Raw genomic sequence first — 46,794 nt, forward strand, 5'->3', positions numbered from 1 at the left:
AGCCGGGACCGAAGCCCTGCGGGCCGCTGGCGCGCGGACCGCGCTCAAAGCCCTGGGGACCCTGCGGGCCGTTGCCCTGGCAGCCCGGGCCGAAGCCCTGGGGGCCCATGCCGCGGTGATGCGGACCGAAGCCCTGCGGACCGCGGTCGTCACCGCCGCGCGGACCGCGCATGCCGTGGCCGCTGTGCTGCAGTTCGAAGCTCTCGAGCACGTACTTCTGCTCGGGCGAGAGGACCTTGCCGAGGTCAGCGCGGGCCTTGGCGACCTTGTCGAGGAGGTCGGCACGGACCTTCGCGACCTGGGCGCGGCGCTCAAGCTTCGTCTGGATGTCGACGGCGGGCTTGTCGAACTTCACGCTGTCGGGCATCACGTCAAGGGCGGAGCGGGCGTCGACGTAGGCCTTCCAGGCGGCCTGCTGCTCGGGCTTGAGCGTCAGGATGCGGGCCATGGCTTCCCAGCCGGCGGCGCGGAAGTCCTGAGCGGAGTAGCCGGCGGGCGGCTGCGGCTGGTCGCCGGCGGGGGCGCCGTGATGCCAGGGGGCGGCCATCGCAACGGTTCCGACGCAGAGCGCGCCGACGGTTGCGAGGGAGGCGATGATCTTGGTGCTCTTCTTCATTTGACTTACCTTTCTGAATTCCCTGCCGGACGGTCAAGGTTCTGAAGGATTCAGAACCGCTCCCCGCGTCCGGCCTTTGCCTTGTTGTTCCTCGGTTGTTCCCGATCGGGTTGATTGCAATTTAAAGCCGCCCGGCTGAGGACTTGCTTAGGGGTTCCCTCAATCTGCAAGGGAGTGTTTCAGCAGTGGGAATTCCGCTCTGCCTCAGGGACACCGGCCGGACTGCCCGAAGGCGCTCCCGGGCTTGAAAGCCCGGGAAAACGCTCGAATTTCCACGGTTTCTCCCCCTGACGGCTCCCGCCCGCCGGGGTGACAGCTTTTTTACGGATTGAAGGATTTGCCGAGATCGATCGGCAGCGCGCGGTAGCCGAACGAATCGCGGATGCGCATCTCGAAGACCGGTTCCTTCTCGCCGCGGCGGAACTCGTTCAGAACAGGATTGACGCCCTTGCCGCTCTGCACGTCGATCGAGGCCCAGTAGACGACGAGGGAGTCCTTGTCGGCGCCGTACTCCACCGACGAGGTGATCGCGCTGTAGAGCTCGTGACCGCGCTCCTTGCCGTATTCCCAGATCTGCTGAACCGTGCCCTTCTTCTCGTCGATGCGGTACATCACCGCGCGGCTGTACTTCTCGTCGACGAGCACGGGCTGGGTGAAGCCGCGGCCGTCGCCGTTGTCAAAGACCGTCACGACCGAGACGCCGGGCTCGGAGAGCTCGTCGACCTTCCAGCCGGTGTGCTGCGTCCAGGTCCAGTCGAAGTCACCCTCGCAGCGGCCGATGCGGCAGGGGATGGGGTTGCCCGAGGCGTCGACCGGGGTGAGCACCTTGTCGCGGAGCTTGCCCTGCCAGCCGTTCGGCGCGCCGAGGATCCACTTCACCTCCTTGTCGCGGCCGATCTTGATCACGGCCGACTGATGGCGGGAGCTGATGATGATCGAGTCGTCCGCGGCGTCGTAGTCGACCGAATTGACGTGCGCCCAGTTGCGCCCGACGCCCGTGCCCGCGATGTCGCCGAAGGCGGCCCGGGCCTCGAGCCGGGCGAGCTGCTCGGCCGAGATGGTCTTGCCGGTCTGCTCGAGGTCGACGTTGAGACACACCGCGCCCTGGTCGATCGACTTGATCACGATGCTGCGGTTCGGGTCGAGGATCTCGAAGAGACGCCAGTCGTCAATCACGCGGCCGCTCGCATCGACCTCGGCGATCACGTCGCGCACCGTGTGGATGTGCGAGCCGTCGGCGCGCTTCAGGTCAGCGGCGGCGACGCGCAGGAAATAGTGTCCGTCGGGGCCCGGGGCCATCGCGTGGCTGAAGTCCGCGTAGCCCTCGGGCAGCCTGCGGTTGAAGATCTCGCGGCCCATCAGGTCGTACTTCGCGTAGCGCTGGCCGTAGGCCCAGGAGAGCGCGCCGTCCTCGTTCTGATGGAAGCCCATCATGATGCCGGCCTGATAAATGCTCCTCGGGTCATAGATCTTCGAGGGCTGTAGGTACCAGCGCACCTCGCCGCGGGTGTCGACGATCGCGTTCTGCGGGTAGTAGTTCCACTCGAGGGCACCGCCCGCGGGGTTGTTCCACACGACGCGGCTGCCCTTGGGCGACTCCTGCCCGAGGTTGTTGATGAAATAGAGGCGGTCGCCGAACCCTTCGGCGGGGGCCTTCACGATCTCCGTCTCGAAGGTCTTCACCGGACGGTCGTGGGCTCCCCAGTAGGGCTCGAGGTAGACGGGCGGCGTGAAGATGCTGTAGGTCTCGCTCCCGTCGACCGTCTCGCCGGCTGCGGTCTTCTTCGTCCACGTGACCTCGACCTTGTTCAGGTAATCCGGATAGAGGCCGAAGACGGGGATGCCGCCGTGGGTGCGCAGCGTGACGGGTCCCACGTCGTAGGCGATCTCCTGGCCGCCCTCCTTCGGCACGACGCGCACGTGCGCCTTCGTGATCACCTCGCCGCCGTTTCTGATGACAGCCGTGAGCGGGGCGATGTCGTAGGGGTTGATGACGAGTTCGCCGAGCTCGCCCTGCTTCTTCAACTTCACGGCGTTGCCGCTCGGGCCGCCGACGGCAAGCGCCGCGGGCGGGGCCGAGAGAATGAGCGCCGCGGCGACGGCGCAGGCGAGACGGGAGAGATTTCGGGCGGACATGGCGGAGATCCCTTGAAATTTAGAAAAAGGGGACGCGTGCCCCTGCCGCGTCATGGGGCTCGGCCCTCTGGCGCGGAAAACGAGGCGCGGCAGGCAATTTGTCCAATTATCCGCGCCGAGTCTTCGGTGAACCTGAAGCCAATCTGAGGGGCTCCCGCAGGCTCAGAAGCCCCCGGCGGTGCTCTAAAATTGCGGCACCAGACAATTTGACCGACCCCTTGAGCGGCACCCGGCGAAAGGCCGGATGACACCGCACGGGCGCGGTTGTTCGCTTTTTTCTTTTCCACCTTTAATCACGAGGCACCGCTAGACCATGGCGCTCAATCCCCTCACCGCTCTTTCCCCGATCGACGGCCGCTACAGCCGCCAGTGCGACCCCCTGCGCGCGATCTTCTCCGAATACGCCTTCATGAACGCCCGCGTGCGCGTCGAGGTCGAGTGGCTCATCGCCCTCTCCGAGGCCGGCTTCGCGGAGCTCCCCCACCTCTCCGACCACGGCAAGGCGTTCCTGCGCGACCTCGCCGAGAACTTCTCGCTAGAGGACTGCGAGGCCGTCAAGGAGATCGAGAAGACCACGAACCACGACGTGAAGGCCGTCGAGTACTGGATCAAGGGCCAGGTCGCCCATGACGAGGAACTCAAGAGCGCCGCCGAGTTCGTCCACTTCGCCTGCACCTCCGAGGACATCAACAACACGAGCCATGCGCTCATGCTGATGCGCGGCCGCGCCGAGCTCGTGAAGTTCCTCCGCAAGCTCCACGGCATCATCGCCGGCTACGCCCACCAGTGGGCCGACATCTCGATGCTCTCGCGTACGCACGGCCAGACCGCCTCGCCCACGACCGTCGGCAAGGAGTTCGCCAACGTCGCCGTCCGCCTCGAGCGCGTCATCAACGCGATCGAGTCCGTGAAGATCTACGCCAAGATGAACGGCGCCGTGGGCAACTTCAACGCCCACCTGATCGCCTACCCGGACTTCGACTGGGAGAGCTTCTCGAAGAAGGTCGTCGAGGAACGCCTCGGCGCCGTCTTCAACACGCACACGATCCAGATCGAGCCGCACGACTACATGGCCGAGCTCTTCCACGAGATCGAGCGCGCCAACACGATCCTCATCGACTTCGACCGCGACGTGTGGGGCTACATCTCCATGCACTTCTTCCGCCAGAAGCTGAAGGAAGGCGAGGTCGGCTCCTCGACCATGCCGCACAAGGTCAACCCGATCGACTTCGAGAACTCCGAGGGCAACCTCGGCCTCGCCAACGCCGTCCTCGGCCACCTCGCCGGGAAGCTTCCGATCTCGCGCTGGCAGCGCGACCTCACGGACTCGACGGTGCTGCGCAACCTCGGCGTCGCCTTCGGCTACTGCTTCACGGGCTACAGCGCCCTCGAGCGCGGCCTCGGCAAGCTCCAGGTCAACGAGGCGATGATCGCCCGCGACCTCGACGCGGCCTGGGAGGTTCTCGCCGAGGCCGTCCAGACGGTGATGCGCCGCTACGGCGTGCCGCACCCGTACGAGCAGCTGAAGGCCCTCACCCGCGGCAAGGACGGCATCAACGAGGAGACGATGCGCACCTTCATCGCCGGCCTTGAGATCCCCGAGGACGCCAAGCAGCGCCTCCTCGAGCTCACCCCCGCCACCTACATCGGCAAGGCCCGCGAGCTCGCCCGCCGCTGCTGATCAAGTCAGTGAGGAAGGCCTGCGGGCCTTCCCCGCCGCACTCCAATGAAAATGGCGCCTCTGAATCACTCAGGGCGCCATTTCCTTCTGGACGATCCGGTTCAGGCCGTCAGACGATCACGGCGGTCGCCTTGACGAGCGCCCAGACGGGCTTGCCCGGCGCGAGCTGAAGCTCCGCGGCGGACTCGCGCAGGATGCGCGCGAGGATCTCGCCCTCGCCTTCGCGGGCCGCGAGCTTGACGATCTGGTACGCCCCCTCGGGACCGGTCTCGGCACCGAGTTCGACGACCGTGGCCGGGAGGCAGTTGCGGATCGAAACGTCGCGCGGCTTCTCGAGCGACACGCTCACGTCGCGCGAGAGCATGCGCATGCGGACCTCGTCGCCCACCTTGAGGCCGGAGGCGACCGCATCGACCACCCAGCCGCCCGTGCGGATGAGCGCGGACTTCCACTCGGTCGAGACGCTCTCGACCCTGCCCTTGAGCACCACGGAGGAGCCGTACGCGGTCTCGACCGGGACCTTCACGTTGCCGAGCACCTCGGCGAGCGGGCCGGCGGCGCGGACCTTGCCGTCCTGCATGACGATCAGCTCGTCGGCAAGACGCGCCATCTCGTCGGCGGAGTGCGTGACGTAGAGAATCGGGATCTGCAGCTCGCTGCGCAGCTTCTCGAGCCAGGGCAGGATCTCGCGCTTTCTCGCGTAGTCGAGCGCCGCGAGCGGCTCGTCCATGAGCAGGATGTCCGGCGTGAGGCAGAGCGCGCGGGCGATGGCGCAGCGCTGGCGCTCGCCGCCCGAGAGCTCGGAAACGCGGCGCTTGAGCAGATGCCTGATGCCGAGGAGCTCCACGGCCTTGGCGAGGCGTCCCTTGCCGTCCTCGACCTTCGTGCGCTCGAGGCCGAACGTGAGGTTCTTCTCGACGTTGAGGTGCGCGAAGAGGCTCGCCTCCTGGAAGACATAGCCAAGGCTGCGCTCATAGGTCGGCAGGAAAATCTTCTTCTCGTCGTCCTGCCAGACGTTGCCGCCGATCACGACGCGGCCGACCGCGCGCTCGAGGCCCGCGACGCAGCGCAGCACCGTGGTCTTGCCGCAGCCCGAGGGCCCGAAGAGCACCGTGATGCCCGAGCTCGGGACGCGCACGTCCGCCTCAAGCGTGAAGCCCGTGCTGCGGGCGAGCGTGAGACGAACCTCTCCGAAATGATGTTCCGTCATTTTTCTTTTCTCCTCGGAAAGGGTCAGCGCGCGGCGCGCTTGTTGAGCACGTTGAGGCTCATGAGCACGATGAAGCTGAAGATGAGCATGCCGCCGGCGAGCACGTGGGCCTTCTCGTACTCCATCGCCTCGACGTGGGTGTAGATCTCGGTCGAGACGACCTGGGTCTGGTCGGGAATGTTGCCGCCGATCATCAGCACGACGCCGAACTCGCCGATCGTGTGGGCGAAGGTCATCAGGATGCCGGTGACGATGCCCGCGCGGGCGAGCGGCATCACGACGTGGATGAAGGCGTCAAAGGGGCGGCAGCGCAGGGTCGCCGCGACCTCCATCGGACGCGGGCCGATGCCCTCGAAGGCCGTCACGAGCGGCTGCACCATGAAGGGCATGGAGTAGACCACGGAGCCGATCACCAGGCCGGAGAAGCTGAAGTTGAGCACGCCGAGGCCGAGCGCCTCGGTGAGCATGCCGAGCGGGCCGTGGGGACCGAGGGCGACGAGGATGTAGAAACCGAGCACCGAGGGCGGCAGCACGAGCGGCAGCGTGACGATGGCGTTCACGGCCGGGCACCAGCGGCTCTCGCCGCGGGCGAGCCACCAGGAGAGCGGCAGGCCGATCACGAGGAGCACGCAGGTCGTGACGGCCGCAAGTTCGAGCGAGAGCTGAACCGGCGCGAACGAAATGCCGTCGATGAGTTCGAGAAACTGTTCCAGCATGGCTGAGACTCGCGGGAAAGGAGGGAAACCGGTCAGCACGGAGGCCCTGGGAAAGCGCCCCCCTGAAACCGAAAAAACCGGAGAGAACTCAAGAGTTCCCTCCGGAAGCAAAGGCGTCCGTCTCAAGAACGCGTTTTGATCTTTTCATCCCTCTCCCCGGAGCATGTCGTATTCACGGATCATGCTCCGGAACGGGGAGACGGGGAAATTACTTGGCCGTGCCGTAGCCGTAGGCGTTACGAACGGCGGTGGCTTCCTTGCTGTTCTTCAGGAACTCGAGGAAGCGCTTCGCACCGGCGTTCTTCTCACCGGCCTTGAGGAGGACCGCGTCCTGCTTGATCACGCCATAGAGCTCCTGCGGGATGACATAGCCGGAGCCGGACGTGAACTTGCCGTCCTTGAAGCACTGCGAGAGGGCGATGAAGCCAGCTTCAGCGTTGTCGGACTTGACGAACTGGAGGGTCTTGCCGATGTTGCCGCCGATGACGGTCTTCGGGGCGACGGCATCCTTGAGGCCGAGGGACTCAAGCGCCTGGTAGGCGGCCTCGCCGTACGGGGCGAGCTTCGGGTCGGCGATGGCGACGTGCTTGACGGCCGGGTTGTTGATGACGGCGGCGACGTCATTCTTCACGAGGTTCGCGTCGGTCGACCAGAGGACGAGCTTGCCGATGGCATACGTGAAAGAGGTGCCCTCGACGCCGTAGCCTTCCTTGATGGCCTTGGCCGGGGTCTTGGCGTCAGCGGCGAGCAGGATGTCGAACGGAGCGCCGTTCTTGATCTGGGCGTAGAAGGCGCCCGTGGCACCGAAGGAAAGGATCACCTTGTCACCGGTGGCCTTCTCGTAAATCGGCGCGAGATCCTTGGCCGGGGCGGTGAAGTTGGCAGCGACCGCAACCTTGATTTCCTCGGCGCCGGCAGTAAAGGCGCAGCAGGCGATGACGGCGGCGGCAACGGCCGTAAGGGACTTCTTCATTCTTCCAAACTCCTTGGGATTGACGATCCGGCAACTTTCGGGCTCAGTGCCTCGTCGTAATAAAATCTGCCACTTGGGGCAGGATGTTCGTTATCCTTAAACAGAATAGCGAAGCCGATCGAAATCGGCAAGTCCCTTAAGAACTGTCCAGCCATACCTCTACGGGAGTAAACCATGAGTCAGCAGCCCGCGGATGCCAACCTTCTCGCCGGCATCCTCAGTGAACAGACCGACAAGCGCATCGACATCCTGCGCCGGATCGCTGACGTGGGCTCCATCTCCGAGGCCGCGCGCAGCGCGGGCGTGAGCTACAAGGCCGCCTGGCAGGCGATTGAGACGCTCTCGAACCTCGCCGGCAAGCCTCTCGTGGAGAAGGCCGTGGGCGGCGCGAAGGGCGGCGGCACGCGGCTCACCACCTCCGGCCAGCTCGTGCTTGACCTCGCCGACGAACTCAAGCGCGCCCGCCGCACGGTGCTCGACCGCTTTGCCCGCAAGCTCGCCGGCTCCGACGAGCCCACGAACGTCACGCAGATCGCCCGCATCTCCGCGGCGTCGCTCGCCACCTCCATGCGCAACCAGTTCCCCTGCACGATCGAGGTGATGAAGATCGGCTCGGCGCTCGTGAAGCTCATCCTGAGGCTCGACGACACACACCTGATCCGTGCGTCCATCACGAAGGAGTCCGCCCAGATCCTCGGCCTGCGCGAAGGCATGGAGGTGCTCGCGCTCGCGAAGGCCACCGCCGTCAACATCACCGCCGAGTTCCCGGTCGAGAAATCCGAGGAGCAGGAGAACTTCATCGTCGGCGAAGTGATACGCAGCGACCGCGCCAACAAGGGGGGCGAGTGCACGATCCAGCTGCCCTCGGGCATCGTGATCGTGGGCTTCGCGCGCGCGGGCCACGGACTGAAGCTCCACCAGAAGGCGGTCGCGTCGCTCCCCTCCTCCGTCATCGTCATCGCGCTGGCTCAGTGAGGGGCGTTCCGGCACTACTCAGTAAGGGGTATGTTCAGCTAGATCGAACGAATTCAGGTGGAAATCAATCCGTTTGATGCTTATCAAACCCTTAAGCCCCTGACTTACATTTAGATGCATATCATCATCATCGTGTGAAAATGGCACGCGAGTGCCACTTTTTTTCTTCAACTGACCCCGACTTCCGGTACAAGGCGCTCTGACGCCAATTCAACATTCACAGCCGGAAGCCGCCAGAAAAAGACAGGTTCCCAAAATGAAAAAAGACAGCCCCTGGTACCTCGCGCTGTGGTGCGTCGTCGGCATTGCCATCGGTATCGTGTTCGTCGGTGTGCTCACCTCTGTGGTGCACTGGGCCGGCACCGAGAAGTTCTGCGGTGAGTTCTGCCATGACATGACCGTCACCTACGAAGCCTACAAGAAGGGCGATCACTACCGCACCGACTCCGGCGTCACCGCCGGCTGCTCCGACTGCCACCTCAAGAACGAGTCCAACCACTTCGCGGGCCCGATCGACTACACCGCTCTGCTGATCGACAAGGCCATCGCCGGTTCGAAGTCGGCCTGGGGCTTCGTGCGCGGCACGATGAACACCCCGGAGAAGCAGGTCGAGAAGCGTGAGGAGATGGCCACGGCTGTCCACCAGCAGATGATCGACCGCAACTTCGCCACCTGCCGCGGCTGCCATGACGTCGAGCGCATGTACGATCCGAAGCGCCCGATCCTCGCCATGCTGCACAAGGGCATGGGCCCGAACGCCGAGAAGAAGGTTGACTGCCTCGCCTGCCATCCGACGGCCGGCCACAACTACGGCTACGTCATTCCGTTCAAGGCCGCTGCGAAGTAATCGCTCCCGCCTCTGACGAAAAGTCATCGAAAGATCCCGGACCGCCTCGAGCGGGCCGGGATTTTTCTTTGGCCGCCGCCCGAGTCCACTGAGTCTCTTTAGAATCGGACTGTTTGACAGATTCCGCTCCGCTCTCCGCGGCCCCTGAGGAAGTGCGGCCGTTCATCCCTGTGCACCCCTGCACCCGGAGGAACGTGCATGCTTGCCCTCGGCCGCGAGCCCGGACCTTTTTGAGGAAAAGCATTCATCCATGGCAAAGACCATTCACCGCGGCGACTACAGGGCGCCCACCCATCTCATCGACACGATCCGCCTCGAGTTTGACCTTGACGCCGAGACCACGAAGGTAAAGAGCGTCATGGAGGTGCGCCCGAACCCCGACTCCGCCGAGCAGGGCGCCGCGCTCTTCCTGAACGGCGAGGACATCGAGCTCGTCAGCGTCTCGCTCAACGGACGCAAGCTCACCTCGGGCGAATACCGCATCGACAAGACGGGCCTCTACATCCCGGGCATCCGCAGCGAAGCGCAGATCGAGATCGAGAACACCTTCAGCCCCAAGGCCAACACCGAGCTCTCGGGCATCTACTCCTCGGGCGAGAACCTGATGAGCCAGTGCGAGAGCCAGGGCTTCCGCCGCATCACCTTCTTCGAGGACCGTCCGGACGTTCTGTCGCGCTACACGACCGTCGTGCGCGGGGCGATCGACACCTACCCGGTGATGCTCTCGAACGGCAACCAGACGCTCGAGCGCACGCTCGAGGACGGCCGCCGCGAGCTCACCTTCGTCGATCCCTTCCCGAAGCCCTGCTACCTCTTCGCGCTCGTCGCGGGCAAGCTCGTCTGCCGCGCCTCGAAGTTCGACCTCAAGGACGGCCGCACCGTGGACCTCTCGGTCTGGGTTGACCCGCAGGACATCGACAAGACCGAGCACACGCTCGAGAGCCTGAAGCGCGCCATCCGCTGGGACGAGGAGCGCTGGGGGCTCGAGCTCGACCTCAAGGACTTCAAGATCGTCGCGACGAACGACTTCAACTTCGGCGCGATGGAGAACAAGGGCCTCAACGTCTTCAACTCCCGCTGCGCCCTCGCCAACCCCGCCGTGGCGACCGATGACGACTACCTGCGCATCGAGGGCGTCGTCGGCCACGAGTACTTCCACAACTGGACGGGCGACCGCGTCACGCTGCGCGACTGGTTCCAGCTCACCCTGAAGGAGGGCCTCACCGTCTTCCGCGACCAGGAGTTCTCGGCCGACATGCTAGGCGCCCCGTCGGCGCGCGCCGTCCAGCGCATCCGCGACGTCAATGTGCTCCGGACCGCGCAGTTCCTCGAGGACGCGGGCCCCATGGCGCATCCGATCCGCCCGGACAGCTACCAGAACATCAACAACTTCTACACGGTGACCGTCTACGAGAAGGGCGCCGAGGTGATCCGCATGCTGCAGACGCTCCTCGGCCGCGAGGTCTTCCGCAAGGGGTTCGATCTCTACATCCAGCAGAACGACGGCCACGCGGTCACCTGCGAGGCCTTCCTCTCGGCGATGGCCGAGGCGAGCGGCCGCGACCTCTCGCAGTTCGCCAACTGGTACTCGCAGTCGGGCACGCCGCGCGTCACGGTGCGCTCCGTCTGGGACGACGACAACCACCGCCTCACTCTCACCGCCACGCAGGCCACGCCCGCCACGCCGGGCCAGCCCGTCAAGAAGCCCTTCCTCATTCCCTTCCCCGTCGCTTTCCTCGACAGGAACGGCAAGGAGATGCCCGTGCAGCTCGCCGAGGAGGACGAGGCGCCGCTCGCCGGAACGCGCATGTTCGAGCTTGACCGCGAGAAGTGCGAATGGGTCTTCGGGGGGCTCGCCGAGCGCCCCGTGCTCTCGCTCAACCGCGGCTTCGCGGCCCCGGTGATCCTCGACGCCGGCCAGACGATCGATGACCGCGCCTTCCTCGCCGCCTTCGACCCGGATCCCTTCAACCGCTGGGACGCAATGAACCGCCTCCTCATCGACGCGGTCCATGAGCAGACCCGGGCGCGGCTCCTGCACCAGAGCGTCGACGTGAACCCGCTCGTGACGAACGCCGCCGGCCAGATCCTGCGCGACGAGACGCTCTCGCCCGCCTTCAAGGCCGTCGCCCTCGCGATGCCGAGCGAGAAGCTCATCGCCGAGGAGGATCCCCTCATCGATCCGCACGCCGTGCACGCCGCCTGGCTTGCCGTGCGCCTCGCCGTCGCCGAGAAGAACCTCAATGCCCTCCTCGAGGCCGCCCAGAGCAACGCGGTCGACGGCCCCTACGAGCCCACGCCCGAGAAGGCCGGCCGCAGGGCGCTGCGCAACCTCGCGCTCGGCTACGCCCATGCCGCGGGCAACCCGCGTGCGGCGATCATGATCAAGGAGCAGTTCCAGCAGGCGAACAACCTCACGGACCGCCTTGCGTCGCTGCGCATGATGTGCAATTCCCAGACGCCCGCGAAGCAGGACATGGAGCTCGAGACGCTCAAGGAATGGCACGACCAGCCGCTTCTCATCAACAAGTGGCTCGCGATCCAGGCCACCGCGCCCTCCTTCCCCGGCGAGACGCCCGTGATCGAGCGCGTCCGCCAGCTCATGCAGTGCGAGTTCTTCTCGATCCGCAATCCGAACAACGTCTACTCGCTGCTCATCCCGTTCTTCCAGCAGAACCCGTCCGAGTTCCATCAGCCCGACGGCTCGGGCTATGCGTTCTGGGCCGAGACGGTGCTTGAGCTCAACGCCATCAACGCGCAGGTCGCCTCCCGCGTCGCCCGGTCGCTCGACAACTGGCGCCGCTTCACGCCCGCGCTCGCCGAGAAAATGCACGCGGCCCTCGAGTCGGTCGCGGCGAAGAAGAGCGAGCTTTCGCCCAACGTCGCCGAGATCATCGAGAAGGCCCTGTCGAGCCCCCTCTAACCCCCGACCACCCACAAGGAACTTTTCCCGTGACTTCGCTTTCACTTCAGGAATATCTCTCGCGCGAGGAAGCCCTCGCCGGGTCCGACCCCGTTCTTTCCCGTCTCCTCGTCGGCATCTCCGAGGCCTGCAAGGAGATCAGCGCCAAGGTGCGTGAGGGCGCCCTCGCCGGTGTGCTCGGTCTCGCCGGCAGCGCCAACGTCCAGGGCGAGGACCAGAAGAAGCTCGACATCATCTCGAACGACATCTTCGTCGAGGCCGTCGCCCGCACGGGCGCCGTCTGCGGCATGGTGAGCGAGGAGGTTCCCGAGCCGATCGCCGTTCCCGACGAATATGCGATCGGGCCCTATCTCGCCTGCTTCGACCCGCTCGACGGCTCGAGCAACATCGACATCAACGTCTCGATCGGCTCGATCTTCGCGATCCAGCCCGCCGGCCGTCCGAAGCGCCAGCCCGCCGAAGGCGACTTCCTCATCCCGGGCCGCAGCCTCGTCGCAGCCGGCTACTGCATGTACGGTCCGCAGACGATCCTCGCGCTCACGCTCGGCCGCGGCGTCGTGCTCTTCACGCTCGATGACGTGACGGGCACCTTCCGTCTCACGGCCGAGAACGTCCGCGTCGACCGCGAGGCCGCCGAGTTCGCCATCAACATGAGCAACGAGCGCTTCTGGGAAGCCCCCGTGAAGCGCTACATCTCCGAGCTCCTCGCCGGCAAGGACGGCCCGCGCGGCAAGAACTACAACATGCGCTGGGTTGCGGCGATGGTCGCCGAGGTGCACCGCATCCTCATGCGCGGCGGCATCTTCATGTACCCGAAGGACGCCCGCAATCCCTCGCGCCCGGGCAAGCTCCGTCTTCTCTACGAAGCCAACCCGATGTCGATGCTCATGGAGAACGCCGGCGGCGCCGCCACGAACGGCCATCAGGCCATCCGTGACATCGTCCCGCAGGGCATCCATGAGCGCGTCGCGGTCTTCCTCGGCGCCGCCGAGGAGGTCGAGCTCGTGACCGGCTACCACAAGGAAGCCTGATCAGAGCCTCCCAGACATCACCGCGGCCCCTCAGGGGACCGCGGTGAAACCCGCTGACAGCAGAAAGCCCCGGGTCGTCAAGACTGCGGGGCTTCCTTTTGCGGTCCGGCGGAAAAACCGGCCGGACCTCACGGTGAAGGACTTCGAGGCCGATCAGAAGAGATCGCCGAAGAGCTCCTTCTTCTTCTTCTCGTCCTTGATCTCGCCTTCGCTCGCGGGCAGGACGTCGGAGACCTTCTTGTCGATGTTGAGGAGGCGCTCGGAAACGGCGTTCTGCGTGGCCGCCTGCTCCTCCTTCATCTGGTCGCGCAGCAGCGCGATCTCGCGGTCAGCGGCGTCGCCGCGCTCGCGGATGAGCTTCTCGACCTCGTCGGTCTTGGCGACGATGAGAGCCTCGAGCTGGTCAAGGCGGGCCTTGACCTCGCGGCCGAGCTCGGTGACGCGGCTCTTGTCGGCCTCGTCAGCGGCCTGGCGGGCGGCGCGGGTGTCCTTGTGGGCCTGGCGGATCTCCATGACGACGCTCGCCTGCTGGAAGATCGTGTAGAGCATCATGATCAGCACGACGACGGCGAAGGCGCCGACGACGATGACGCCGAGCGGGGCCTGGATCTCCTCGACCACAAGATTCACGGTCGTGACCTGCGAGAGGGCCGACCAGTTGATGATGAGGAACACTGCGAGAAGCACCAGGATGAGCATCAGGAAAAGGGTGCGCAGCTTCACTTTTGACTCCAGTGAGGGGTGAGGAATTCGGGCGGGCTTCAGAGCCCGGTGGGCAGAATCTTATAATACCCGTTCGAGATTCGGACAACCGATGCCGCAGGGCACCGGCGGGTCCCCTTTTTGAATTTTTCGCGTCAGAGAGAGTTGAAAATGAAGACTGATCCCCGTTTCCCGAGCCTGCACATCGTTGACCATCCCCTTGTGCAGCACAAGCTCTCTCTGATGCGTGACAAGCGCACGAGCACGCGCGACTTCCGCGAGCTCCTGAACGAGCTCTCGATGCTCATGGGCTACGAGCTCACGCGCGACTTCCCTGTCTCCCTCGAGGAGATCGAGACCCCGGTCGCCCACTGCTGGACGCCGATGCTTTCGGGCAAGAAGTGCGTGATCGTCCCGGTGCTCCGCGCCGGCCTCGGCATGTCCGAGGGTCTGCTCACGCTCATGCCGTCGGCGCGCGTCGGCCACATCGGCCTCTACCGCGACGAGAACCACCGCCCGGTCGAGTACCTCGTGAAACTGCCCGCCCAGCTCGAGGGCCGCACCTTCATCGTCGTGGACCCGATGGTCGCGACGGGCTACTCCGGCGCCCACGCCGTTGACGTCCTCAAGAAGCGCGGCGTCCCGGGCGACCAGATCCGCTTCATGTCGCTCGTCTGCGCCCCCGAGGGCGTGGAGGTCTTCACGCGTCTGCACCCCGACGTGGCGCTCTACACCGCTGCGCTCGACGAGCGTCTCAACGAACACGCCTACATCGTCCCGGGCCTCGGCGACGCCGGCGACCGCATCTTCGGCACGAAGTAATTTTTGAGCGGAATCACCGCATCCGCCCGGATCAGAAGCGCGTCCTCCCACGCCGGGAGCGGCGCGCTTTTTCTATGGCAGAACAGACGGAATTCTTTTGAACACGAAATTCGAGGGTAAACCCTAGGATTAAGTTCCAGGTAAGCCAGAAACGCAGTTTTTCATACGTGTTTATGCGTAGTTTTGAGCCCCGTGCCAATTCATACCCCGTCCCCGGGCCTCGAAAACTTTGACAATTGTCAAAAAACTGTAACGCGCTCTGAAGCATCATTCGCTCGTCAAGATTTTTTTCGTTTCCTGCGCCCTGAAGTCTCTTCGGGCTCCGGAAGCCCTCTTCTTCTTCCCTTAGGACAAGACTCAAATGTCGACCCCTGATTCCATCAAGTACAGCCACACGCCTTCCGCCACGGACAACGTCTGGGGCGTCGGCCTCAAGGATGCCAAGCGCCAGAGCAAGTGCACCGCCCGTCTCGACGTGGCGCAGTCCGTCACCGGCCTCATCCTCGGCCTCTTCCTCTTCTGCCACATGGCCTTCACGGGTTCCGTGAACATCAGCAAGGAGCTCTTCGCGAACCTCATCGCCACCTCCGGCGGCGTCGGCATCTTCGGTTCCGACCAGCCCTGGATGCACGTCGTGTTCGTCGGCTTCATCACGCTCTGCGTGATCATCCACATGTTCTGCGCGCTCCGTCGCTTCCCGACCTCCTACAAGAAGCTCCATGACATCCGCGCCCACGTCAAGCTCCTCCATCACGAGGACACGACCCTCTGGTGGGTTCAGTTCGTCACGGCCTTCTGCCTCTTCTTCCTCGTGTTCCCGCACGTGATCAGCATGCTCACGAACCCGCACGGGTTTGATCCGAACCTGATCGGCGTCCACACCTATCACAACGGCCTGCTCTACACGTTCATCTTCCTCGTGTGCACCGAGCTCCACGGCATGATCGGTCTGTATCGCCTCGCCGTTAAGTGGGACATCTTCGCGAAGAACCCCGAGACGAAGATCATGGACCAGCGAGCCGGTTCCGACCGCACTGGCTTCCGCAAGGCCATGCTCGTCGTCGCCTTCCTCATGATCGTCGGCGGCTCCATCACGATGTGGACCAACTACACGATCGGTGCCGAGCAGGTTGCCAACAACGCCGAGGCCACCCGCTTCGTGATGCCGGAAGGCGCTTCCTGGTACAGCGCCAAGTAAGAACTTCGTCGTTCTCCTTTCGCTCCACCGGTGCGGAGCCCTCTCGAAGGGCTCCCGAACGCCGGAGGGAACGAGGCGATGGAGAGAAAAGCTCCCGAATGCTTCCGCGAAGGTTCGGGAGCTTTTCTTTTAACCCAACTCCAAACGAGATTTCGCCCGGTACGCTTGTCGCGCCCGGGCGTTTTTTTCGCTTTCGAATTTTGTCCGTGGATCAGTCCCTGGAGACGGGCTTCACGGCCCGCTCGAGCCAGCGTCGGCAGCGCTCGGAGACGAGGGGCAGCAGCCGCTCGAGGCGCTCATCGTTGAAGCGGTTGAGTTGGTCGGCGAGCGCGCCGAAGGGCTCCTCGAGCGCACGCGTGTCGATCGGCATCATCGTGAGCGCACGGAACTTGAGAAACTCGCCGAACTCCGTGGTCTCCGCCTTCTCGCAGACCATCAGGTTCTCCACGCGCACGCCCCAGGCGCCGGGCCGGTAGAGCCCGGGTTCGTCGGAGACGACGTTCCCGGCGGCGAGCGGAGTCTTCGTCGCCATGGGCGAGATCCTCACCGGATCCTCGTGCACGTTGAGCACATAGCCCACGCCGTGGCCCGTGCCGTGGCCGTAGTCACGCCCCTCGGCCCAGAGATCCATGCGGGCGACCGCGTCGATCTGGCTCCCGGTGTAGCCCTTCGGGAAGCGCAGGCCGAGGAGCCTCAGCATGCCGCGGGTGACGAGCGTCACGTCATGCTTCATCTCCGCCGAGGGCGTGCCGACGGGGGTCATGCGGGTGATGTCGGTCGTGCCGCAGGTGAACTGCGCGCCCGAGTCGATGAGAAGCAGCCCGTCGCCCTCGATCACCGCGCCGCCCTCCGCGGGCGGCGTGTAGTGCGGGAGCGCCGCGTTGGGGCCGAAGGCCGCGATCGTCGTGAAGCTCTCGTCGAAGAACTCCGGATCCTTCGCGCGGGAGGCGTGAAGCATCCGGGCGGCGTCGGCCTCGGTGAGCTTCTCGCCCGCCGAGAGGCGCTCGTCGAGCTCCGCGTAGAACTCCGCGAGCGCGACCGCGTCGCGGATCATCGCCTCGTCAATCGCCTCGAGCTCGCCCGCGCTCTTCACGGCCTTCAGTGTGAAGACCGGGGAGACGGCCTCGACCCGCGAGGCCGGGGGAACGAGCTTCGCGAGCGCTGCGTTCGTGTGCTCGGGGTCGAGCAGGATCCTGCGGCCGTGCTCGATGGCGAGGCCCACCGTCTCGGCGAGCTTCTCGGGCGGGAGCACCATCACGCCGTCAGCGGCGAGGCGCTCCGTCACCGCAGCGCCCACGCGCCGCGTGTCGATGAAGAGCGCAGCGCGGTCCGGGCCCACGAGGAGCGTCGAGAGGAAGACGGGGTTGCAGGGCACGTCGGCGCCCCTCAGGCCCGTGAGCCAGGCAATGTCGTCGAGCGAATTGAGGAGCGCCGCGTCGGCCTTCTCGCGGCCGAGTTCCTCGCGGACGGCCGCGAGCTTCTCCGCGCGGCTCCTGCCCGGGCGCTTCATCTCCGCCACAGGACTCGCCGGCATCGCCGGACGGTCCGGCCAGAAGGCGGCGATGTCCGGGGATTCCGTGCGGAGCCTCAGGCCGTTCAGCATGAGCGTCGACTCGAGGAGCCGCCCGTCGGCGAGCGAGATGAACTCGGCGTTCACGCCAACGATGCCGCCGGGGGAAGCATGGGCGGCGAGCCATTCGGTCGCGGCCGCGGAGGCGCGGCCCGTGAGGCGGACGAGCTCGATGCCGTCGATCAGCTGCTTCTCCGCCTGCACCCAGTAGCGGCTGTCCGTGAGAAGCGCCGCCGCATCGGGCGTCACGAGAAGCGTGCCCGCGCTTCCGGTGAAGCCCGAGAGGGCCTCGCGGATCTTCCAGTGCGCGGGAACATATTCGGAAAGATGCGGGTCCGAGGTGGGCACAATGACCGCCGCGAGACCGAGACGCGCCATCTCGGCGCGGAAAAGCTGCAGGCGATCGCCCGCACTGAGTGTCTGAGGCATGACGTTTCCTTCGCTGTCAGGCCGTGGGGATCCGCCCGGAGGGCGGCAGAGCCGTCAGAAGAGCTTGCGGATCATCACGGTGACGGGAAAGCCCACGTGCTTCTCGCTCTCCACGTCGCCGCCGATGTCGAGGCTGACGACGCGCCAGCCGGCGTCACGCAGCTCGTCGAGCGTCGCGGACACGCCGAGATCGGCGCAGGCGAAGGGCGTCTCCTTCACGCGCGAGAGCACCGTGACGGGACGCTCCGTCGTGCAGGTCGTCTCGGAGTGATAGGGCGCGTCGAGGAGCGGATCGCGTGCGGCGGCGCCCGAGGCGCCGGAGCCCGATCCCGGCGCGGCGCAGCCCGCGAGGAGCGCGGCCGCGGCCGTGGATGCAAGTGCCGCACGAGTGAGGAAGCTGTTCATGAGTTGTTCCCGTGAATAAAGCTCTCTGATTCTACGGTCCTCATTCGCCGGCGGGCTTCTTCGGAGGCCTGAAGCCGCCCGACTTTTTCTGCCCGTTACGATTCTGGCCGTGGAAGCTGCCGCCCTTGTTCTTCTGACGGTTGAACTTCTTCCTCTGGCCGCCCTCCTTCATGCCGGGCATGCCGCCCGCCGTGGCGCCGGTGAGATAGCTCGGGCGCGGGGCGTCGCCGGGCATCGTCTGCGCGAAGGAGAGCGTCTGCGGACGGTCGGCGCCGTAGGCGTCGGTCTGCTGCCAGGGCATCGCCGGGCGCTTCTGCTGCTTGGGCTGATAGTGGATGGAGTTGCCGAAGTTGTCGTCAGGGAGGTCATCCCAGTCGCGCGGAGCCGCGGACTGCGGCTGCTGATCCGGACCGGCGGGCCTGCGGTCGCGCTTCTTCTGGAAGGGCTTGCGGTCGCGGCGCTGCTGGTTCTTCTTTCTCGCGGGCTTCTGGCCCTCCGGCTTTCCGGCGTCCTTCTGGCCCTGGGGCGCGCCCTCTCCTGAGGAGACGGGGGCCGCGTTCGTTACGGGCGGCTGGGGAGCCGCCTGGGGAACAGCGGGAGCCGCGGAAACTGCAGGAACGGACGCGGGGGCGGCGACGGGTGCCGTCTCGGGAGCCGCCGCCTGAGCGGAGACATCCTTCGCCTCGGCGGGCTTGCCGTCCTGAGCGCGCGGCTTCTTCCCGCGCTTCTGCCAGTCCTTCGACTTGCGCTTCTGATTGTTGTTCCAGTTGTCGCGGCGCTTCTTGTGCTGGCCGTTCGGGCGCTGCTCCTGACCGGGCAGGCCGGCCGCGTCCGTCACGCTCGGCACGGTGAGCGCCTCGCTCATGCCGAGCGACTCTCCGCCCGCTCCGATTCTGGGCGGTTCCTCGAGATTGCGGCGCTTCGGCTGACGGCGCTGCTGCTGCCCGCCCTGCTGCTGACGGTTCTTCTGGTACTTCGCGTTCTTCTGATTCTTCTGGTTCTTCTGGGCATTCTGCGAGGGCTTCTTCTTTTTCTGCCCGGACTTCTCGCCCGGGAGACGGCCGCCCGGATTGGCGGCGAGAATGCCCTCGAGCTCCGGCTGCGCCTGGTTTTTCTTCTTCGGGCGCTTCATCGTGCCGCGGCGGCCGACCATCTGATGCGTGAGATGCTCGCTGCCCCGCGCCTCGCGGCGCATGCGGGCCTGAGCGGCACGCAGCTCGACCGTGTTGGAGCTGAGCGGCTCGGTGATCGTCACCGAGGGAGCGTCCTCCTCGCGGGGCACGTAGCCCGAGCGGATCGTGAGCGTGCGGCGCTTCGGCGCCTCCTCGACGATCTCATCGGACTCATCCTCTTCGTCGGGCTCTTCCTCAAAGTCATTCTCGTATTCATCCGACGCCCCAACGGATTCGTCGTCCTCGGTCTCGTACGCCTCGTCCTCATCGGATTCTTCGTCGTAGTCGCCGGCGTCCTCCGAGTCCTCACCGGACTCGTACTCGTCCGCGTCTTCCTCATCCTCCGAGTCGTAATCCTCTTCCGAATCCTCCTCGGACTCGTCGTAACCGGATTCCTCGTCGAACGCCTCCTCGGAAGCGTCCTCGGACTCCTCAGCGGGCGATTCGTCCGGAACCTCTCCGGGGCCTGCGGACACCTCCGTGGCCTCCTCAGCCCGGGTCTCCGGAGCGGGTTCCTCTGCCGGGGCATCAGGCACGGCGGTCTCTGCGGAATCCTCCTCAGCGGCGACAGGTTCGGAGACCTGCGCAGCCTCCGCCGCAGGTTCGTTCACGACCGCGGCAGGCTCCTCGGGGACGACGATGAAGATGTCGTCCGTTCCCGGAACCGTTTCCTCTGCGGCCTGAACGGGCACGTCGACCGGATTCTCCGGAGCGGGAGCCGCGGCATCCGCGGCGGCGGCGCGCTTTCTCGGCCGGCCGGGGTAGGCCTTCGCAATCCTGAAGGCCGTCCGGCGGGGCCGTCCGAGCTTCGACGCCTTCTTCTCGGCGGGTTCGGGAGTCTCCGGGACAAGGCCGGCGAGGCTGATGAGCGAGAGCATCTCGGGCGACAGCCCGGAGTCGTCCTGCTCCGCCCGGGCCCTCGCCCAGGCGTCCTGCTCCTTCTCGCGCGCGCGAAGCTCGTCGATTGTCTCGAGCTCGGCGGGATCGATGTCGTGCGGCTTGTTCTCCGGGTTGTTGTAGAGCTTCCAGCGGTCGTGCCCGAGCTGGGTCTTGAGCGACAGGTATCCGTCGACCTGCTCATAAGCGAAGTAGACCGTGATGCGGCCGCCCCGGCAGCGCTCCTTCGAGGGCTCAAAGTCCGCGAGCGCGGCGAGGTCCTCAAGGATCTCCGCACTCTGCGGCGGCGTCACGACGAACACCGCGTCAAAGAAGCCCTGGGGAAACAGTCCGCGGGCCACCTCGTGGAAGACGGCGCAGCGGCAGCCGGTGTTCCTGAAGCGCGCCTTCGCGGCGACCTCCGTCAGATCACCGGTGAAGACCTGCGCGACGATGCCGCGCTTCAGCATCTCGTCGCAGAAGCGGTCGGCACGCTTGCGGTCGCAGACGATGGCGAACCTCGCCTTCGGCGGGAGCGCCGCAACGGCGCTGAAGAGCCGGCCGGTCTTCTGGAACTTGCTGCCGAGCTCGAACCGCTCGAGAACCCGGGGCGGCCGGTGCGCCGCACCGATGCGGACGAACTCAAGGCCGGGGAAATGCTCCTTCACAACCGCCTCAAGCGCCTCGGACCATTCGTCCGAGAGCATCGATACGTTCCGGCGGACCGCCTCGGGGAACTGCGAGAGGAACTTCAGGAGGTACTCGCGGGAGTCCGGGTCGACGATGAGCTCCCCGGCCTCGCAGATCCAGATCTGCTCGATAGCGGAGAGATCGAGGCCGAGCTCCACGGCCTTCTCGATGAACGCGGCGGGGCCGGCGACCAGGTCGACGCCATGGATGATCCTGCGGCGCCGGGCGTAATCCTGCCCCATTCCCGCGGCGAATGCCTTGAGCGGCGAGCGGCCGGCGAACTTCCGGAACTTCTCCTCGATTGCGCAGCCCTTCTCCACCGTGGAGGTGAGGACGAGCACGGAGGGCGCGCGGCCCGTCTCCGGTTTTCCGTCCCCGGCGGCTGCCTCGAGCCGCGCGCGGATGGCAATGAGCATCGCCAGGATCTTGCCGCTGCCGCCGTGCGCGCAGGTGAGCGTGGTCCGGCCCGTCATGGCGCTCCGGAGGATCGCCGCCTGGGCAGGCAGCAGGTCCCTGAGCTTCAGAGCCTCAAGCAGTCTGATGACTGCTGCTGAAAATGATGCGGTTGAATACACGAGTTGAAGCCTGTATGACTGTCAAATGTCCTCAGTCCCGTCCCGCGCGCCCGTGCGCTTTCAACATGCGGCACGGCGCGCCCTTCTTCCCTCGGGCGGAATTCGGACTCCGGCCGCGCTGAACGCACGCAAGCGCGCTTCACCGCGGACGGATCGGAAATCTGGATCGAAATATGCATTCCCGTGCGTTTCCCGCAGGGGAACTTCAGGGGCGGGCGCCCGGTCCCCCGCGGGGATGCGCTGCGGCCCTGACAGGGGAACGGATTCCCCCGGTGATGCTGGTATGACTCGCTGTGGACCGGTGTCGGGATCCCTCGGATCCCGGAGCGCAGCGGATGCGCCTGAAGCTTTCCATGAGGCTTTCGCCTCCAGCCTTCCCTTCTTGCGTCGCCCTGAAGTTACATCAGGCGGGGCGGGAACGATCCTCCCGGAGCTCCCTCTTTCCTTGATCGGCAACGGCGGTTTCGAGATGCGCCCGCGAAGATTTTTCCGGGCGGCTCGGACGGGGACGGCCCGGCCATCGAGTGATTGGGATTCTATCAAAGGAGGGCGGCGGTGAGCCCCGGAAATGACACTCACTGCAACACAATTCAAACGCAGCGGAGCCTCTGCCTCTGAAAAGCTATGATTCGTCCGTCGGATGAAGCCCGGGAAACGGCATCATCCCATCCTTTCCGAACTTTTTCTTCATCACCATAAGGAACTCGAGCCATGGCGCTTCAGGAACTCATCATCGAGGACATCGTTGAGGGCGAAGGCCCCGCCGTCAAAGCCGGCGACAACATCAGCGTCCACTACACGGGCAAGTTCGAGGACGGCACCGTCTTCGACTCGAGCATCGGCGGCGACCCGATCCAGTTCCCCTGCGGACGCGGCTACGTCATCCCGGGCTGGGACCAGGGCCTGATCGGCCTCAAGGTGGGCGGCAAGCGCCGTCTCTCCATCCCCTACCGCCTTGCCTACGGCGAGGCCGGCTATCCGGGCGCCATTCCGCCCAAGGCCGACCTCTACTTTGACGTCGAGCTCGTCCGCATCTACTGACCGAGCACGGGCGCCGGGGCGCCGTACGCTGCGAGAAGCTCCGCGGTCTCGCAGACCGGCAGCCCCATGATCGCCGTGTAGCTTCCCGTGATCGAACTCACGAAGAGGCCGGCGATCCCCTGGATGCCGTATCCGCCCGCCTTGTCCCAGGGCTCGTCCGTGGCGACATAGGAGGCGATCTCCTCATCCGTGAGCGCCTTCATGCGGACCTTCGAGAGGACGACCGCCGTGCGGTAGTCGTCCTTCGAGCGCCCGACCGCGACCGCGGTGCGCACGCTGTGCTCGCGGCCCGCCATGGCACGCAGGAAGGCCGTCGCCTCCGCGGCGTCGCGGGGCTTGCCGAGAATCCTCCCGTCGAGGCTCACCACCGTGTCGGCGGCCACCACCGGCGCGCCGGGCACGGGCGAATCAAGCTCGTCACGGGCGGCAATGCCGTCCATCAGCTTCGTCACGGCCGTGCGCAGCACGTACGCCTCGGGCGTCTCGTCGGGCATCTCCTCTTCGTCGCCCGCGAACCAGCCGCGGGGTTCCGTCGGGTCGGAGAGCACCTCCACCCGCCAGCCGTAGGCCGAGAGCAGCTCCCGGCGGCGCGGGCTCTTGCTTGCGAGATAGATCGTCGCTGTCATGCGGCTCTCCTCCATCTGATCAGTCAGGCGCGGTGATAGGGATGACCGGCCGAAATGGACCATGCGCGGTAGATCTGCTCGGTGAGGAGCACGCGCGCGAGGGCATGCGGCAGCGTCATCGCCGAGAGGCGCATCGTCGCGCGGGCGAGTCCCTTCACCTCGGGCGAGAGCCCGTCCGGGCCGCCGATCACGAAGACGAGCCGGTCGGCCTCGCTCATCCAGCCGGCGAGCGACTTCGCGAACTCCGTCGTCGTGAGATCCCTGCCGTGCTCGTCGAGCACGATGACGAAGTCGCCCGGGGCGATCTCCGCCTGAATCCGCTCGCCCTCGAGCGCCATGAGCTTCGCGGGCGTCATGCCGCCCGCGCGGGGCTCGGTGCGGATTTCCTTCAACTCAACGCGCCACGTGCGCGGGAAACGCGCAAGGTACCCGCGCACGGCGTCCTGCGCCCAGTCGGAGATGTGCTGACCGACGGCGAGTATCCGGATGCGCATTTATTCCGCGCCCTCGGGGGCGTGCGAGCGGTGCGGCATGAGCTTCGAGGCGCACTCGGCCTGGGCGGCCATGAAGACCTCCTTGCCGCCCCAGATCTCCTCGAGGTTGTAGTAGTCGCGGACGTTGGGCTGCAGCGCGTGAACGACGACGCTGCCGAGGTCCACGAGAACCCACTCGCCCGTGTCCTCGCCTTCCATGCCGAGGACGTCGCCGCCGGCCTGCTTGACGGCCTGCGAGACCGAGAAAGCAAGCGCGCGGGTCTGACGGCCCGACGTGCCCGAGGCGATGATCACGCGCTCGAACTGATCGGTGAGGGCCTCGGTGTTGAAGATCTTGATGTCCTTGGCCTTGACGTCCTCAAGGGCGCGGACGGCGGTTTCGACGAGTTCGTTGAGTTCCATGTCTGTCTGATGATTGAGTGATTTGTCCGCCACGGTGGAGAAGCTGACCGGCACGGCTGCCGGGCACGGCTTTTCCGGAGCGGAGCGTTGAAGAAAAAGATTGTTCCGAACGGCTTTCAGCGGGCGCCGTAGAGCCCGTGGGCGCGGATGTAGCCCGCGACCTCGATCGGGAGCCACCCGTCGAGCGCCTGCATGGCGCGCGCATAGGGGAGCGTGCGCATCGCGCGGCGGATCGCCGTGGCGCTCGCGCCGTGCGGCGCCATGTCAAAGACCGCGATGCGCCCGAAGGCCGACTCCGTGAGCTTTTCGGCAGTCGTCATCCGGTCCGCGGACCAGAGGGAAACCTCCTGGACAGCCTCAAGCGGCTCGCCCGCGCGGCGGCAGACCGCGAGATCCGCGTGATCCGCGAGCGAGCGCCAGTTTCTCCACGTGTGGAGATTGCGCCACTGGTCGCCGCCGAGGATCAGCACGAGCGGGATGGAGGGGCCGAGCCTGCGGCGCAGTGCCCGGAGCGTCTCCACCGTGTAGGTGGCGCCGAACCGCATCAGTTCGATGGGTTCCACGCGAAAACCCGGCATTTTAGCGATTGCGAGCTCAAGCATGGCGAGCCGCACGTGGGCCGGGCTCACGAGATCCTTCTGCCAGGGGTTGCCGGCGGGCAGGAAGTCCACGCGCGCGAGGCCGAGCGCATCCCGGGCCGCCCGCGCGAGCGCGAGGTGGCCGGAGTGAACCGGGTCGAAGGTGCCGCCGAGAAGTCCGATGCCGCGGGGAATCATACGGGTCCTCAGGGGTTCTTCACGAGCGAGGCGAAGGCCCGGACGGCCCTGCCCTTCTCAAAGCGCACGCCGAGCCAGTTGAGCTCGAGCTCCTGCAGGCCGCGCGCGTTCTTGAGGAACCGCTGACTGAACCAGAACTTCCAGCCGGAGCCCTCCGAGTACGAGGGCGCTCCGATCAGGTCCGTCACGTCCTTCTCGGTCATGCCGAGGCCGATTTTCCCGAGGCGGACCGGAAGATCCGTCATCGCGAGCCTCGCGCAGGAGCGCGGGACCTCGGCGCCGTCGGCGACCCACTCGACCTGCGCCTCGGTGAGCGCCTCCGAGCCCGTCGCGATGAGCCAGACAATGAGCTCGCGGCCGCCCTCGGTGCCGGTGAGGCACGTGTAGTCGCGGGCGAAGACGCCGCTTCCCTCCCGCAGAAGCGCCAGATGGCGGCGGTGAGCGGCCTCGCCGAGCGCGGCCTCGCCGAGCTCGAGGCGCTCGCGGCCGATCTGCACGAAGCCGCCCGCGGGCGCGCCGAGCGTCGCGGGGGCGTCAAGCAGGGCTGACGGGTAGCCGAAGGGCTCCGAATGGAGCCCTTCAGGAGCGGCGCACACGGCGAGCGGCGCCGCGGCGGCGAGTGCGAGGAAAAGTTTCTTCATCTGGCCTCTGGCCCGCCTCCCGGGCGGGTCTCTTTCAGGGAAGGTTCCGACAGTACTCTCAACATTAGCACCGCTCGGAGCCTCTCCGCCCGGGAAACTTTGTCAAGATGAAGCGTCAGTCGCGGATCGCACGCCAGCCGATGTCACTGCGCATCTGCATGCCGTCGAACTTCACGCCGCGGGCGAGCGCGTAGGCGGTCGTCTGCGCCTCGCGGAGCGTGTTGCCGAGGCCCACCGCGCAGAGCACGCGGCCGCCGGAGACCGTCGTGCGGCCCTCCTGGTCGAGCTTCGTGCCGGCGTGGAAGATGCGGGCGTCGGCGGAGTTCTCGGGCATCGCCTCGAAGACGGCGCCCTTCTCGGGATGCTCCGGATAGCCGCGGGCGGCGACGACGACGCCGAGCGCGCTGCGGCTGTCCCATTCGATCTTCGCCTCATCGAGGCGGCCGGCGATGGCGGCCTCGACGGTGTCGGCGAAGTTCGAGCGGATGCGCATCATGATCGGCTGCGTCTCCGGGTCGCCCATGCGGCAGTTGAACTCGAGCGTGCGCACGTCGGCCGAGCCGTCGGCGCGGCGGCTGATCATCAGGCCCGCGTAGAGGAAGCCCGTGTAGCGGACGCCTTCCTTAGCCATGCCCTCGACGGTCGGGCGGATGATCTCGCGCATCACCTGGTCGTGGATCTCGGGGGTGACGACGGGAGCGGGCGAGTAGGCGCCCATGCCGCCCGTGTTCGGGCCCTTGTCGGCGTCGAGCAGACGCTTGTGGTCCTGGCTCGTCGCGAGCGGGAGGATGTGCTCGCCGTCGACCATGACGATGAAGCTCGCTTCCTCGCCGGCGAGGAAGTCCTCGATCACGACGCGGGCGCCGGCCTGGCCGAACTGATGGCCCTCGAGCATCGAGTCGATGGCGTCGGTGGCCTCCTTGAGGGTCATCGCGACGACGACGCCCTTGCCGGCGGCGAGGCCGTCGGCCTTGATGACGATCGGGGCGCCCTTCTTCTCGACGTAGGCGCGCGCGGCGGCCGGGTCGGTGAAGGTCTCGTAGTCGGCGGTGGGGATGCCGTGGCGCTTCATGAAGGCCTTGGCGAAGTCCTTCGAGCTCTCAAGCTGAGCGGCGGCCTTCTCCGGGCCGAAGATGCCGAGACCCGCGGCGCGGAAGTCATCGACCACGCCCGCGGCGAGCGGCGCCTCGGGGCCGACCACCGTGAAGGCGATGCCTTCCTTCTTCACAAACTCGATGAGGTCCGCGTGCGCGGAAAGCGGAAGGTTCTCCAGCTTTTCCGTGGCCGCGGTGCCCGCGTTGCCCGGGGCGACGTAGACCTTCTCGATGTCCGCGCCCTGCGCGAGACGCCAGGCGAGCGCATGTTCACGACCGCCGCTGCCGATGACCAGAAGCTTCTTCACGAGATTTCTCCTTCTTGAAAGAGGCCCGAAACCAAAAAGTGTGTTTCAACCCCGGACCGTCCGGGATATGCAGTTTTTACGGTTAAAGAACGGCCGGACGCGCGTCATGCGGCCCGGCCGTCGGCAATGCTTCACTCAGGGCTCAGCGGGACGCTCAGCCTTGACGAACGGGCGGAGGACCGCCCTTGCCCGGAAGTGCATCATTCCTCGGGCAGATCGTATTCAGCGGAGGTGTAGACCTGCTGAACGTCGTCGAGTTCCTCGAGCGCGTCGATGAGGCGCTGCATCTTGGCGGCGTCATCGCCCTCAAGGTGCGTCTCGTTGAGCGGCTTCCAGGTGATCTCGGCCACCTCGGGCTGCAGGCCCGCGGCCTCAAAGGCCTTCGAGACGGCGTCGAACATCTCGGGGGCGCAGGTGACCTCGATCGAGCCGTCATCCGGGTCGGAGATCACGTCGTCGGCGCCGGCCTCAAGGGCGACTTCCATCGCCTGGTCCTCGGTCACGACGCCGGGGGCGAAGTAGAAGTCACCGATGTGCTTGAACTGGAAGGAGACGGAGCCCTCGGTGCCGAGGTTGCCGCCGTTCTTCGAGAGGAGGTGGCGGACATCGGCGACCGTGCGGACGCGGTTGTCCGTCGTGCAGTCGATGATGAGCGCGGCGCCGCCGATGCCGTAGCCTTCGTAGCGGACTTCCTCGTAGGAGACGCCCTCGAGCTGGCCCGTGCCCTTCAGGATGGCGTTCTGGATCGTGTCCTTGGGCACATTGCCCGCGCGCGCCTTGATGAGGGCGAGACGCAGACGGGAGTTCGACTCCGGCTCACCGCCGCCCATGCGCGCGGCAACGATGATCTCGCGCACGAGCTTCGTCCACAGATTGGAGCGCTTGGCATCCTGACGGCCCTTGCGGTGCTGAATATTGGCCCACTTGGAATGACCCGACATGTTGAAAAAACCTCTTGTCGATTGAATTGGTGTGCCGCGAGGGGCCCCGTGACCGTTTTAATGGGACGCGTGAGGCCTGCCGCCGGCTGCCGTGCGTGCTGCAGCGGCGTTCTGTTGTATCTGTTCCTGGGTCCCTGCCCCTCACTGTCCGAGTGCAGAGGAGGAGACGCCCGCGGCTCCGCATGAGGCGGTGCCGCGGGGAAAGGGGAGATTTTAGTTCAAGGCCGCGGCTTTTTCAGCAATTTCTCCCGCACTTCCGTGCGGAAGACGCGGCCTTTCGCCCCTCTTACTTGGCGAGCAGGATCTCGACGGCGTTCGCCCAGACCTCGAGACCGGCGTCGAGCGCCTTCTCGTCGATGTCAAAGCGCGCGGTGTGGTGGCCGGACGGACGGTCGGCGCCGATCACGAAGAACGCGGCTTTGCCGCCGTGCGCCTGCACGCGGCGGGCGAGGATCGTGGCGTCCTCGGAACCGCCGAAGTTCATCGCATCGTCGCGCACCTTCATGCCCGCGACGCGGTTGCCCGCCTCGGTGAGGACCTTCACGAGCTCCTCGTCGTTGGTGAGGTCAACGGCCTCGCCCATCTTCTCGATCGAGTACTCGCAGCCCTGCGCGAGCGCGCAGCCCTTGATGATCTGCACGGCGGAGTCGCGCATGTAGTCGTTGATCTCGCCCGTTTCGCCGCGGACCTCCATCTTCATCAGGGCGCTCGACGGAATGACGTTGCGGCCTTCGCCGGCGGTGAGCTGGCCGATGTTGATGCGGGTCATGCCCGAGCCGTGGCGGGCGATGCCGAGGAGCTGCACGACGGCGTTGCAGGCCGCGGCCATGGCGTTGCGGCCGGCGTTGGGCTCGACGCCCGCGTGGGCCGGACGGCCCTTGAAGGTCACGTCAAGCTTCGTGGTGCAGAGGAACCCGTAGGGCTTCACGGAGATCTCGCCCGAGCGGCACATCATCGCGATGTGCGCGCCGAGGAAGAAGTCGGCGTCGTCGACGATGCCGGAGGCGGCCATGCCGGCCGCGCCGCGCACGCCCTCCTCAGCGGGCTGGAAGAGGATCTTCACGCGGCCCTTGAGCTCGTCCTTGTGGTCGGCGATCCAGTGCGCGAGCGCGAGACCCGTGGAGGTGTGGGCGTCGTGGCCGCAGGCGTGCATCAGACCCGGGCACTTCGAGATGAAGCCCTCCTTGGCGGGGATGTGATCGGCCTCGGTCGACTCGGTGACCGGAACACAGTCGATGTCGAAGCGGCAGGCGAGCGTGGGGCCGGGGCGGCCCGTGTCGATCACGCCGACGCAGCCCGTGTAGCCGCCCATCTCGGCGAGGAGCTCCTCGGAGACGCCGTTGGCGCGGGCGCGCTCGATGCCGGCCGCGACGACCTTCTCGCTGCGGCCGAGGCAGTTCTCGGGATTGACGACCTTGGTGCCGAGGAGCACTTCGTAGCCGTACTCGCGGAGCTTGCCGACGATGAAGGCGGTGGTGGTGAATTCGCTCCAGCCTTCCTCAGGCATGGTGTGAAGATGGCGGCGGATGCTGATCAGCTGGTCATGATAGGCAGCTGCGCTGATGCTCATTTGGGTCTTTCCTCAGTGGGTGGTTCGCGGAAGTTGTTCTGTTGGTCCGGTCGTCCGCAGGGTCTCCGCGAAACGCGTCGCGGACGGTGTCGGCGTAATTATCCCGCGACTCGGCCGGACGGGGTAGTTCCTCGCGTTTACCCCTACCTATTCTCAACGACCCACCCTCGAAGCGGCGTATCCCCTGCGCAACCGGTCATGTTGATCCGGATCCCCTGATTTACAGGCACTCTTTCCTTATGTTTCGTCAAATGTACGCCTTCTCTTTTCACTGACCCCCTCTTTTAGTCGTATTTCGTTGGTAGTATTTTTTACCATGGACTGTCTCCCTGGCCCACCACTCCCTCACACCTCGCGCCGCACTCTCATCATGTCTCTGATTAACAAGGAAAGCTCCGACAAGGAGTTCGCCCGGACCCTTTTTGACCACATCCGCGGGATGTCCGCCGACACGGCGGGCGTCACCCGACAGGGCTACGGCGAGATGGAAACGCGCACGCTCGAGTACCTTGAGGGGTTCGGCCGAGAGCTCGATCTCGAAATCGAGCATGACGCCGCGGGAAACGTCTGGATGACGCTCCCCGGCCGTGACCGCACGCTGCCCGCCTTCGTCGCCGGCAGCCACGCCGACAGCGTTCCGCAGGGCGGCAACTTCGACGGCCTCGCCGGCATCGTCGCGGCGCTTGTCGCGGCGCGCCGCGCCCGTCTCTCCGGCTGGCAGCCCGAGCGCGACTACCGCGTCCTGATGCTGCGCTGCGAGGAGAGCTCGTTCTTCGGCAAGGCCTACGTCGGTTCGCTCGGCATGATGGGGCGCCTCAAGGAGAGCGACCTCGCTCTGAAGCACCGCACCACGGGCGCCACGCTCGCCGAGTGCATCGCTTCCTGCGGCGTCGACCCGAAGCGCCTCACCACGGGCGAGCCCGTCATTGACCCGAAGAAAATCGCCGCCTTCCTCGAGCTCCACATCGAGCAGGGCCCGATGCTCACGAGCCAGAAGGAGGCCCGCACGGGCATCGTCACCGGCATCCGCGGCAACATCCGCCACAAGGAAGTGAAGGTTCACGGCGAGACGGCGCACTCGGGCGCCCTCAACAAGGAATACCGCCACGACGCGGTGATGGCCGCGGCGCGCCTCATCACCCGCATGGACGACCGCTGGGACGCCCACCTCGCCGCCGGCGACGACCTCGTCTTCACGATCGGCGTGATCAGGACCTCCGCCACCGCGGCGATCTCCGTCATCCCCGGTCTCGTCTCCTTCACCGTCGACATGCGCAGCCTCTCGGCCGACACCTGCCGCGCCTTCCACGAGGAGCTCCTCGCCGAGGCGAAGGCCCTCGAGGCCGAGCGCGGCGTGCGCTTCGAATTCGATGCGCCGCTTCTCACGGCGCCCGCACACGTCAACGAGGAACTCGCCCAAAAGCTTGAGGCGAGCGCGAAGCGCGCCGGCATCCCGGTCATGCGCCTTGCCTCCGGCGCCGGCCATGACTCGGCCACGCTCTCGAACTGCGGCATCCCCGTCGCCATGATCTTCGTCGCCAACCAGAACGGCTCCCACAACCCGCACGAGGCGATGGAGCTCGACGACTTCATGACGGGCGCGGATCTCCTCTGGCACACCCTTCAGGATTTTGATCAGGCTGCCTGATGCATGTCTCCCGCTCCCGGGGCAGCCTCACCACCCTCAGACAGCACACCCATTAGAAAGACAACGAAAAAAATGGACAAACGGAAATTCAGCGTGGTCATCGTCGATGACTGTCCGCTCTACAGAAAAGGAATCGCCGACGTACTCACCGCCTCGGCCTACTTCCAGGTGCTCGGGCTCACCGGCGATGAGAAGACCGCGCTCTCTCTCATCAGCCTCAAGCCCGACATCGTCATCATCGACCTCGATGCGAAGGAGTTCAGCCCGCTCAACCTCCTGCGCGAGGTCAAGTACAGGCTGCCGACGTGCCGCGCCGTCATGATGATGTCCTCGGCCAACAACTCGAACAACCTCATGCAGGCGATCCGCCTCGATGCGAACGGGTACCTGCTGCGCAACATCCCCATTGACGAGTTCCTCGAGCAGATCGAGATCGTCTCCCAGGGCGGCATGGCCGCCTCCGAGAAGATCACCTCCGCGCTCGCCGAGCATCTGCGCTCGGGCACCATCGAGGACGTCGACAACAACATCACGCAGCTTCTCACGAAGCGCGAGTTCGAAGTGCTCTGCTGCGTCGCGGCCGGCCTCTCCAACTCCGAGATCGCCACGTTCCTCGACATCACGGACGGCACGGTGAAGGTGCACGTGAAGCATCTCCTCAAGAAGCTCAAGTTCCGCTCGCGCGTCGAGGCCGCGGTCTGGGCCGCCGGGCATGACTACCGCATTCCCGACGAGAAGCTCGAGAAGCTCGGGCTCGTGTCCTCGAATCCGCGCCGCAGCTGATCCGTCTCAGCACGCGCCGCCTCCTTCAGAGCGCCGTCCGGGGTTCATCCCCGGGCGGCGTTTTCGTGTCCCCCTGCGCAGAGCCGGAGCCTCGCTCACTTGACTGGTCATGAGACAGCCGGGGCCTGTCCGTGAATACAAAAACGCCGTCCTGCGGGCTCGAAGTTCCGCAGGACGGCGTTCCTGTCTGATGCACGGCGTTCTTCCGCCGCAGGTGAGAAACGGGGACCTTCTTTTGGAAGATCCCCGTTTAGTTTCTCCGACTCGCTGCCGGTGCTCAGCCGAGAGGCCCTCGCACCGGCGGCGGCTCGCATCCAAGCGTCCTCACATGTATGTCTGTGTCTTAGATGTAGCCGTAGAGCGAACCAAGCACCCAACCCATGGCGGTGGCGGTGAGAACACCGATCAGGCCCGGGAGAATGAAGGAGTGGTTGATCACGAAGCGGCCGATGTGGGTCGTACCGGAGCGGTCAAACTGCAGGGCAGCCAGATCGGACGGGTAGGTCGGCAGGATGTAGTAGCCATAGCAAGCCGACGAGAAGGCGACCACGAGGCCCGGAGGCGTACCGACCTGCAGGGCGACCGGGACGATCGTCGCAACGGCGGCGGCCTGGGAGTTCACGAGCTTCGAGACGAGGAGCAGCACGAGAGCGTAGGTCCAGGGGGCTTCCTTCACGAGGTCAACGAGGATGACCTTGAGGTCGGCGAGGTGGGCCATGAACATCGTGTCAGCCATCCAGGCAACACCGTACACCGCAACGATGGCGACGCAGCCGGCGTGGAAGACCGAGCCCTTGGAGATGGCCGAGGCGCGGACGCCGCAGAAGATAACCATCAGGGCGCCAGCCGTCAGCATGGACATCTGGATGAGCTGGGTCATGCCGAGGGCCTTCTTGCCGACCATCGGGCGGAGCTCAGGCATGGAGCCGAGAGCAGCGACGAAGGCGATCGTGGCGAGGAAGATCCAGAGGGAGGCCCAGGCGGTCTTCGGGAAGACCTTGCCGATGAGGGTGGTGCTCTCACCGTAGACGTACTTCTTCTGTTCCGGATCGGAGATCAGCTTCTGGAAGTCCGGATCCTTGTCGAGATCCTTGCCGCGGAAGGACGAGAAGGTCGCTTCAGCGAACAGACCGACGATGGCGGCCGGGATCACGATCGAGAACAGCTGGACGAAGCCGAAGGGCTTGCCGCCGACTTCATAGCCATCGAGAAGGGCGATCATCGAGACCGCGGCCACGGCGGCCGGCGAGCAGATAACGCCCATCTGGGAAGCGATCGTCGAAGCAGCCATCGGGCGCTCCGGACGGATGTTGTTCTTGATGGCAACGTCGTAAATAATCGGGAGCATCGTGTAAACGACGTGACCCGTACCGCAGAGAACCGTCAGGAACCAGCAGAGGTACGGAGCGACGTACACGACGGCGCGGGGGTGCTTGCGCAGAAGCTTCTCAGCGATCTGCAGCAGGCAGTCAAGGCCGCCGGCGGTCTGGAGGGACGCCGAGCCGCAAACCACGGCCAGAATCGTCAGGATGACGTCGACCGGCGGCTTGCCCATGGGAACATGGAAGCCGAAGACAAGAATCATCAGGCCAATACCGCCGATCAGGCCAAGCGCCATGCCGCCCTTGCGAGCGCCATAGAACAAGCAGATCAGGATGATGACCAGCTGTAACCAAAAATCATATCCGAGCATGTCTTTTCTCTCTTTGGAGTGAGGACGCCGCAATTATCTACGGATCCTCTCAGAAAGGGGTAGAAAAGTGCCTTACTTTTGACTAAGTACAAAAATTTACAAGTCCGTCCGCCCGAGTTTACATTTCGCCTCCTTCCGACCTACTTCGGAGGTACTTGTTTTTACTGAAATTACTACCATAGGGGGAAGGGGAGCCCTCCTTCGTAACTACTTTTCTCTAAGGGTAAACGCTCACTCACTTTCCGGGGCTTCACCCCCTTCTGTTACGTTCCCGACGGCCTTTCCGCCGGAGCAACAGGCCAAAAGTCCGGAAGAATTACTCTTTCGGAGATACGGGTTAACCCCTACAATCGCTTCATTTCCCCTCTGCGAGAGTCCTTCCGCTACGTCTAAAGGCCTATCCCCGGGGGACTACAGAGCAAGGATTCGTAAACTCTCTGCCTGCGCTAAGTTACCTCTTCTAACATTGGACGCTGGCGCACTTCGTGCCAACTGCAGAATGCAGAAGCCCCTGCCCGGACCCGGGGTTCGTTCACCCTCTCCATTCCTCACAACATGACCCACCTGACACTTCCCGCGCTCCTCACCGCCGCGGCCGTTCTCGTCCTGAGCGGCTGCACCGAGGAGAAAACGGCGCCGGCGCCCCGAGCCCCGCTCGCCGTCAGCTCAATCGTGGTCAAGGCCGCCGATGAGGCTCACTGGCTCGAGACGCTCGGCCAGGCGGAGTCCGGCGCAGGCATCAACGTCATCCCCGAGGCGAGCGGCCGCATTCTTGCGGTGCGCTACGCGGAGGGCGACCTCGTGAAGGCGGGCGACGTGCTCTTCGAGATCGACCCCTCGACGCTCAGGGCCCAGCTCGAGGCCGCCGAGGCCACCCGCAGACAGAGCGAGGACGAGTTCGCCCAGGCGGACCGCGAGTGGAAGCGTCAGCGCAACCTATTTAATTCAGGCGCAGGCAGCCGCAAGGATCTCGACGACGCCGCGAGCGACCGCACGCAGAAGCGCGCCGCGCTCGCCCAGGCGAAGGCCGCGGAGGCCGAGGCCCGAATCAGCCTCGGTCACTGCGAGGTGAAGGCTCCCGTCGCGGGCTATGTCTCCCGCGCGCTCTTCAACCCGGGCACGGTCGTGGTGAGCCAGAGCTCGGTGCTCGCGACGATCACCCAGAACGATGACATCCGCGTGGTCTTCGCGCCCTCCGACCGCGATCTCGCGGGCGCGGAGCTCACGAAGGAGACCCGTGTGCGGGCCTTCCGCTCCTCGGGCGAGGAGATCCCCGCCGAGATTGACTACGTCGCCCAGACCTACTCCTCCTCGAACGGCACCCGCACGGTCCGCGTGAAGGTTCCCGCCGAGGCCGGGATCCTGCCGGGCGAGTTCCTGCGCATCCGCTACATGACGGCCGTGGACCGCAACGCCTGGCGCGTGCCGCAGCGCGCCGTGCAGCAGCTCCCGGACGGCACCTATTCTGTATATGTGGCCAAGGACGGCAAGGCCGTCGCGAAAGCCGTCGAGGTCGGCCTCTGGGAAGGCGCCGACTGGGTCATCCGCTCCGGACTTGAGGACGGCGACCGCGTGATCACCAGTCACCTGATTCGCCTCCACAACGGCTCGGCCGTCACCACGGAAGACGCTCCCGCCGGCAAGGCGAACTGAGATAGGGGCCCGACATGCTCAGCCAGTTCTGCATCCGTCGCCCGATCTTCGCGACGGTGCTCTCCCTGATCATCATCCTCGCGGGTCTCGTGGCGATGCGCGTGCTCCCGCTCTCCCAGTACCCCAACATCACGCCTCCCTCGGTCCGCGTCTCGGCGACCTATGACGGCGCCGACAGCGAGACGATCGCCCGCACTGTCGCTCAGCCGATCGAGGACCAGCTCTCCGGCATCGAGGGTCTGCTCTACTACACGACGAGCATCCGAAGCAACGGCGTGATGGCGATCATCTGCGTCTTCGAGGTCGGCACCGACCCGAACGACGCGATGCTCGAGATCAACAACCGCGTCCGCACGGCCGAGCGCCGGCTGCCCTCCACCGTCCGCGATCAGGGCGTCACGGTGCGCAAGCGCAGCGAGGACGAGCTGATGATGGTCGCGCTCTACTCGCCCGACCAGTCGATGCCCGCCACCGAGATGGCCGACTATGCGACCCTCAACATCGTCGATGAACTCAAGCGCATCCCCGGCATCGGCGACGTGAACGTCTTCGGCAACGTCGAGAGCGCCATGCGCATCTGGCTCGACCCCGAGCGCATGACCAAGCTCGGCGTCACCGTGAGCGACGTCGAGAACGCGATCGAGTCACAGAACAAGCAGCGCGCCGTGGGCGCCGTCGGCACCTCTCCCGCGCTTGACACGCAGCAGCTCTACTACCGCATGAAGACCAAGGGCCAGCTTCTCACTCCCGAGGAGTTCGGCTCGATCATCGTCAAGGACGACTCCGCCACGGGCCTCATCCGCCTGCGCGACATCGCCCGCACCGAGGTGGGCAAACGCAGCTACGAGTTCCGCGTCGACATGAACGGCCAGCCGGGCGTCAACATCGGCGTCTACCTGCAGACGGGCGCGAACTCCATGGCCGCGGCGACCGCCGTGAAGGCGCGCCTCGAGGAACTCCGCGCCGAGTTCCCGCAGGGCAAGATGGACTACATCATCACCAATGACACGACAGTCTTCGTGGGCGCGTCCCTGAACGAGGTCTACCACACGCTCGGCGAGGCGGGCCTGCTCGTGCTCATCGTCGTCTTCGTCTTCCTGCAGAGCTGGCGCGCGACCATCATTCCAATGCTCGCCGTCCCGGTGTCGCTCATCGGCACCATGGCCGGCCTCTGGCTCTTCGGCTTCTCGCTCAACACGCTCACGCTCTTCGCGATGACGCTCTCGATCGGCATCGTGGTCGATGACGCGATCGTGGTGCTCGAGAACATCGAGCGCCTGATGCGCACCGAACACCTCTCGCCCTTCAACGCCGCCATCAAGGCGATGAACGAGGTCTCGGGCGCCCTCGTGGCCATCGTGCTCGTGCTCTCCGCGGTCTTCATCCCGGTCGCGTTCCTCGGCGGCATCGCGGGCGAGCTCTACCGGCAGTTCGCCGTGACGGTCGCGACCTCGGTCGCGATCTCGGGCTTCGTCGCGCTCACGCTCACCCCGGCGCTCTGCGCGATCATCCTCAAGCCCCACGAGAAGGAGCCGGCCGCCCCCTTCCGCTGGTTCAACAAGGGACTCGCGAGCTTCACCGTCCTCTTCCTGCAGGTCGTGAAGTTCGCGCTCCGGCACCGCTTGCTCTCGGCCACGCTCCTCGCCCTCACCTGCGTCGGCTGCTGGCAGATGCTGCGCATCACGCCGACCTCCTTCATCCCGCGCGAGGACCAGGGCATCGTTCGCATGGCGATGCAGCTGACCGAAGGCACGGCCTTCCCGCGCACCGAGGAGGCTGGCGCCGAGATGCTGAAGCGCATCAAGGCCCTTCCCGGCATGAACAACGTCGTCACCATGATGGGCTATGACACCCTGACGGGCGACGTCCGCGCGAACTCCGCCACCTACATCATGCAGCTCGCCCACTGGGACGAGCGCACGATGAGCGCCCAGGACTACCAGCAGACGCTGCTCAAGTGGCTCCGCGAAAGCCCTGACCTGCGCGGCACCGCGGTGCTACCCGCCCCGATCCCGGGCCTCGGCAGCTCGAACGGCTTCTCGGGCTACATCACCGCCCACGGCTCGGACAACCCGCTCGTGCTTCAGGAAGTGACCGACGCGTTCCTCGAGGAACTCGGCAAGCGTCCGGAGATCACGGGCCTCAGGAGCTCGCACAACGCCGACAGCCCGCAGCTGCAGGTTATCGTTGACCGCGACCGCGCCTACGCCCTCGGCGTGGACGTCGCCGACATCTACGACACCATCTCGGCGATGATGGGCAGCAACTACGTCAACGACTTCACGCGCAACGGCAAGACCTACCGCGTCGTGATGCAGGCGGACGCGCAGTTCCGCGCGCTCCCCTCTGACATCGGCCGCGCGAGCGTGCGGTCCTCCTCGGGCGAGATGATCCCGCTCTCGACGCTCGTCACCACGGAGCGCGTCTCGGGTGCACAGTCGCTCGGCCGCATGAACGGCTACCTCGGCGCGGCCATCATGGGCGCGGCCGCCCAGGGCGTGAGCTCGGGCGAGGCGATCGCGATCGTCGAGGAGACGGCCCGCGAGTTCCTGCCGCCCGGCTACCAGGTCGAGTGGACGGGCCAGGCCTTCCACGAGAAGCGCATCGGCGCCTCCTCGACGACGGCCTTCGCCTTCGGCATCCTCGTGATGTTCCTCATCCTTGCCGCGCTCTACGAGCGCTGGTCGCTCCCGGTGGCCGTCGTGCTCGCCGTTCCGTACGCCTTCCTCGGCGCCATCGTCGCCGTGTATCTGCGCGGCACGGGCAACGACATCTACTTCCAGATCGGTCTGCTCGTGCTCATCGGTCTCACGGCGAAGAACGCCATTCTGATCGTCGAGTTCGCGGCGATGAAGATGGAGGAGGGCATGGGCCCCTTCGAGGCCGCCATTGAAGCGGCGGGCCTGCGCTTCCGCCCGATCCTGATGACCTCGCTCGCCTTCGTGCTCGGCGTCTCGCCGATGCTCGCCGCCACGGGCGCGGGCGCCGCGGCCCGCCACTCGATGGGCACGGGCGTCTTCGGCGGCATGCTCGCCGCGACCTTCATCTCGACGATCTTCGTTCCGGTCTTCTTCACCTGGTTCGCCCGCCGCCGCAAACGGCGCGACGAGGAGGAGACCCCGAAGCCCGTCGAGGCCGAACCCGCGGCGAAGGCCTGACGCCCCGCCTGGAAGGGGAGCCCGCCCGGGCTCCCCGCAGCCAAAAGTAAAAGCCCGCGTGCCGGAGAACGACATGCGGGCTTCACTTTTGTCCGGAACCCGGGCCCCTCACGGGGCCCCGGGGCCGTGTCAGTCCCCCTTGAAGAAGGACTTCACGTTGTCGAAGAAACTCTTCGTCTGCGGATTGTGCTTCTCGCCGCCCTCCTTGAGCGACGCCTCGAAGTCACGCAGCATCTGCTTCTGCTTCGACGAGAGGTTCACCGGGGTCTCGACCACGATGTGGAGGTAGAGGTCGCCCGGCTGGTGGGTGCGCAGGTTCGAGATGCCCTTGCCGCGCAGGCGGAAGGTCTTGCCGTTCTGCGTTCCCTCGGGGAGCGTGATGCGGCTCTCGCCATCGAGCGTCGGGACCACGACTTCGCCGCCGAGGGCCGCGGTCGTGAAGGAGACCGGGAGCTCCATGTGCAGGTTGTCGCCGTCGCGCTCGAAGATCTTGCTCGGACGGACGCGGATCTCGACAAAGAGGTCGCCCGCCGGGCCGCCGTTCACACCGGGCTCGCCCTTGCCGGCCATGCGGATGCGCTGGCCGTCGTTGATGCCCGCGGGGATGTTGACCTGCAGCACCGTCGCGGAGCGCTTGTGGCCCGTGCCGCCGCACTCGGGGCAGGGATCGGCGATCACCTCGCCCGTGCCGTGGCAGTTCGGGCACGTCTGCTGGACCTGGAAGAGGCCGTTGCTCATGCGCACGACGCCCGCGCCGTTGCAGGTCGGGCAGGTCTTCTTCTTCGTGCCCGGGCGGCAGCCCGAGCCGTGGCAGTTCGAGCACTCCTCCCAGGTGGGCACGCGGATGTCCATCTTGCGGCCGTGGGCGGCGTCCTCGAAGCTCACCTCAAGGGAATAGCTCACGTCGTTGCCGCGCATCGCCTGCGGACCCGACGGGCCCGCGGAGCTGCGGCCGCGGCCGCCGCCGAAGAGGTCGGCGAAGATGTCGCCGAAGGCGCTCTGGAAGTCGCCCTGGTTGCCGAAGCCGCCGAAACCGCCCTGGCCGTTGGGATCCACGCCGGCCTTGCCGAAGCGGTCGTAGGCCGCACGCTTCTGCTCGTCGGAGAGCACGGCATACGCCTCGCCGATCTGCTTGAACTTCTCCTCGGCCGCCTTGTCACCGGGATTGCGGTCCGGGTGATACTTCATGGCCAGGCGGCGGTAGGCCTTCTTGATGTCGTCCTGGGAGGCGCCGCGCTCTACGCCGAGCACCTCGTAATAATTTTCTTCAGCCATCGCGCTTCCGTTTGATCGGTGCCCTCCTCGCTGCCGGGGCCTGCTGGCCCCGCCGGAGGGACGGCAAAATCTGAATCCGAAGAAAGGGCCGGCAGGTTTTCCCGCCGACCCTTCCAGAGTTTTCCGGCCCTGCCTCGCCCTTCTCCGGCCCCTTCATCCGAGGGGGCCGGCGGGTTCCGCAGGGAGAACCCGCCGAAGAATTACTTCTTCATGTCCGTGAAGTCGGCGTCAACGACGTCGTCGTCCTTCTTGCCGGCGTCGGCGCCCTGCTGTTGCTGCTGGGCGGCCTGGGCCTGCTGGGCGGCCTTGTTCATCTTCTCGCCGATCTTCTGGGCGGCGGTCATCAGACGCTCGACGGACTTCTCAATGGCGGCCTTGTCCTCGCCCTTGACCTTCTCCTGAACGTCCTTGATCGCGTCCTCGCAGGCGGCGCGGTCGGAGCTCTCAACCTTGTCGCCGAGATCCTTCAGGCTCTTCTGAACCTGGCTGATCGCGGCGTCGGCCTGGTTGCGGGCCTGGGCGAGCTCGAAGCGGCGGTGATCCTCTTCCTTGTTCGCCTCGGCGTCGCTCACCATGCGCTGGATCTCGTCCTCGGAGAGGCCGGAGCTCGCCTTGATGGTGATGTTGTTTTCCTTGCCCGTGGCCTTGTCCTTCGCGGAGACGTGCAGGATGCCGTTGGCGTCGATGTCGAACGCGACCTCGATCTGCGGCAGGCCGCGCGGAGACGGCGGGATGCCCTCGAGGTTGAACTCGCCGAGGAGCTTGTTCGAGGCGGCCATCTCGTGCTCACCCTGATAGACCTTGATCGTCACGGCGGGCTGGTTGTCCTCCGCGGTCGAGAAGACCTGGGCGTGCTTGGTCGGGATCGTGGTGTTGCGCTTGATCATCGCGGTCATCACGCCGCCCAAGGTCTCGATGCCGAGCGTGAGCGGGGTCACGTCAAGGAGCAGCACGTCGCGGCGCTCGCCCGTGAGGACCGAGCCCTGGATGGCGGCGCCGATGGCGACGGCCTCGTCCGGGTTGACGTCCTTGCGGGGATCCTTGCCGAAGTACTCGCGGACGACTTCCTGGACGCGCGGCATGCGGGTCATGCCGCCCACGAGGATCACGTCGGTGATGTCGGACTTCGAGGCCTTGGCGTCACGCAGGGCCTTGGCGACCGGCTCGATCGTGCGCTGGACGAGGTCCTCGACGAGGCTCTCGAACTTCGCGCGGGTGATGCTGAGGTTCAGGTGCTTCGGGCCGGTGGCGTCAGCGGTGATGTAGGGCAGGTTGATCTCGGTTTCCTGACGGCTCGAGAGCTCGATCTTCGCCTTCTCGGCGGCGTCCTTCAGACGCTGCAGGGCGAGGACGTCCTTCGAGAGGTCGGCGCCGGTGTCCTTGCGGAACTCGGTGATGATGTAGTCGACGAGGCGCTGGTCGAAGTCCTCGCCGCCGAGGAACGTGTCGCCGTTGGTCGAGAGAACCTCGAACTGCTTGTCGCCGTCGATGTTCGCGATGTCGATGATCGAGATATCGAACGTGCCGCCGCCGAGGTCATACACGGCGATCTTGCGGTCGGCCGTGCCGGCCTTGTCCATGCCGAAGGCGAGGGCGGCCGCGGTCGGCTCGTTGATGATGCGCTTCACCTCGAGACCGGCGATGCGGCCGGCGTCCTTCGTGGCCTGGCGCTGCGAGTCATTGAAGTAGGCCGGAACCGTGATGACGGCCTCGGTGACCGTCTCACCGAGGTAGTCCTCGGCGGTCTTCTTCATCTTGCGGAGAATCTCAGCGGAGACCTGCTGCGGAGCGAGCTTGTTGCCGGAGACCTCAACCCAGGCGTCGCCGTTGTCGGCGCGCACGATGCTGAACGGAGCGAGCGAGATGTCCTTCTGGACCTCGGCGTCGTCAAAGCGGCGGCCGATGAGGCGCTTCACGGCGAAGAGCGTGTTCTTCGGGTTCGTGACGGCCTGACGCTTCGCGGGGGCGCCGACGAGAATCTCGCCCTTGTCCATGTACGCAACGATCGAGGGCGTGGTGCGGGCGCCTTCGCTGTTCTCGATGACCTTGACGTGATCGCCTTCCATGATGGCGACCGCGGAGTTCGTCGTACCAAGGTCAATGCCGATGATCTTTGCCATGTTTCGTGGTTCCTGTTGCAAGTGATTCCGCCGCGCCTTTCCTCATCCGGAATCCTTCTCCGGTGCCGGCGGCATGCGGCGTGTTTTTAGAAATCTGTCCCGGAAGCCTCTTCGTCTGTCAGCCTGTTCAGGCCCGCGGCGGCTTCCGAATCTCGGGGCCCGGTCACCTCGCGGAGCCGGTCCGTTTCGTCTTTAATCTCTATATGGGGCCGCCCCGCTTTTTTTCAAGGGGCCGGGGAAAAACTTTTTTGCACTTTCTGCAGTTCCGCTCCCGGCGGGCGCTTTCCCGCCCGCCGGAAAGACGAAGCCCCGGCCTCTTTCAGACCAGGGCTTCCTCTTCTATATATGTATGCGCGGACGGATTACTGCGCGACGCTCACCATGGCCGGGCGGAGCACGCGGCCGGCGATGCTCCAGCCGCGCTGGAAGACCTGCACGACCTCGCCGGCCTTCTGGCCCTCGGGCGCCGGGACCATCATGATGGCCTGGTGCTGATGCGGGTCAAAGGCCTGGCCCTTCGGGTCGATCGGCTTCATGTCGGAGACGTCGAGCGCGTGGATGAGCTGGCGGTACGTGGCCTCCATGCCCTCGCGCACGGGGCTGGCGGGCTCGTCCTTGGTGGCCTCGAGCGCCTTCTCGAGGCTGTCGACCACGGGGAGCAGGTTCTCGGCGAACTTCTCGATCGCGAACTTGCGGGCCTTCACGAGCTCCTCGGTCGAGCGGCGGCGGGTGTTCTCCACCTCGGCCATCGCACGGACGTAGAGGTCATAGTGCTCGAGAACCTTCGCCTCGGAGAGCTTGAGCTGGGCCTGCAGTTCCTCGACCGTCGGGGCCTTCTCAGCCTCGGGGGCCTCGGCGCCGCACTCGCAGGATTCCTTCCCGCAGCAGCAGCCGGCCTCGGCCGTCTCGGGAGCGGCCTCGCCATGCTGGCAGCCGCAGCCGCCTTCGCCGCAGCAGCAGCCTTCTTCGTTCGCCTTCTTCTCTTCAGAGGGGTTCTGAGCTTCAGTCATTCTTGTTCCAGTCCTGTCGTTGCGGTCCGCGCCCCGGAAGGGCCCGGCGGAGCCGCCATTGATTCACTTGCCTTCTATATGGGGACGGCAGGCCGGAATTTCAAGCCTTCCCGGAGACCCAGCCCGAGAGTTCCCTCATGGCGATCTCCGTGTAGGCCCGGATCGCCTCGTCGGTCGCGTTGAGCGCGGGAATGTACTTGAAGGTTCCCGTGGGGTTCGCCGTGAGATAGGCGCGCTTCAGTTCGTCGCCGATCTCCTCGATCGTCTCGAGGCAGTCCGCGGCGAAGCCCGGGCAGATGACGTCGACGCGAGCGACGCCCTCGCGGCCGAGCCCCTCGACGAAGGGCAGCGTATAGGGCTGCAGCCACTCGTCGCGGCCGAAGCGGCTCTGGAAGCACACCGACCACTCGTCCTCGGCGAGCATGAGGCGCTCGGCGAGCCGCGCGGCGGTCTCGTGGCAGTGGCGCTCGTAGACGTCGCCGAGCTCCGAGCTCTTCGCCGGGATGCCGTGGAAGCTCATGACGAGCCGGCCGCCCGTCGCACGCGGGTCGCCCTCGCGCGCCCAGAAGTTCCGGAGATGCTCGACGAGCGCGCCGATGTAGCCCTCGTCGAGGTGATAGTCGCGCACCGTGCGGATCGCCGGGACGCTCCTCATCGTGAGCGCGGTCTCGAAGATCCGGTCAAGGCAGGCCGCGGAGGTCTGCGCGGCGTACTGCGCGAAGAGCGGCATCACGAGGACGCGCTCGATGCCGGAGTCGACAAGCCCGCGGAAGACCTCGTCCGCGGCGGGCCGTCCGTAGCGCATCGCCCAGGCGACGCGCACCGCGCCGCCCGTGCGCTCGTCCATCGCGGCCTGCAGCCTCGCGGCCGTGCGCTCCGTGTGGACGATGAGGGGCGAGCCCTCGGGAAGCCAGACGCCGCGGTAGCGCTCGGCGGACTTCGCGGGCCGGACGCGCAGGATGATGCCGTGCAGGATGGGCCACCACTTCCACTTCGGCAGCTCGATCACGCGGGTGTCGGAGAGAAACTCGGCGAGGTACTCGCGCACCGCGCCCGCCTCGGGCGCGGCCGGGGAGCCGGTGTTGATCAGGAGAATTGCGGCGCGCGGAGCGTCCGGGGTCTCGCGGGTGGCTGACATGGCGATCAGATTGAGGGATATAAAAAATGAGCTCTGCGCCTGTGTGTTCCCTTTGGGGTACACAGACTGCAGAGCTCATTCTGACTCCCTCATCTTAAGCGCCGCTTTTCTTCAGGGCGCCGATCGGGGAGAAGTGTCACGAAAGACCGGCCGCGTGCGTCTCGGCCGGGGCCGTGCGGCGGTGGCGGAACCACCAGAGAACGGCGCCGCCGAGGAGGCTCATCCAGAACTTGCCGAGCACCTGTCCGAAGAGGTAGTCGAGCGAACCGAAGGCGAGCGAAAGGAAGATCGCGCTGTCGACGGCGCTGCCGACGAGGCCCGAGAGGATCACCGCGGACGAGGGCCAGCGCTTTCTCATCGGGGTGTAGACCGCGAAGTCGGCGAGTTCGGAGAAGAGGAACGCCGCCGCGGAGCCGATCACGATCGAGGGTTCGGCGAGAACGGCCGAGAGCGCCGTGCCGGCGAGGATCGCCCAGACGGCGGCGCGGTTGCCGAGCAGGTTCTGCACGGCGTCGCGCAGCACGAGCGCGAGACCGGCGAGCATCACGGCCGAGGGCGACCAGACGCCGGGCCAGACGGGAATCAGGCAGGGGCCGTTCGGGTCGCAGACGAGACCCACGTTCATCACCACCCAGTTTCCGAGCGGAATGGTGAGGATGAAGAGCAGAAGAGTGACGAGACCGAGCTGCGAGGTGCGCTCGGACGGGATGAGACGGCTCAGGGCCATGGTGCGCTCCTTGGGGACGCCGCTCCGGCGGATATCCGGCGCGTCCGCTCAAAAAGGAAATGAAGGAAGACACCCTGCGGCGCCCTTCCCCCCCGGGGAAAAGGCGCACGCTCAAAGCAGACGGTTCAGCTGCCGGTGTCGAAGAATCGCATCACACGACGCGGGAGGTAATTCAGGTCCCCGGGAAAGCGCGCGCCCTCGGGGAAGCCCACGTGTCCGCCCTCCCTCGGGAACTCGCCGATCACCGACGCGCTCATCTCGCTCTCGCCGGGCAGGGCCCAGCCGGGATAGAACGGGTCGTTGCAGGCGTTCAGAAGGAGAAACGGCACGCGGATCCCGGGAAGGACCTGCTTGGCCGAGCACTTCTGCCAGTACTCCATCGCTCCCTTGTAGCCATGGACCGGCGCCGTGTAGATATCGTCGAAATCATACAGGGTCTGGCAGCGCTTCACCTGCTCGATGTCGAAGAGATCGGGCCATTGCTTCGCCTTCTCGATCAGCTTCTCCTTGAGGGTCTTGAGGAACATGTCCGCGTAGAGCGTGTTGACGCCCTTGCTCATGCGCTCACTGCCGGTGACGAGATCGATCGGGGCGCAGATCGAGACGGCGGCGTCGACGAGGTGCTGCGCCTCGGTCCCGAGGTCGCCCATGCACTTCGTGAGCTGGTTGCCGCCGAGGCTCACGCCCACGGCGTAGCGGGGCGCGTCGGGGTAGCGCTTCGCCACCGTTTCGAGCACCCAGCTCGCGTCGCCCGTGTCGCCCGCGAAGTAGGCGCGGGGCTTCAGATTCATCAGCCCCCCGCAGGTGCGGAAGTGCGCGACCACGCCCCTCCAGCCGCGCTTCACGCAACTATCCATGAGCGCCTCGGCATAGTGGCTGTCGCTCGCGCCCTCGAGTCCGTGGAAATGCACGAGCACGGGCGCCTTCGGGTCCGTCGGCTCGGGCGTCACCCAGTCCCAGGCGACGATGTCACCGTCGGGCATCCCGACGATCTCGCGCCGGTAGGTCACCTTCGGGCGCTCCGTGATGCGCGCCGGGATGACCGTCTGCAGATGCCCGCCCGGGCACCACGAGGGAGCGTGATATTCGGAATGAGAGAGCGGCATGACGCTTTCAAAGACCTCCGCGAAAAATTTCTTTGCTGAGGTCTCTGATTCTATGGCGCGCCGCCCTCCCTTCGCATCAGCCTAACGGCTCAGGCGCGTTCAGGTCCGTCGTTGCCGAAGACCGTGCGCCAGAGACGGCGCACGACCTCGCGCTCGTGCTCGACCATGCTCACGGGCACGCGCGCCGGGACGCTCTCGCCGGCGTTCAGGCGGATCTCGTGCTGCAGCGCGCGGTAGCGGCGGTAGGCGAGCACGGCCTCGCGGGCGAGTTCCTCGTCAAAGACGCCGATTCTCGCGAGCATCTCAAGGAGCAGGATGTTGCCGAAGTTGTTGACGAGCTCCGGATGCTCCGCGGAGAGCCCGAGCACGCAGTACTGCACGAGGAACTCCACGTCCACCATGCCGCCGCGGTCGTGCTTGAGGTCGAAGTCCCCGCTCTTGTTGGGGTGGCCGTCAAGCATCTTCGCGCGCATCTCGGACACGGCCTTCGCGAGCTCGTCGCGGTCGCGGACCTCGCGCAGGATCGACTCGCGCTCCGCTTCGAAGCGCCGCCCGAGATCCGGGTCGCCCGCGATGAAGCGCGCGCGCGTGAGGGCCTGATGCTCCCAGAGCCAGGCGCCGTTGCCGTCAATGTTCCTCTGGTAGCGCGAGAACATGTCGAACGAGCAGACCGCGAGGCCGTTCTCGCCGTTCGGGCGCAGACGCAGATCCACGTCAAAGAGCTTGCCCGAGGAGGTCTGGATCGTGAGCGCGCTGATCATGCGGCGCACGAGGCGGCTGTAGACCGGATCGGCGTCGTCGGCCGGGTCGTCGTAGAGGAAGACGAGATCAAGGTCGCTCTGGTAGCCGAGCTCCTTGCCGCCGAGCTTGCCGTAGCCCACCACCGCGAACTTCGGCGGCTCCTCGGCGCGCTTGCCGAGGCTGTGCCACGAGAGATCGAGGATCTCGGCGATCACCGCGTCGGCGAGCGCCGAGAGGTGGTCGGCGAGGCGCTCGACCGAGAACCGGCCGTCGAGGTCGGCGATCAGGAGGCGAAAGACCGC

The 46,794-nt window shown here is 65.9% G+C and carries 36 protein-coding genes and 1 pseudogene; 12 read left to right on the forward strand and 25 right to left on the reverse strand.

The window, feature by feature from the left end:
* Together Q4F91_RS01275 and Q4F91_RS01280 are read right to left on the reverse strand one after the other, a co-directional pair.
* Positions 1–616: Spy/CpxP family protein refolding chaperone (locus Q4F91_RS01275; RefSeq protein WP_303333953.1), on the reverse strand; the 616-nt coding region annotated here is incomplete at its 3' end.
* Between the two features lie 321 nt (positions 617–937).
* Positions 938–2,752: an aryl-sulfate sulfotransferase gene (locus tag Q4F91_RS01280; protein ID WP_303333954.1), complete on the reverse strand. Its 1,815-nt coding sequence runs from the start codon at positions 2,750–2,752 to the stop codon at positions 938–940.
* A 313-nt stretch (positions 2,753–3,065) separates the two neighbouring features.
* On the opposite strand from Q4F91_RS01280, the gene purB reads away from it, so the two are divergent.
* Positions 3,066–4,433 carry an adenylosuccinate lyase gene (gene purB, locus Q4F91_RS01285; protein ID WP_303333955.1) on the forward strand — a complete coding sequence of 456 codons (1,368 nt, stop codon included), beginning with the start codon at positions 3,066–3,068 and terminating at the stop codon, positions 4,431–4,433.
* Between the two features lie 109 nt (positions 4,434–4,542).
* Here the strand turns inward: purB and modC are convergent, their stop codons facing one another.
* From modC to modA, 3 genes are all read right to left on the reverse strand, one after another.
* Complete coding sequence (gene modC, locus Q4F91_RS01290; RefSeq protein ID WP_303333956.1) at positions 4,543–5,643, reverse strand: molybdenum ABC transporter ATP-binding protein; 1,101 nt, start codon at positions 5,641–5,643, stop codon at positions 4,543–4,545.
* A 23-nt stretch (positions 5,644–5,666) separates the two neighbouring features.
* Positions 5,667–6,359 (reverse strand): molybdate ABC transporter permease subunit, encoded by a 693-nt coding sequence (gene modB / locus Q4F91_RS01295; RefSeq protein WP_303333957.1) that lies wholly within the window; start codon positions 6,357–6,359, stop codon positions 5,667–5,669.
* A gap of 208 nt (positions 6,360–6,567) precedes the next feature.
* A complete protein-coding gene (gene modA / locus Q4F91_RS01300) occupies positions 6,568–7,332 on the reverse strand; it encodes a molybdate ABC transporter substrate-binding protein (protein ID WP_303333958.1) in 765 nt (254 codons plus the stop codon).
* A gap of 174 nt (positions 7,333–7,506) precedes the next feature.
* Here modA and Q4F91_RS01305 point away from each other — a divergent pair, with 174 nt between their 5' ends.
* The 4 genes from Q4F91_RS01305 to Q4F91_RS01320 all read left to right on the forward strand — a co-directional run bounded on the left by Q4F91_RS01305 (position 7,507) and on the right by Q4F91_RS01320 (position 13,108).
* Complete coding sequence (locus Q4F91_RS01305; protein WP_303333959.1) at positions 7,507–8,307, forward strand: TOBE domain-containing protein; 801 nt, start codon at positions 7,507–7,509, stop codon at positions 8,305–8,307.
* A 256-nt stretch (positions 8,308–8,563) separates the two neighbouring features.
* Positions 8,564–9,154 carry a NapC/NirT family cytochrome c gene (locus tag Q4F91_RS01310; RefSeq protein WP_303333960.1) on the forward strand — a complete coding sequence of 197 codons (591 nt, stop codon included), beginning with the start codon at positions 8,564–8,566 and terminating at the stop codon, positions 9,152–9,154.
* A 250-nt stretch (positions 9,155–9,404) separates the two neighbouring features.
* Entirely contained in the window at positions 9,405–12,077 is a 2,673-nt protein-coding gene (gene pepN / locus Q4F91_RS01315; RefSeq protein WP_303333961.1) for an aminopeptidase N, read from the forward strand.
* A gap of 29 nt (positions 12,078–12,106) precedes the next feature.
* Complete coding sequence (locus tag Q4F91_RS01320; protein WP_303333962.1) at positions 12,107–13,108, forward strand: class 1 fructose-bisphosphatase; 1,002 nt, start codon at positions 12,107–12,109, stop codon at positions 13,106–13,108.
* Positions 13,109–13,261: 153 nt separating this feature from the next.
* Here the strand turns inward: Q4F91_RS01320 and Q4F91_RS01325 are convergent, their stop codons facing one another.
* Positions 13,262–13,831, reverse strand: a complete 570-nt coding sequence (locus Q4F91_RS01325; RefSeq protein ID WP_303333963.1) for a LapA family protein — start codon at positions 13,829–13,831, stop codon at positions 13,262–13,264.
* 150 nt (positions 13,832–13,981) lie between these two features.
* On the opposite strand from Q4F91_RS01325, the gene upp reads away from it, so the two are divergent.
* Both upp and Q4F91_RS01335 read left to right on the forward strand, forming a co-directional pair.
* Positions 13,982–14,632, forward strand: coding sequence for a uracil phosphoribosyltransferase (gene upp, locus Q4F91_RS01330; RefSeq protein ID WP_303333964.1), 651 nt, complete (start codon positions 13,982–13,984; stop codon positions 14,630–14,632).
* Positions 14,633–14,993: 361 nt separating this feature from the next.
* Positions 14,994–15,830 carry a fumarate reductase cytochrome b subunit gene (locus tag Q4F91_RS01335; RefSeq protein ID WP_303333965.1) on the forward strand — a complete coding sequence of 279 codons (837 nt, stop codon included), beginning with the start codon at positions 14,994–14,996 and terminating at the stop codon, positions 15,828–15,830.
* A gap of 211 nt (positions 15,831–16,041) precedes the next feature.
* Here the strand turns inward: Q4F91_RS01335 and Q4F91_RS01340 are convergent, their stop codons facing one another.
* The 3 genes from Q4F91_RS01340 to Q4F91_RS01350 are packed head-to-tail and all read right to left on the reverse strand — an operon-like array spanning position 16,042 to position 21,547.
* Positions 16,042–17,829, reverse strand: coding sequence for a M24B family metallopeptidase (locus tag Q4F91_RS01340; RefSeq protein ID WP_303333966.1), 1,788 nt, complete (start codon positions 17,827–17,829; stop codon positions 16,042–16,044).
* A gap of 54 nt (positions 17,830–17,883) precedes the next feature.
* Positions 17,884–18,234 carry a hypothetical protein gene (locus tag Q4F91_RS01345; RefSeq protein WP_303333967.1) on the reverse strand — a complete coding sequence of 117 codons (351 nt, stop codon included), beginning with the start codon at positions 18,232–18,234 and terminating at the stop codon, positions 17,884–17,886.
* A 40-nt stretch (positions 18,235–18,274) separates the two neighbouring features.
* Positions 18,275–21,547 (reverse strand): DEAD/DEAH box helicase, encoded by a 3,273-nt coding sequence (locus Q4F91_RS01350; RefSeq protein ID WP_368660965.1) that lies wholly within the window; start codon positions 21,545–21,547, stop codon positions 18,275–18,277.
* Positions 21,548–22,258: 711 nt separating this feature from the next.
* Between Q4F91_RS01350 and Q4F91_RS01355 the strand changes: the two genes are divergently transcribed.
* Positions 22,259–22,588 (forward strand): FKBP-type peptidyl-prolyl cis-trans isomerase, encoded by a 330-nt coding sequence (locus tag Q4F91_RS01355; RefSeq protein WP_303333969.1) that lies wholly within the window; start codon positions 22,259–22,261, stop codon positions 22,586–22,588.
* On the opposite strand, the gene Q4F91_RS01360 is transcribed toward Q4F91_RS01355, so the two are convergent.
* The 8 genes from Q4F91_RS01360 to Q4F91_RS01395 form a co-directional block, all read right to left on the reverse strand.
* Positions 22,582–23,214 (reverse strand): nucleoside triphosphate pyrophosphatase, encoded by a 633-nt coding sequence (locus Q4F91_RS01360; RefSeq protein WP_303333970.1) that lies wholly within the window; start codon positions 23,212–23,214, stop codon positions 22,582–22,584. The genes Q4F91_RS01355 and Q4F91_RS01360 overlap by 7 nt on opposite strands.
* Before the next feature lie 23 nt (positions 23,215–23,237).
* Positions 23,238–23,708: a 23S rRNA (pseudouridine(1915)-N(3))-methyltransferase RlmH gene (gene rlmH / locus Q4F91_RS01365; protein ID WP_303333971.1), complete on the reverse strand. Its 471-nt coding sequence runs from the start codon at positions 23,706–23,708 to the stop codon at positions 23,238–23,240.
* Positions 23,709–24,110, reverse strand: a complete 402-nt coding sequence (gene rsfS, locus Q4F91_RS01370; protein ID WP_303333972.1) for a ribosome silencing factor — start codon at positions 24,108–24,110, stop codon at positions 23,709–23,711.
* Between the two features lie 116 nt (positions 24,111–24,226).
* Positions 24,227–24,886 carry a nicotinate (nicotinamide) nucleotide adenylyltransferase gene (gene nadD, locus Q4F91_RS01375; protein WP_303333973.1) on the reverse strand — a complete coding sequence of 220 codons (660 nt, stop codon included), beginning with the start codon at positions 24,884–24,886 and terminating at the stop codon, positions 24,227–24,229.
* Positions 24,887–24,894: 8 nt separating this feature from the next.
* The gene (locus Q4F91_RS01380) at positions 24,895–25,527 is read right to left on the reverse strand and encodes a hypothetical protein (RefSeq protein WP_303333974.1); all 633 of its coding nucleotides are present in this window, start codon (positions 25,525–25,527) and stop codon (positions 24,895–24,897) included.
* Positions 25,528–25,642: 115 nt separating this feature from the next.
* Positions 25,643–26,929, reverse strand: coding sequence for a phosphoribosylamine--glycine ligase (gene purD / locus Q4F91_RS01385; protein ID WP_303333975.1), 1,287 nt, complete (start codon positions 26,927–26,929; stop codon positions 25,643–25,645).
* Between the two features lie 200 nt (positions 26,930–27,129).
* On the reverse strand, positions 27,130–27,870 hold the full coding sequence (locus tag Q4F91_RS01390) for a YebC/PmpR family DNA-binding transcriptional regulator (protein ID WP_303333976.1): 741 nt from the start codon (positions 27,868–27,870) through the stop codon (positions 27,130–27,132).
* A 286-nt stretch (positions 27,871–28,156) separates the two neighbouring features.
* Entirely contained in the window at positions 28,157–29,440 is a 1,284-nt protein-coding gene (locus tag Q4F91_RS01395) for an amidohydrolase (RefSeq protein ID WP_303333977.1), read from the reverse strand.
* 370 nt (positions 29,441–29,810) lie between these two features.
* Here Q4F91_RS01395 and Q4F91_RS01400 point away from each other — a divergent pair, with 370 nt between their 5' ends.
* Both Q4F91_RS01400 and Q4F91_RS01405 read left to right on the forward strand, forming a co-directional pair.
* Positions 29,811–31,088, forward strand: coding sequence for a hydantoinase/carbamoylase family amidase (locus Q4F91_RS01400; protein WP_303333978.1), 1,278 nt, complete (start codon positions 29,811–29,813; stop codon positions 31,086–31,088).
* Between the two features lie 72 nt (positions 31,089–31,160).
* The gene (locus Q4F91_RS01405; protein ID WP_303333979.1) at positions 31,161–31,871 is read left to right on the forward strand and encodes a LuxR C-terminal-related transcriptional regulator; all 711 of its coding nucleotides are present in this window, start codon (positions 31,161–31,163) and stop codon (positions 31,869–31,871) included.
* A gap of 343 nt (positions 31,872–32,214) precedes the next feature.
* Here the strand turns inward: Q4F91_RS01405 and Q4F91_RS01410 are convergent, their stop codons facing one another.
* Positions 32,215–33,564 carry an anaerobic C4-dicarboxylate transporter gene (locus tag Q4F91_RS01410; RefSeq protein WP_303333980.1) on the reverse strand — a complete coding sequence of 450 codons (1,350 nt, stop codon included), beginning with the start codon at positions 33,562–33,564 and terminating at the stop codon, positions 32,215–32,217.
* Between the two features lie 555 nt (positions 33,565–34,119).
* On the opposite strand from Q4F91_RS01410, the gene Q4F91_RS01415 reads away from it, so the two are divergent.
* Positions 34,120–35,217 (forward strand): efflux RND transporter periplasmic adaptor subunit, encoded by a 1,098-nt coding sequence (locus Q4F91_RS01415; protein WP_303333981.1) that lies wholly within the window; start codon positions 34,120–34,122, stop codon positions 35,215–35,217.
* 14 nt (positions 35,218–35,231) lie between these two features.
* A complete protein-coding gene (locus Q4F91_RS01420) occupies positions 35,232–38,375 on the forward strand; it encodes an efflux RND transporter permease subunit (RefSeq protein ID WP_303333982.1) in 3,144 nt (1,047 codons plus the stop codon).
* Between the two features lie 129 nt (positions 38,376–38,504).
* Here the strand turns inward: Q4F91_RS01420 and dnaJ are convergent, their stop codons facing one another.
* From dnaJ to Q4F91_RS01455, 7 genes and pseudogenes are all read right to left on the reverse strand, one after another.
* A complete protein-coding gene (gene dnaJ, locus Q4F91_RS01425) occupies positions 38,505–39,650 on the reverse strand; it encodes a molecular chaperone DnaJ (RefSeq protein WP_303333983.1) in 1,146 nt (381 codons plus the stop codon).
* A 200-nt stretch (positions 39,651–39,850) separates the two neighbouring features.
* Positions 39,851–41,770: a molecular chaperone DnaK gene (gene dnaK, locus Q4F91_RS01430; RefSeq protein ID WP_303333984.1), complete on the reverse strand. Its 1,920-nt coding sequence runs from the start codon at positions 41,768–41,770 to the stop codon at positions 39,851–39,853.
* 362 nt (positions 41,771–42,132) lie between these two features.
* On the reverse strand, positions 42,133–42,780 hold the full coding sequence (gene grpE, locus Q4F91_RS01435; protein WP_303333985.1) for a nucleotide exchange factor GrpE: 648 nt from the start codon (positions 42,778–42,780) through the stop codon (positions 42,133–42,135).
* Between the two features lie 100 nt (positions 42,781–42,880).
* Positions 42,881–43,918: a ferrochelatase gene (gene hemH, locus Q4F91_RS01440; RefSeq protein WP_303333986.1), complete on the reverse strand. Its 1,038-nt coding sequence runs from the start codon at positions 43,916–43,918 to the stop codon at positions 42,881–42,883.
* A 136-nt stretch (positions 43,919–44,054) separates the two neighbouring features.
* Positions 44,055–44,645, reverse strand: coding sequence for a VUT family protein (locus Q4F91_RS01445; RefSeq protein ID WP_303333987.1), 591 nt, complete (start codon positions 44,643–44,645; stop codon positions 44,055–44,057).
* A 125-nt stretch (positions 44,646–44,770) separates the two neighbouring features.
* Positions 44,771–45,751 (reverse strand): YheT family hydrolase, encoded by a 981-nt coding sequence (locus tag Q4F91_RS01450; RefSeq protein WP_303333988.1) that lies wholly within the window; start codon positions 45,749–45,751, stop codon positions 44,771–44,773.
* Between the two features lie 89 nt (positions 45,752–45,840).
* Positions 45,841–46,794: pseudogene (locus tag Q4F91_RS01455) on the reverse strand (DUF294 nucleotidyltransferase-like domain-containing protein); the annotation flags it as partial.

It is taken from the genome of Sutterella sp., from assembly GCF_030539355.1.
Taxonomy (GTDB): domain Bacteria; phylum Pseudomonadota; class Gammaproteobacteria; order Burkholderiales; family Burkholderiaceae_F; genus Sutterella.

Bases quoted from the DNA above. Each gene is read 5' to 3' on its own strand.
- Q4F91_RS01280 (WP_303333954.1), bottom strand. From the start codon at position 2,752: ATGTCCGCCCGAAATCTCTCCCGTCTCGCCTGCGCCGTCGCCGCGGCG.
- purB (WP_303333955.1), top strand. From the start codon at position 3,066: ATGGCGCTCAATCCCCTCACCGCTCTTTCCCCGATCGACGGCCGCTAC.
- modC (WP_303333956.1), bottom strand. From the start codon at position 5,643: ATGACGGAACATCATTTCGGAGAGGTTCGTCTCACGCTCGCCCGCAGC.
- modB (WP_303333957.1), bottom strand. From the start codon at position 6,359: ATGCTGGAACAGTTTCTCGAACTCATCGACGGCATTTCGTTCGCGCCG.
- modA (WP_303333958.1), bottom strand. From the start codon at position 7,332: ATGAAGAAGTCCCTTACGGCCGTTGCCGCCGCCGTCATCGCCTGCTGC.
- Q4F91_RS01305 (WP_303333959.1), top strand. From the start codon at position 7,507: ATGAGTCAGCAGCCCGCGGATGCCAACCTTCTCGCCGGCATCCTCAGT.
- Q4F91_RS01310 (WP_303333960.1), top strand. From the start codon at position 8,564: ATGAAAAAAGACAGCCCCTGGTACCTCGCGCTGTGGTGCGTCGTCGGC.
- pepN (WP_303333961.1), top strand. From the start codon at position 9,405: ATGGCAAAGACCATTCACCGCGGCGACTACAGGGCGCCCACCCATCTC.
- upp (WP_303333964.1), top strand. From the start codon at position 13,982: ATGAAGACTGATCCCCGTTTCCCGAGCCTGCACATCGTTGACCATCCC.
- Q4F91_RS01335 (WP_303333965.1), top strand. From the start codon at position 14,994: ATGTCGACCCCTGATTCCATCAAGTACAGCCACACGCCTTCCGCCACG.
- Q4F91_RS01340 (WP_303333966.1), bottom strand. From the start codon at position 17,829: ATGCCTCAGACACTCAGTGCGGGCGATCGCCTGCAGCTTTTCCGCGCC.
- Q4F91_RS01345 (WP_303333967.1), bottom strand. From the start codon at position 18,234: ATGAACAGCTTCCTCACTCGTGCGGCACTTGCATCCACGGCCGCGGCC.
- Q4F91_RS01355 (WP_303333969.1), top strand. From the start codon at position 22,259: ATGGCGCTTCAGGAACTCATCATCGAGGACATCGTTGAGGGCGAAGGC.
- Q4F91_RS01360 (WP_303333970.1), bottom strand. From the start codon at position 23,214: ATGACAGCGACGATCTATCTCGCAAGCAAGAGCCCGCGCCGCCGGGAG.
- rlmH (WP_303333971.1), bottom strand. From the start codon at position 23,708: ATGCGCATCCGGATACTCGCCGTCGGTCAGCACATCTCCGACTGGGCG.
- rsfS (WP_303333972.1), bottom strand. From the start codon at position 24,110: ATGGAACTCAACGAACTCGTCGAAACCGCCGTCCGCGCCCTTGAGGAC.
- nadD (WP_303333973.1), bottom strand. From the start codon at position 24,886: ATGATTCCCCGCGGCATCGGACTTCTCGGCGGCACCTTCGACCCGGTT.
- Q4F91_RS01380 (WP_303333974.1), bottom strand. From the start codon at position 25,527: ATGAAGAAACTTTTCCTCGCACTCGCCGCCGCGGCGCCGCTCGCCGTG.
- Q4F91_RS01390 (WP_303333976.1), bottom strand. From the start codon at position 27,870: ATGTCGGGTCATTCCAAGTGGGCCAATATTCAGCACCGCAAGGGCCGT.
- Q4F91_RS01395 (WP_303333977.1), bottom strand. From the start codon at position 29,440: ATGAGCATCAGCGCAGCTGCCTATCATGACCAGCTGATCAGCATCCGC.
- Q4F91_RS01400 (WP_303333978.1), top strand. From the start codon at position 29,811: ATGTCTCTGATTAACAAGGAAAGCTCCGACAAGGAGTTCGCCCGGACC.
- Q4F91_RS01405 (WP_303333979.1), top strand. From the start codon at position 31,161: ATGGACAAACGGAAATTCAGCGTGGTCATCGTCGATGACTGTCCGCTC.
- Q4F91_RS01410 (WP_303333980.1), bottom strand. From the start codon at position 33,564: ATGCTCGGATATGATTTTTGGTTACAGCTGGTCATCATCCTGATCTGC.
- Q4F91_RS01415 (WP_303333981.1), top strand. From the start codon at position 34,120: ATGACCCACCTGACACTTCCCGCGCTCCTCACCGCCGCGGCCGTTCTC.
- Q4F91_RS01420 (WP_303333982.1), top strand. From the start codon at position 35,232: ATGCTCAGCCAGTTCTGCATCCGTCGCCCGATCTTCGCGACGGTGCTC.
- dnaJ (WP_303333983.1), bottom strand. From the start codon at position 39,650: ATGGCTGAAGAAAATTATTACGAGGTGCTCGGCGTAGAGCGCGGCGCC.
- dnaK (WP_303333984.1), bottom strand. From the start codon at position 41,770: ATGGCAAAGATCATCGGCATTGACCTTGGTACGACGAACTCCGCGGTC.
- grpE (WP_303333985.1), bottom strand. From the start codon at position 42,780: ATGACTGAAGCTCAGAACCCCTCTGAAGAGAAGAAGGCGAACGAAGAA.
- hemH (WP_303333986.1), bottom strand. From the start codon at position 43,918: ATGTCAGCCACCCGCGAGACCCCGGACGCTCCGCGCGCCGCAATTCTC.
- Q4F91_RS01445 (WP_303333987.1), bottom strand. From the start codon at position 44,645: ATGGCCCTGAGCCGTCTCATCCCGTCCGAGCGCACCTCGCAGCTCGGT.
- Q4F91_RS01450 (WP_303333988.1), bottom strand. From the start codon at position 45,751: ATGCCGCTCTCTCATTCCGAATATCACGCTCCCTCGTGGTGCCCGGGC.